Source organism: Porphyrobacter sp. MBR-155 (assembly GCF_040547625.1).
Taxonomy (GTDB): domain Bacteria; phylum Pseudomonadota; class Alphaproteobacteria; order Sphingomonadales; family Sphingomonadaceae; genus Erythrobacter.
The window spans coordinates 1-55,522 of record NZ_JBEPQB010000014.1 but is presented as its reverse complement, the minus strand read 5'-3'; the positions used below and the strand labels follow the sequence as shown (position 1 = coordinate 55,522).

The following is a 55,522-nucleotide window of genomic DNA, read 5'->3' as shown; positions in this document are numbered from 1 at the left end:
AAGGATGGCGTCCTGATTGCCGACTTCTTCGACATCGACGCCGGTGCCAGCTGTCTGTTCCTTCAGTTCCTTGATTTGATCATCAAACTGCTTGCCAATCACTGCGCCGGCCGAACCGCCAATCCCTGCGCCGATAATGCGCGCGGTATCGCCGCCAACCACGCCGCCAAGCAGATAACCGAGCGTGCCGCCCAGCCCAGCGCCGATGGCTGTGCGCGAAACCTTCTTTTCGCCGGTATTCGGGTCAGTAACGCAGGCGCTGGTGCCAATCAGCGCCAGAGCGGCGGTGCCTGATAGTAAAATACGTGAAAATGTCATGACTTGTCCTCCCAGTAACGAATGCCGACAATGCCACGCCGCCCGTGCGGCGGCAAGGCTGCGGCAAGCCGTGTCGTAGCCGCCATTGCGCGGGCCAGCCTTGACCTGAGTTGAACAATAATGGTGTCGGGCCAGCCTGGCTGTGGATCGCGCGCGCGATTGCCCTGCTGGCAACCGCGCCAGTTTGTGCTAGCGCATCAGGCGTGACACCCTTTCCCTTTGCCGACCTGTTGATCATTCTTGGGCTCGTCGTGCTCAACGGCGTGTTTGCGATGTCCGAACTTGCGATTGTATCGGCCAAGACCAGCGCGCTCGAAGCCCGTGCCGAGGCCGGATCAACCAGCGCGCGGACTGCGATCAATCTGGCTGCTGATCCCGGCAAGTTTCTTTCGACTGTCCAGATCGGCATCACTCTGATCGGTATCATCGCCGGGGCCTATTCGGGGGCAAGCCTGGGCGGACCAATGGGCGAACGGCTGGGTGCGCTGGGTGTGCCGCCGCAATTCACCGACGAAGCCGGGTTTGCGGTGGTGATCGCGCTGACCACCTATCTCAGCGTGGTGGTGGGCGAGCTGGTGCCCAAGCAGCTGGCGCTGCGCAATGCGGTGCCGTTGTCGCTGATCATGGCGCGGCCGATGGCGTTGCTTTCGCGCTTTGCCGCCCCGCTGGTGTGGTTGCTCGATTCAAGCTCGGCGGCGATTATCCGGCTGTTCGGCATTCGCGCCAAGGGCGAAGCGTCGGTTACGGCGGAAGAGTTGCAGATGATCTTTGCCGAGGCGACCCGGTCTGGTGTGATCGAGGATGAACAGCGCCAGATCCTGACCGGGGTGGTGCGGCTGGCCGAACGCCCGGTGCGCGAAATGATGACCCCGCGCACCGAAGTCGACTGGATTGAGGCCGACGCCGAGGCGGGGGAAATCCGTGAGACGATCGAGGAAAGCTCGCATTCGCTGCTGCTGGTGGCCGAAGGTTCGCCCGACACAATCCTCGGCGTGGTCAAGGTGCGCGAAGTGCTGGGCGCGCTGGTCGCGGGCAGCCCGGTGTCAATCCGGGCGATGATGCGCAAGATTGAAGTGGTGCCCGATCAGCTTGATGCGATGGATGCGCTGCGGGTGCTGCAATCAGCCGAAGTGGCGATGGCGGCAGTGACCGACGAATATGGCCATTTCGAAGGGATCGTGACCCCGGTTGACCTGCTGACCGCGATCGTCGGCAATTTCGCCAGCGACAGTGATGATGGCGACCTGCCTTCGGTGGTTGAGCGTGAGGATGGTTCGTTGCTGGTATCAGGCTCGCTGTCCGCTGACGCGATGGCTGACCGGTTGGGGCTGGATTACGCGGAGGACCGCGAATTTGGCACGGCGGCAGGCTATGCCTTGTCGGTGATGAAAAAACTCCCGGCTGAGGGCGAGTTTTTCACCGATCAGGGCTGGCGGTTTGAAGTGGTCGACATGGATGGCCGCCGGATCGACAAGTTGCTGGTGAGCCGCGAGAACAGCACTAACGAAGAATAGCCCCCAACGGCCGCACCGCGACCGCAAGCGCGACCGCGCGCCGCGGCTTATGCCGCGAAGCCAAGCGGGCCGGACGGCCCGCGCCCGGCGCCTGAGGGCCAAAACAAAAAACCGCGAGGATTTCGCACGCCGGACGGCGTGCGGAACAATCAAGAAGGTATAACCGTCCGCGCCGATGCGCCGTCGCCTTCGGGGGCGGCGATGATGTCGCGCGTCACGCGGCCCTTGGCGACGGTGTTGGTGGCGGTGTCGCCCACTTGGCTGCGGATGCTCGGCGCGGCGCTGCCGGCGCGGTCAAGCGCGGTGGTTTCGATCCCGCTGCGCGGCGCAGGGCCGCCGAACAGCGCTTCGAGCGCTTGCTCTGACGCCGCGCCTTCACTTGGGCGCGGGGCACCGGGAGTGGGCGGGGTGAGGGTGAAATCGGGCGGCACCACCAACGGGGCCTGCCGCTGCACAGCGAATTCATCGGGCCGTTCACGGTTGAACACCCCGTTACCACCGCCGCCGCCACAGGCAGCCAGCATGGCCGAAGCCCCGGCCAGCAGAATTAGGCAAGCATACTTACGCATCTTTGGGCTCTCCACGAGGCTCGTCACTTTGCGCGCCATCGGCATTCACCAATGGCGGCGCGCTTGGTTCGGTTTCGTCCTTGTCGCGCACCAGCAGGCTGCGGGCAAGGATAATGACAACGCCGATGGTGATTGCGGCGTCGGCGATGTTGAAGATCAGGAAGGGGCGGAAATCCCCGATGTGAAAATCGGCATAGTCGATGACATAGCCCAGATCATAGCGATCACGGATATTGCCCACCGCCCCGCCAAGGATCATGGCGAGCGCGGCAATATCGCCGAGCACCTTTTCGCGCATCATCCACACCAGCACCACCACCGCGATCACGCCGGTCAGCAGCACCAGCAGCCAGCGCATTTCCATGCTGGTCGCCTGCAGCAGCCCCAGCGAGATGCCGCGATTTTCGGTGTAGGTGAGATCGAAGAACGGCAGCAGATCAATATTGCCGACCTGCCGCAGCGCCAGCGGGCCGATCACATACCATTTCACCGCCTGATCGATTACCGCGATGAAGGCGGCCAGCGCCAGCCCGATCACACGGTTGCGGGTGAACAGCGCGCTCATGCGGCACCGTCCAATGTTGCGACCACGGCATCGCAGCGGCTGCATAGCGCGGCCTCTTCGGCAACGTCGGGAAGCAGCCGCCAGCAGCGGCCGCATTTGTGGTGGGTTGTCTTGGTCACGATCACGCCGTCCCCCTGCCAGCGTGAGACTGTCGCGGTGATGAACAATTCGGCGAGCTGTTCGTCAGACACGCCTTCGGGCACCGCGCCAGCAGGCACCACCACTTCGGCTTCGAGGCTGGAGCGGATGGTCTTGTCACGCCGCAGCGGCTCGATCGCTTCGTTGACCGCATCGCGCAGGGCTCGCAGCGCGTCCCACTTGGCGGTGTCGACCACCACGCCCGGAACACTCGGCCATTCGAGAAGGTGGACAGAACCGCGCTGGCCGTCCTCATCCGCCTCGCCGTCTTGCGGATAGCGCGTCATCCACACTTCTTCCGCGGTGAACACCAGCACCGGCGCGGCATAGCGGATCAGCGCGTGGAACAGCAGGTCGAGCACGGTGCGATAGGCGTTGCGCGTGGTGCTGTCAGGCCCGTCGCAATAGAGCGAATCCTTGCGGATATCGAAGTAGAACGCGCTCAAATCCTCGTTGCAGAAATCGACCAGCAACCGGGTGTAGAGGTTGAAGTCGTAATCTTCCGCCGCCGCTTTCAGCTTCGCGTCCAGCTCCGCCAGCAGCGCGAGGATATAGACTTCCAGTTCGGGCAATGCGCCCGCATCGCTCATGTCCCCCACAAACCCGTCCAGCGCGCCGAGCAGGTAGCGGAAGGTGTTGCGCAGCTTGCGGTACTGGTCGCCGACGCCTTTGAGGATTTCATCGCCGATGCGGTGATCCTCGGTGAAATCGACCGACAGCGCCCACAGGCGGATGATGTCCGCGCCGGTCTGTTCCATCACCGTCACCGGGCTGATGGTGTTGCCTTCGCTCTTGGACATTTTGCGGCCCTTGGCATCCATCGTGAAGCCGTGGGTCAGCACCTGATCGTAAGGCGCGCGGCCGCGCGTGGCGCAGGATTGCAGCAGCGAGGACTGGAACCAGCCGCGATGCTGGTCGCTGCCTTCAAGGTAGAGGTTGGCGGGCCATGTGAGATCGGGCCAGCGCCCGCTTTCCAGCACGAAGGCATGAGTGCAGCCGCTATCGAACCACACGTCGAGAATGTCTGTGACCATCTCGTAATCGTCGGGGTTGTGCGCGCTGCCGAGATACTCCGCCTTGCGTGCTTCCTCCCACGCATCGACACCTTCCTGCATGACGGCAGCAATGATGCGGTGATTTACCTCTGGGTCGGCCAAATAGGTGCCATCGGGCCGCACGAACAGCGTGATCGGCACGCCCCATGCGCGCTGGCGGGAAAGCACCCAGTCGGGCCGCCCTTCGACCATCGCGCCGATGCGGTTGCGGCCCTTTTCGGGGATGAAGGTGACGCGCGCGATTTCCTCCATCGCGCGTTCGCGCAGCGTTGGGGAGGCGCAGAGGGTTTCCTCGGAAGGGTCGATCGCGCCGCCTTCGTTCTCCCAGCCCTTTTCCGCGCGGGTCTTGGGCTCGATCCAGTCCATCGTGCGGTCCATCGGCACGAACCACTGGGGCGTGCAGCGGAAGATCACCTTGGCCTTGGAACGCCACGAATGCGGATAGGAATGCGCGTAGTCCGCGCTGGCCGCGAGCAGCGCGCCCGCTTCGCGCAGGTCGGTGCAAATCGGGCCTTCGGGCGCGTTGAACTTGGGGTTGATGACGCTCATGCGCCGCTCGTCTTCGCCGCCCAGCCATGGCCAGTCGTCGCGATAACGCCCGTCGTCCATCACCGCGAAGACGGGGTTGATGGGGTCTTTAAGTCCGAAGTCTTTGGCGCGTTTGCACAGATCGAAATCGTCCTCGCCATGATCGGGTGCCATGTGGACGAGGCCGGTGCCGCTATCGGTGGTGACGAAGTCGCCGGGCAGCAGCGGGCGCGGGGTGGCATAAAATGCGAGCGCCTTTTCCCACCCCCCAACATCTCCCTCGACGTCGCCCCGGACTTGATCCGGGGTCCCGCTTGTTTCGTCCGCGCCGCCAGAAGGCAGCGGGACCCCGGCTCGGGGGCCGGGGTGACGGGATTTGAGGAGATTGTAGATCGGGTGGCGGGCGAGGGTGCCGGCGAATTGAGTCCCACCTTTGAAGAAGGTATGAACGTAATCGCTATTGTCGAATGCGCAGCCGATGCGCTTGAGGAACGAAGGAACCAATGCAGTAGCGACCAGTAGGCGCTTGCCTCGCCATGCTTCCAGCGCAGGGTTGTCGTCGATTTCCCCGGTCTTGATCTCGAACAGCGAGTAATCAACCTCAGGCCCATAGGCCAAAGCCTGATTCACCGGGATCGTCCACGGCGTCGTCGTCCAGATCACCGCGTGCGCGCCGACCAGTTCGGGGGCGTTGGGGCACTCGATAATCTCGAACGCCACATCGATCTGGGTCGAGGTGATGTCCTCGTATTCGACCTCCGCCTCGGCCAAAGCGGTCTTTTCCACCGGCGACCACATCACCGGCTTGGACCCGCGATAGACATTGCCGGCCTCGGCAAACTTCAGCAGTTCGGCAACAATCGTGCCTTCGGCAGCTGCGTCCATGGTGAGATAGGGATTGTCCCAATCACCCATGACGCCGAGCCGTTTGAGCTGTTCGCGCTGCGTATCGACCCAGTGTTGCGCATAGGCGCGGCATTCGGCGCGGAATTCCTTTGCGGGGACTTCGTCCTTATTCAGCTTTTTCTTGCGGTATTGCTCCTCAACCTTCCACTCGATCGGCAACCCGTGGCAATCCCAGCCCGGCACGTAAGGCGCGTCCTTGCCCAGCAGGTTCTGGGTGCGGCAGACCATGTCTTTCAGGATATGGTTGAGCGCATGGCCGATATGCATATCGCCATTGGCATAGGGCGGGCCATCGTGGAGGATGAACTTCTCGCGCCCGCGCCTTGCGTCGCGCAGGGCGTTATACAGCCCGATCTGCTCCCAGCGCGCGGCAATGCCCGGCTCCTTCTGGGGGAGGCCGGCCTTCATCGGGAAATCGGTCTTCGGCAGGAAGACGGTATCCCGGTAGTCTTTCGCTTCTTTGGCGCGGTTTGCTGTGTCGTCGCTCATGGTGCGGCGGGCCTTAGCGGGCGCGTGGGCTTTGCGCAATTTGTCTTGGGAAAAGGTGTTTCGCGCAGAGACCGCAGAGGGGTTGCGCTGCGGTGCAGCCGCTTCGTCATTTCCGGAGCGGGGGCAAAGGGCCTGCGGCGCAAAACCATCTCTCCGCGTTCTCTGCTCCTCTGCGGTCTCTGCGAGAACCCGCTAACCAAGCAACCGCCGCGCCCGTTCGCAATCCTTGTCCATCTGCGCCATCAGCGCCTCAAGGCTGTCAAACTTCGCTTCGCCGCGCAGGAAGTGGTGGAAGGCGACCTCGATTTCCTGCCCATAGAGATCGCCGGAGAAATCGAAGAAATAGGGCTCCAACAGCTCCTTGGGCGGGGTGAATTGTGGGCGGATGCCGATATTAGCCGCGCCTTTCAGCACCTCGCCGGTTGCCAGAATCCGGCCTGTTACGGCGTAAATGCCGTATTTGGGTCGCAGATAGCTATCAATGGCGAGGTTGGCTGTGGGATAGCCGATGGTGCGCCCGCGCTTGTCGCCGTGTTCGACAATCCCGCGAATCGCGAACGGCCGGGTCAGCAGCGAAGCCGCCAATTGCGGATCACCATCGCGCAGCGCCGCGCGGATATTGCTGGAGGAAACCACCTCTCCGCCATCCTCCACCGGATCGACCACCCGCGACGTGAGGCCCAATTCGCCGCCAAGCCTGCGCAGCAGCGCGACATCGCCCTTCGCTTGCCTGCCAAAGGTGAAATCGCCCCCCGTCACCACGCCGTGTGCGCCGAAACGGTCGATCAGGATGCGGGTGATGAAATCCTCGGCGCTGGTTCCGGCCAATTCGGCATCGAAATGGAACACCAGCATCGCGGTCGCGCCCGCAGCCAGGTACAATTCCTGCCGCTGTTCCAAGGTGGTGAGGCGGAACGGCGGCACATCGGGGCGGAAAAACTCGACCGGGTGCGGATCGAAGGTGGCGATGATGCTGGGGCGGCCCTCTGCCTGCGCCCAACGGATCGCGGCGCCCGCCACTGCCTGATGGCCGCGATGGAACCCGTCAAAATTGCCGAGCGCAATCACAGCGCCGTGCAGGGCATCGGGGACAGGGTCACGGTGATCGAGCCAGCGCATCAGGCACGTCCTCTGCGCAAGGTCAGGAACGAGAACGCGGGCTGCGCGCCGTCCGCCGCATGATCCTCACGCGCGGTCAATACCCATCCGCGCCCCGGTTCGGCCATGAAGGTATCGCCGGGGTAACCCGCGTGAATTTGGGTGAGTTCGATCCGGTGGGCCATCGGCATGAACAGATCATAGATCGCCGCCCCGCCGATCACCGCGATTTCGCCGCTGTCATTGCCTTGGGCCGCCAGCACCAGCGCCTGTTCGACCGATCCGGCCAGCTCTGCGCCCTCAGCGGCAAAGCCATCGCGGCGCGACAGCACGATATGGCGGCGACCGGGCAGCAGGCCGGGCAGGCTTTCAAAGGTCTTGCGCCCCATCACCATCGGCTTGCCAGTGGTCAGCGCCTTGAACCGTTTCAGATCGGCGGGCAGCCGCCACGGCAGGGTGCCGTTATTGCCAATCGCGCCATTGGCGGCGCGGGCATAGATCAGGACGATTTCCGGTTTCATTTGCCCAGCGTCATTTCAGGGCGTGTCCGACGCGGGTGACATGGCCCATCTTGCGTCCATCGCGCGCTTCACGCTTGCCATAAAGGTGCAGGTGCGGTTCGCCCGGTTCGGCCAGAATCTGGTGGGCTGTCAGCGCCGCATCGCCGACAATATTGCGCAATTCGATCGCGGCAAAGCGGGTGACGGTGCCGCCCAGCGGCAGCCCGCAGATCGCGCGGATGTGGTTTTCAAACTGGCTGGTGGCCGCCCCTTCGATGGTCCAGTGGCCCGAATTATGCACCCTTGGGGCCATTTCGTTGAAGATCGGCCCGTCCCTTGTGGCGAAAAACTCCAGCGTCAGCACCCCGACATAACCCAAAGCATTGGCGGTCTTGGCGGCGAGTTCGCGCGCGGCGGGCACCTGCGCTTCGACCAGTGCGCCAGCGGGCAGGATCGCGCGGGTCAACATGCCGCCATCGTGCAGGTTCGCGGTCGAATCCCAAAACCGGATGGCGCCATCGCGCCCACGCACCAGAATCACCGAAAATTCGGTTTCGTAAGTGACGAAGCCTTCGTAGACGCAGGGGACTCCGGGGAACCTTACCCCGCTTGCTTCCAACGCTGATCGCACCCGCCATTGGCCCTTGCCGTCATAGCCATCGCGTGCGGTCTTGAGGATGCCGGGGGTGCCGACAGCGGTGATCGCGGCGGCGAAATCTTCCGCGCTTTCAACCCGTGCATAGGGGGCTGGTATAGCGCCAAGATCAGCGACGAAGCGTTTTTCAGCAAGCCGATCCTGCGCCACTTCCAGCGCGCGCGGCGGGCAGGCGAGCAATGGCTCGGGGATGGCAGCTACAGCGGCGAGTGGGACGTTTTCAAACTCCCACGTCACCACATCGCAGCGGTCGGCGAAATCGGCGAGCGCTGCGGCATCGTCCCAATCGGCGGTGATGAAGGCGCTGCAGGCATCGGCAGCGACATTATCGCCTTCGGGCGCGTAGCCGATTACCCGATACCCCAGCTGCAAGGCGGCCACAGCCAGCATCCGGCCCAATTGGCCGCCGCCGAGAATGCCGATGGTGGAGCCTGCTGCAAGCGCCAAACTGTTTACCCCGTTCGCCCAGAGCCTGTCGAAGGGCTGACCTTCTGCGACGCGGGGCATAAAGAAAAATGCCGGGCCTCGACAAGTTCAGCCCGGACGATTGCTGTCGTCAATCCACCGGCACCTCGGCCACGGCGGCGCTTTTGGCGGCGCGCCAATCCTGCAGGCGTTCGGACAGGCCCTCATCAGCCAGCGCGAGGATCGCGGCAGCCAGCAGCCCGGCGTTTTTCGCGCCCGCCTCACCAATCGCCAGCGTGCCGACGGGCACCCCGGCGGGCATCTGCACGATCGACAGCAGGCTATCCATGCCGCTCAAAGCCTTGGACTGCACCGGCACGCCCAGCACCGGCAGGTGCGTCATGCTGGCGATCATGCCGGGCAGATGCGCCGCGCCGCCCGCGCCCGCGATGATGACATCGAAGCCTTCGCCCTCGGCGCCTTTCGCAAAGGCGGCCATCCGGTCAGGCGTGCGGTGGGCTGAGGTGATCCGCGCCTCATAAGACACTTCAAGCTCGTCCAGCACTTCGGCGGCAGCCTTCATTGTTGGCCAGTCTGACTGGCTGCCCATCACGATGGCGACACGTCCCCCGGTCATTTCCATCACGCGTCCTTCAGATAGTAGCGCGTCCCCGGCACCATATCGGCATCAAAATCATAGATGATCGGCTGGCCGGTGGGAATTTCCAGCCCGGTGATATCGTCATCCGAAATGCCCGACAGATGCTTGACCAGCGCGCGCAGCGAATTGCCGTGGGCCGAGATAATCACCGTTTCGCCGCTGGCGAGCACGGGCAGGATCGCAGCCTCCCAATAGGGCAGCACGCGCTCAATCGTCAGCTTCAGGCTTTCGGTGTTGGGGATCGCGATCCCGGCATAGCGCGGGTCAGCCGCGAGATCATAGGCGCTGCCCGGTTCCAGCGGCGGCGGCGGCACATCGAAACTGCGGCGCCAGATATGCACCTGTTCGTCGCCGTGTTTCTCGCGCGTTTCCTGCTTGTCGAGCCCGGTCAGCCCGCCGTAGTGGCGTTCGTTCAGCCGCCAGTCTTTCACCTCGGGGATCCACAGCCGCCCGGCCTGTTCCAGCGCCAGATGCAAGGTGCGGATCGCGCGGGTCTGCACCGAGGTGAAGGCGCGGGTCGGCAGCACGCCCTTGGCTTTCAGCAGCACGCCTGCGGCTTTCGCCTCGGCCACGCCCTGATCGGTCAGGTCAACGTCCCACCAGCCGGTGAAGCGGTTTTCAAGGTTCCACTGGCTCTGGCCGTGGCGGACAAGGATGAGCTTGTGCATTTTTTCTCCGAGGGGTTCCGAGCCGCCCACTCCTTTAATCAGAATACAGCGCGGGGGTTAGCTTTCGTCAGCGCGATTGGGAAGGGTTTCTATCGGCGCAAAGTCCGAATCGTCCCCGGCACCTTCAACCGCGCGCGCTTGCGCCTTCCTGCGCCGCAGGTTTTCGCGCAGTTTGGCGGCGAGACGCGCCTCTCGGGACATATTCTTGCGAGGGTCTTCACTCATGCGCAACCCATTGCCGTTAGTTGGCCTCACCATCAACCCCCGCTTGACATTGCAGGGGAGCACGACAATAGCGCGCGCCTGATCCGGCGCTGCTGTAGCTCAGTGGTAGAGCGCACCCTTGGTAAGGGTGAGGTCGGGAGTTCAATCCTCCCCAGCAGCACCATGTATCCCTAGGAAATCCTAGGAAACATCTGGAAAACAATGGTTTTTGACAGTCGGCTGTTACATCTGTAACGGAGACCAACCCATGTGTTCCTACCTCGATCAAGTCGGTTCGACCTACTATTTCCGGCGCACGGTTCCCAAGGACCTTGTCGGAACCTTCCTCACAAACAGCAGACGGGCTCGTACTGAGTGGAAGCATATAGGTTGCAGCGGCGGGATGCGACAAGCTTATCTCAATTCAAAGCGATGCACTTCCGGTTCCGATTGATGTACTTGGCTCCAAGTCAGGCGATGCCCCCGACAAATCCGCTCGCTTCTCTCTTGCGGACCAATGCCATGCGCATGGGTCCGTTGCACCCGCGCTGCTTGCAACGCGCCCGCACTTCCACTTGATCGAGATAGAGGTGCCTACCACTGTGATGGGCAAGTATCACGTCGGGGGACAAGAACCGCACGGCTCCACATCGCTTGCATGTCAGTTCCAGCCGCACGTCATTCCCAAGATCGGCGGCGCGAAGATCGGTTTTCCAGTTCATCACCAGAAGTCCTCGGCAGACGGAATCCTGGTGAACGCGATCTTGCCGCCAACATTACCTCCCTTGGGCGGTTGCCATGGCCCGATGCTCACAACGGTTGAGGCAAAGCGGGTGTTGAGCGCGTCGATTGCCACTCCTACACGCTCCCACCGCTGCCGGTCGGCATCGTCGCTTTCCAGCCAATCCAACTGGCGCTGCGAAGCTGGCGACAAATCAAATAGAGTCACGCCAACGCGCATGATGCGCATTGATGCTGGCACCTTGGAGCGCAGGCAGCGCCACAAGTCGGATAAGCCCCGCAATAGCGCGCAATCATCGTTCACGATGGCAAGGCGGCGCTGTTCGCTCCAGCCGTGATCGTAAGAGCGGACCCAAAGCCAAATGCCTGCACAGTAGAAACCGGCCCGGCGCATCCGGCGCGCGGCCTTGGTCATAAGCAAGCGCGAGATTAGCTCGGCATCGTCGAGGCGGCGCTGGTCAGGGGGCAGCACGCGGGCATGCCCGAACATCCCCCTGCCCGTTCCCGGCGCAGTGATGCTGTAACCATGGAGGGCATACCAGAGCCGCTCTCCGGTAACGTTTCGCCAGAGCGCCCGCATTTGCTTGGGCTGGGTTTCGTAAAGATGGCGAGTGCTGCCTATTCTTGCCTGCGCCAGTCGCCGCACCATCCGCTTGCCGACGCCGGGAATGTCCTCCAGCGGCAATGCGAACAGCGGTTCGGGCATGGAATCGGGATGCCAGATTGTCAGTCCATCAGGCTTGTTCACTTTGCAGGCGATCTTGGCCAGGTGCCGATTGGCGGCAAAGCCTATCGAGCATGTGATGAAGGGGCCGATGTTGCTGGCGATACCGCGCTTGATCGCCGCTGCCGTCGCCTCGGGATCACGCCGTTGTGCGTCGTCCAACAGGCAAGCCAGTTCATCAATCGACTTCACCACGTCCACGGGGGCGATGCTGTCAATCTCGGCCACCAATGCGTTGTGGGCGCGCCGATACATTGCGGGTTGCTGGGGCACCAGAACAAGGTCCGGGCAGATTTGCCGCGCCTCATCTACCATCATTATATTCTTGACGCCCGCCGCCTTCGCTTCCCGCGACGCGGCGATGATGCAAGTCTTGCCGCCGCCCTCATAGGGAATGACGCCGACAGGACGGTTGCGCAAACGCGGGTTTAGCTGCTGCTCGACAGAGGCAAAGAAACCGTCGAAGTCGAGATACAGGTGCTCAATGGTTGTGGGTTTGCGCATGGTGTGTGCCGAATCAAGGGGAGGCGGACCAGAGAACATATAAGGAACAAATCTGCAAGCTGTTTGGCTGTCCGCCCTGTGTCAACCGCATCGATTGCTTGCGCAGCTGACGCAGTTTGGCGAGCGTCTCCAGCGTGGCGTGGCTTTGGGCCTGAGCCATCATGGCGATCTGGGTTCCGGGAGTTCAATCCTCCCCAGCAGCACCAGCAATCTCTTGGCACAGGCCCGTCCATGGGCGAGCGCCGATTGCTTTTGCAGGCGCGCGCCATTCGCGGCGCTTGGCTCTGTCAGAGTTTGACTAACGTCCCCACCCACTCCCGGCCGGTCATACGGCTGCGCGAGCACTCAGATCGATTGGCAGATGGTCCACCCTGCCATCCTTCGCGATCCGCACGGCCGTGTTCGGCGCAACGGCGCTCCATGCGTCGGCGTCTTCGTCAAAGGGTTCGGAGGCGAGGACTGTGCCTCTGTCGACTGCGCGGTAATAAAGCGTGGGCGGGTGATCATCGCTGGCCCAGCGGAAACCCCATAAAGCCTCACCGTCGCTCAGCGCGGCGGCGAACCTGACCCGTTCCGGCCGATCATAGGCCGATGTGATCGCCACCACTTCGGACAGGGAGCGAATGATCGCGGCGTGCGGGTCTGCTGGCAATCCGCGTGACAGGGCAATGTGAAACATCGCTTCGCTGTCGGTTGTGCCGTGGATGTTTTCATACAGGACTTCATCGATCAACGCTTCGACCCGCGCCCGCAGCTTGCGGTAATTGCTGATCATGCCGTTGTGCATGAACAGCAGGTTATCATGCGTGAACGGATGGCAGTTGGTATAGGACACGCCGCCCGACGTGGCTGATCGCACATGCGCCATGAACAATCGGGAACGGATCTGGCCGAGCAAACCCAGCAAGTTGGGATCGGACCAGGCCGGCAGAATGCTGCGATAAATGCCCGGGCTTGCGCGTTCGCCATACCAGCCGAGCCCGCATCCATCGGCATTCACATCGGTTTTTGCTTCACGCGCGGCCATCGATTGCGACACCAATGAGTGCGACTGATCAGTCATCACATCATCGAGCAGGATCGGTTCACCGATAAACGCAAGAAAGCGGCACAAACTGCAAATCCTCCATCAAGGCGGCCACAGGCCAAAACACGGCGCGCAAAAGAACCGAGAAAATCGATTTTGTGAACCGAAATTTCTAGACATTTGCTCTATTGCGCTTCAATCTTGCAAAATATACGCAATTATTGCAACATTTCAGCAAGAGAATATGGTGCTCGACGAACGCAATCTTGCCATTCTTGCCTTGCTGCAAGCCGATGCTGACACCCCGGTTGGCGAGGTTGCGGGCAAGGTGAACATGTCGATTTCGGCCTGTTCGCGGCGCATTGCGCAGTTGCGGGCGGATGGTTTTATCAAGGCCAATGTCGCCATTCTTGATCGCAAACTGCTGGGCGTTCCGATGACGGTGTTCGTGCTGGTCAAGGCTGGTCGCCACGCCGAAGAATGGATCGAGCGGTTCAAGAACCTGATCGCGACAATACCTGAAGTGCAGGAGGCCCATCGGCTGGCAGGCTCGTTCGATTACATCATGAAATTGGCATTGCCGGATATTGACGCATATGACTCGGTCTACAAGCGCCTCGTTCGCACGATTGAACCGCTCGAAATTTCCGGCCATGTCGCGATGGAAACGCTTAAAGAAGGAGCGTGCCTGCCGCTGGGCTACGCCCTTGGATCGACCGGAGGGCATTCATGTGGGGATTGAACCCCGGAGTAAAGCTGACCTATTAAGTAGAGTATGATTTTTTGATTGTTGCGCCACTGCTACGGCGATCATACGCAGTTCGGAAATGGGGACTGGCGTTGGGGCGGGTCAACAAATTTTGGTAGCGCCGTGATCGCTTAATGCGACGTCGGCTCAGGGTTATTTATCGGGGGTATAGAGATGAAAAAGTGGGTTGGAAGTTCGACAATTGCGCTGGCAGTAGCCTTCGCGGCGCAACCGGCAATGGCGCAAGACGCGGGCGAACAGGCCGCCGAGGAGTCCACCAATGTCATCATGGTGACAGGTTCACGCATCGGGCGTGAACGGCAATCGGCGTCGGTGCCGATTGTCAGCGTGCAGGCGCAAGACCTGCAATTGGCGGGCACAATCAATTCCGAAGACCTGCTCAATACCCTGCCGCAATTTGTGCCGGCCACCACGTCAGGTTCCAATTCGCTTGCCAGTGCCACCGGAACGGGCGCGGCCACGCTTGACCTGCGCGGGTTGGGTGCCAGCCGCAATCTGGTGCTGGTCAACGGGCGGCGCTATGTCTTTTTCGATGCCACCCAGGTCACCAACATCAATGCGATCCCGGCGGCACTGATCGAGCGGGTCGAAGTGGTCACCGGCGGGGCTTCGGCGGTGTATGGTTCGGATGCGATTGCCGGGGTGGTCAATTACATCCTGCGCGATGATTTCGAAGGGGTCGAAGCGCGCGGGCAATATAATCTCGACAGCCGGGGGGACGGCGGCATCGTTGACGTGACGCTGACCGCAGGCACCAATTTTGGCGGTGATCGCGGCAACATCACGGTTTCGGCCAATTACGCCGACCGCAAGGCGATCGGCACCGAAGACCGTGCGTTTTCGCGCCAGGTTCTGACCGATATTGCGGTGAACGGGGTCGATCAGCTTGGCCCGGGCGGTTCCAGCTTTGTGCCCAACGGGCGGTTTTCCGGTCTGCCTTCAACAACCGCGGCGATTGCTGCCATCCCCGGGCTGGCAGCGGCTTATGCTGCCGCCGGGCTCACCGGAATTGGTGCCAACGGGTTCATTCCTGACGACAGCGGATTGAATGTCCGCCCCTACATCGGGCCAAATGCTGCCGGTGCCAACGACGCTTTCAACTTCCTTGAAAACAATTTCCTGCGTTTCCCGCAAGAACGGTGGGGCGTTACCGCGCTTGCCCATTATGATCTGACCGATGGGGTAACCGCCTTCGTCGAGGGAGCCTTTACCAACAACAAGACGGTGCTGGGTTTCGCATCGAGCTTTATCAACGCATCCATGCCGATTGAGGTCAACAACCCCTTTATCGGTGCGCCGCTGGCCAATGTCTTGCAGGTGATTGACCAGAATCAGACGGGTGCGGCGGCGAATGACGGGCTGGTGAACCTGACGATTAATCGCCGCTTGCAGGAAGTCGGGCCACGCCGCAATTTCGATGACCGCGATGCCTGGCGTGTGCTGGGCGGATTGCGCGGCGAGATCGCTGGGGGGGAGAACGCCTTCAGCGATCTGCGCTGGGAAGCCTATTATTCCTATGCCCGGTCAAAGAACACGCAATTGCAGATGGGCAATGTCTCGCTGTCGAAATTCCGCGAAGGCATTCTTTCCGGCCCCGGCGGCGCTGCTCCGCTGGTCAATCCGTTCGGGCCGAATATCTCGCAGGCGGGGATTGATTTCATCAGCGTGGAATCGACCAATATCGACATCACCGATCTGCACGTCGTCGCAGGCAACCTGAGCGGTACGCTGTTCAGTCTGCCCGCTGGCCCGGTCGGCTTTTCGGTGGGCGGCGAATACCGTTCAAGCTCAGCCAATTTCCGGCCCGATGCCTTGCTGGCGGCAGGGGACATCGCCGGGTTCAACCCGATCACTGCCACCAAAGGCAGCATCGATGTGTGGGAATTGTTTGGCGAAGTTCGCGTGCCGTTGCTGACCGATGTCGCCTTCGCCCGCGAGTTGGCGGTCAATGCGGCCTTCCGTTATTCGGACTATGACCTTGAACAGGTCGGCGGGGTGTGGACCTATCAGGGCGGGCTTGATTGGCAGGTGTCTTCGGATCTTGCCTTTGGCGGGCAGTATCAGCGCGCCATTCGTGCGCCCAATGTCGGCGAAGCCTTCGGCGGCAATCGCACCTTCCCGGTTGCGGCGACCGATCCGTGCGCACGGGCGGCAGCGGCCACTGATACAATCTTGCGCGATCTGTGCATCGCCAATGGGGTTCCGGCCGCACTGGTGGGCAATGCGGCGGTGCAGCCGAATGACCAGATTCCCGGTGTGCTGGGCGGCAACGCCAACCTGCGCGAAGAAAAATCAGACACTTATACCTTTGGGGTGATCGTAACGCCGTCCTTCATTCCCCGGCTGCGGTTGTCGATTGATTATTATGATATTTCGCTCAAAGGCGCGATCAGCCCGCTGGCAGGCGGCGTCAACAGCATCCTTGATCTGTGTTTCAATCAGATCCGCAATCCCGATAGCGTGGCGTGTCAGGCGGTTTCCCGCAATCCGACCAGCGGTATCATCGACACCCAGTTTCCCGTCTTTGCGCTGAATGAAAATATCGGACGGCTGGAAACATCCGGCATTGACGTCCAGGTCAATTACCGCATCGAAACCGGTGGCGGTAGCCGTCTGGATCTGAATGTCGCCGGTGGCTGGGTGGACGAATTCACCATCACGCCGGTTCAGGATCTGGCAGACAACCAGAATTTCTGCATCGGTCTGTTCGGGCCGACCTGCGGCGAACCAAAATTCGAGTTCAAGACCACCAGCCGCGCGACATGGTCGACCGATCGTCTGTCGCTCAGCGTGCGTCACCGCTGGATCGATGCAGTCACGGTTGAAGACCTGCAGCTTGCCAATCGGCGGGGCGGGACGTCTCCTGCCCCTTCGACTGTGGCGGTGCAGCGGATCACGGCGCAGAATTATGTCGATCTGTCGTTCACCTACGACCTGAACGAGGCGATCAATCTGTGGGGCGGGGTCAACAACGTGTTGGACAATGGCCCGCCGCTGCTCGGCACCCGGCAGGAACGCAACAACACCTGGCCGGACACCTATGACGCCATCGGGACGGAGTTCTTCGTCGGCGTTTCGGCCAAGTTCTGATTGCATCGGCACATGAACCGGATCGATCGGCAGGACTGGCGGGAATGTTAAGCAGACGCCAGTTTGTCGGTCGATCCGCCAGCGCCGTGGCGCTGGCTGGATTGAGCGTTTCGTGCACCAGGGTCGATACGCGCAACACCTTGCGGATCGTGCCCTATGCCGATCTGCAGGCGCTCGATCCGATCGTCACCACCATCGGCATTGTCCAACGCCACGCGATGATGGTGTATGATTTCCTGTTTGCCCGCGATGCTGGCGGCATGGTTCAGCCGCAAATGGTCGAAAGCTGGGATCGCAGCGCCGATGGGCTGACGTGGACATTCCGCCTGCGCGAAGGGCTGTTCTTCCATGACGGCGCGCCGGTCACGGCGGATGATGTGATCGCATCGCTGCGGCGGTGGAGCGCGCGTGATGCCTATGGCCGGCAGATATTTGCTGTCACCTCGCGGATTGCCAGCGATGATGCCCGCACGGTGCGTTGGCAGCTTGACCGGCCTTACGGATTGATGTTGCAGGCCCTGTCCAAGACCGGCGGGCCGGTTCCGGCGATCATGCCGCGGCGGCTGGCTGAAACCAGCGTGACAGCGCCAATCCGCGACACCACCGGATCAGGCCCGTTCCGGTTTGTCGATGCCGAATGGATACCGGGCGGCGTGGCTGTCTATGCCCGCAACGACCAATATGTCCCGCGCGCTGAACCGGCCAGCGGAGCTGCGGGGGGCAAGCACGTGCTGGTTGACCGGGTCGAATGGCACAATATCCGCGACCCGCAGTCCGCCGTGCTGGCGTTGGCCGCGGGCGAGGTGGATTACGTCGAAAACCCGACCGCCGAATTCCTGCCGATGCTGCGCGGTGAGGATGTTACCATCGTGCGCAACGATCCGCTGGGCACGCAGGGAATGCTGCGGATGAACCACCTGCATCCACCGTTCGACAATCCGCTCGCGCGGCAGGCACTGCTCTATCTGATCGATCAGCGGCGCTATCTGCAGGCGATGTTCGGCAACCCCGACATGACGCAGGCCTGCAACGAATTCTTCGTGTGTGGCTCGCAACTCGGCAGCACGGCGGGCATCCCCGAAGGCTTCGCACCAGACCGGGAAAAGGCACGGCAATTGCTGGCCCAATCGGGCTATGATGGCCGTCCGCTGGTGATCCTGCACCCCACCGATATCCAGTTCATGAACCTTGCCACGCTGGTGCTGGCCGATGATTTGCGCTCGATCGGGGCGAAGGTAGATTTGCAGGCGATGGATTTTGGCGCGATGTCATCCCGCCGCGCCAATCGTGCTGCGCCGGAAGACGGAGGCTGGCATATCGGGCTGACCTATTGGCCCGGCGTCGATGTGTCAGACCCGGTCGCCAATTCGCCGATGCAGGCCAATTGCGATGCGGCGTGGCCGGGCTGGCCGTGCGATCCGGCGCATCAGGCCTTGATCGACCGCTATGCCTATGCCCAGTCCGATGCCGAACGTCAGGCGCTGGCCGACCAGATTCAGGCCAGTGCATATCGGCTGTTGCCCTATGTTCCGATTGGCCTGTGGTACAATCCGATCGCCTATCGCAACAACCTGCAAGGCGTGCTGAGCGTGCCGGGCAGCAGCGTGTTCTGGAATATCACCAAGGCGCCGGCCAACCGCGCCTGACTTACGCAGGCGATGACAGCGGGAAATGGCACGCAGCAATATGCCCCCCGCCCGCGTCGACTGGTGGCGGGGCGGTGGTGGAACACACGCCTTGCGCAAACGGACAGCGCGTGTGGAACCGGCAACCCGACGGCAGATTGCTGGGGCTGGGCAGATCGCCGGTCAGGATGATCCGTTCGGCCGCATCGCGCTTGGCCGGGTCAAGGATCGGCGCGGCTGACAGCAAGGCTGCGGTATAGGGATGGCGCGGGCGGGCGAACACCGCATCGCGCGGCCCCGTCTCGACGATCTCGCCCAGATACATCACCGCCACCCGCGTGCTGATATGGCGCACCACCGCCAGATCATGGGCGATGAACAGATAGGACAGGCGGAATTCGTCCTGCAGATCCATCAGCAGATTGACCACCTGTGCTTGAATCGACACGTCCAGCGCCGATACCGGCTCGTCCAGAATGATCAGATCGGGGCGCGGCCCGATGGCGCGGGCAATGCCGATGCGCTGGCGTTGTCCGCCCGAAAATTCGTGCGGAAAGCGGTCAATCTGATCGCGCCGCAGGCCCACCCGTTCGAACAGGCGTGCCACTTCTTCGCGCAGCGCCCCCCCGCGCAGATCGGTGAAATTGCGCAAGGGTTCGGCCACCGCCTCACCCACGCTGCGGCGCGGGTTGAGCGATGCGAAGGGATCCTGAAACACCACCTGCAGCCGCCGCCGCAGCGGCCTGAGGCGGGCTTCGGGCAATTGCGAAATGTCCTCGCCATCCAGCCGGATGGTGCCGCCATCGGGCTGTTCCAGCCGCAGGATGCAGCGCCCCACGGTCGATTTGCCGCAGCCGCTTTCACCCACCAGACCCAGCGTTTCGTTGGCGGCGATGGTCAGGCTGACCCCGCTCACCGCCTGCACCGCGCCTGCGGGTTTGCCGCGCAGCTGATCGATCAGGCTGCGCGGGTGCGCAAAGCGTTTGATCAGTCCGGTCACCTCTAGCAGCGCAGTCATGCCGCACCCCCGGCCAGTTGATCATGTTTCCAGCACGCGCTCAGCCGGTCAGCGCCAACCGCGGTCAGCGGCGGGCGGTTGGTGCGGCAATGGTCGTCTGCCAGCGGGCATCTTGCGGCGAACCCGCAGCCGGGCAGGCTGCCGGCATTGTGCGGCACCGCACCGGGTATTTCGACCAGCCGCGCGTGCGCATCATCGCTGATCGCGCTATCGAGATGCGGCATCGATCCCAGCAGGCCGCGCGTATAGGGATGGCGCGGATTGCGGATAAGCGCATCGACCGGGCCTTCTTCGACCTTGCGCCCGCCATACAGCACGATCACCCGGTCGGCATTTTCGGCAACCACGCCCAGATCATGCGTGATCAGCAGGATCGCCATGCCTAGCCGTTCGCGCAGATCGCGCAGCAGTGCGAGGATTTGCGCCTGTATCGTCACGTCGAGCGCGGTGGTCGGTTCATCCGCGATCAGCACGCGCGGCCCGCACGACAGCGCCATCGCGATCATCACCCGCTGCCGCATCCCGCCCGAAAGCTGGTGCGGATATTGATCGATCCGCATATCGGCCTGCGGAATCCTCACCAGTTCCAGCACTTCGATGATGCGGGCGCGCACGGCTTCGTCGCTACCGCCTTCATGCAGACGGATCGCCTCGCCAATTTGCTGGCCGATGGTCAGCACCGGGTTGAGCGAGCTCATCGGATCCTGAAAGATCATCGCCAGATCCTTGCCGCGCACCCGCCGCAAGGCACGATCATCGAGCGAGGCGAGGTCGATCCCGTCGAGCCGGATGGTGCCTGCAACAATCTTGCCCGGAGGATCGGGAATCAGCCGCAGCGCGGCGAGCGAGGTGACGCTTTTGCCCGAACCGGATTCGCCCACCAGCGCCAGAATCTCGCCAGCATGAAGGGTCAGGCTGACATCGTCCACCGCGCGCGTGGTGCCATCGCGCCCGCGAAATTCGACCGCCAGATGGTCAATCACCAACAGGGGTTGCCGCGCGCTCATGGCTGCCCCGTGAAACGCGGATCGAAGGCATCGCGGAGTCCGTCGCCCAGAATATTGACCGACAACACCATCACCGACAGCACCAGACTGGGAAACAGCACGATATGCGGCGCCAGCTGGAACACGGTGCGGCCTTCGGAAATGATGTTCCCCCAGCTTGGCGTTTCGGGCGGGACGCCTGCGCCGATGAAGCTCAGCACAGCCTCGGTCATCACGGCTGCGGCGAACACGTAACTGGCCTGCACCAGCAGCGGGGCGAGCAGGTTGGGTACGATATGCCGATAGAGGATCACCGGCACCGATGTGCCTGCGGTGGTGGCCGCTTCGATGAACAATTGCCCGCGCAGTGCGATCACCTGCCCGCGCACCAATCGCGTCACACGCGGCACTTCGGCGATAGTGATGGCGATCACGATGCTGCGGATGCTCGGCCCGGAAATCGCCACCAGCGCGATCGCCAGCAGGATCGACGGGATTGCCATCAGGCCATCCATCACCCGCATCAAAATGCCATCGACCCAGCGGATGAAGCCCGCCAGCAGTCCCAGCAGCAGGCCGGAAAAGATCGCTGTCAGCGCCACCACGCAGCCGACCATCATCGACACCCGCGCGCCGTAAACCGTGCGGCTGAAGACATCGCGGCCGATCTGATCGGTGCCGAACCAGTACCGCGCATCGGGGTCCTGCAACCGGTCAAACGGCGCGATCAACTGCGGATCGATCGGGGCGATCAACGGCGCGGCGATCGCTGCCAGCGCCATCGCCGCCAGCAACGCCGCTCCGACTGCGGCACCGCGATGCTGCCGCATGGCCTGCGCAACCCCCGCGGTCATAGCCTGATCCTCGGATCAAACAGACCGTAGCTGAGATCGATCAGCAGATTGAGCAGCACATAGGCGACCGAAAATAGCAGGATCACGCCCTGGATCACCGGATAATCGCGGCGCAGGATCGCATCGACTGTCAGCCGCCCCACGCCGGGGATGTTGAACACGGTTTCGGTCACCACCACCCCGCTGATCAGCATGGCGAAACTGATGCCGATAATCGTGACAATCGGGATCGCCGCGTTCTTCAGCGCATGGCCGATCAGCACCCGCATCACCGGCAATCCCTTGGCCTGCGCGGTGCGGATGTAATCCTGCCGCAGCACCTCCAGCATCGCGGCGCGGGTGGTGCGCGCAATCAGCGCAGCGTTCAGCACGCCCAGCGCAAAGGCGGGCAGGATCATGTGGCGGAGGAATGGGCCGATCCCGTCCATCAACGGCTTGTATCCCTGCACCGGCAACACCGGCAGCGCGACCGCCAGCAGCAGGATCAGGCAGTAGGACAGCACAAATACTGGCACTGAAAAGCCCAGCACCGCAAACCCCATCGCCCCGCGATCAAGCCAGCTTCCGGGCTTCCACGCCGCCAGCACGCCCAGCGGGATCGCGATCAGCAATGCCACCAGCAGCGATAATACGGTAAGCGCGATGGTCGGTTCGAGCCGCTGCGCGATCAGGCTGGTGACAGGGCGGCCGGAAAACACCGATTGCCCCAGATCGCCCCGCAAAACCCCGCCACCCCACTGCAAAAACCGTTGCAGGAACGACTGATCCAGCCCCAGCGACGAACGGATGCGGGCGATTTCCTCGGCGCTCGCCTGATCGCCTGCCAGCACCGCCGCCGGATCGCCGGGGGCAAGGTAAAGCAGCGAAAACACAATGATTGCCACCAGCAACAACACCGGGATGGTCGCCACGATCCGGCGCAGGACATATTCAAGCATGGCCAAAACCGGTCAGATGGCGCGCGGGGCACCCGGCGTTCCGGCGATCTTCGATCAGTATCAGAGCCAAAATCGCCATTGCCGCAGTCCTATCGGGTATTTTCGGACAACTCAATCGGCGTGCATTATAGGGCGTTGAAGATTGACAGAGGACGGCACCCGGTAATGCAGATCGAAACGCTTGAAGCTTATTTATGGGCCACGCCGAATTCGCGCCGGGTATCGATCCTGTTTGAAGAACTGGGGCTGGAATACCGGGTCCACCCGGTCAACATCCGCGCCCGCGAACAATTTGCGCCCGCGATCCTTGCGCTCAATCCCTATGGCAAACTGCCGATTGTCACCTGGCGCGAACAGGGAGATGCGCATGTGATGACCGAGTCCGGCGCGATCCTGTTCCATTTCGGCGCGCGCGATCCGGCGATCCTGCCCCCCGGCGGTGCGGCGCGCGAAGCGGTGCTGGTGTGGCTGATGATGGCGATGACATCGCTTGGCCCGATGACCGGCAATGCCCACCACTGGACCAGCCTTGCCCCCGAACCATCGGATATCGCGATGCAACACCACGTCGCGCTGGTGCGCCGGGCTTACGCGGTGCTGGAACAGCAGCTTGCCCGCCACGATTATCTGGCCGGGGATGCCTATTCACTGGCCGATATCGCCGCCTATCCCTGGGTTGCGGTGCACGATTGGGCGCGGGTTGATCTGGCCGACTTTCCTGCGATTGCCCGGTGGCTGGAGCAGGTGGGTGCGCGCCCCGCCGTGCAGCGCGGGATGCTGGTGCCGCACGGAGAAGTTCTGGCCTGACGTTGCGCGGAGGGCCGCCGCGTTTGGGGCGGCCCTTGCCCCCGTCAACCACTCACGCGATCCGATGCTCGCCTTTAATCCACCGCAAGTTTATGTGAGACGGTGCGGAGGACCGCCGCGTTTGGGGCGACCCTGCGCCTATCAACGACTCACGCGATCCGATGTTCGCCCCGTATCCACCGCACCGTGCCAGAACTAGCGCGCATCACCACGCTTTCGGTGGTCATATAGACCTCACCCGTCAGCCGGCGGCGGCGCTTTACCCCGTCGAGCAGCGAGCCTGAGGTCACGCCGGTCGCTGCGAAGATGCAGTCACCTTTCGCCAGATCTTCCAGCTTGTAGATGCGGTTGAGATCCGTGATCCCCCACTTCTTCGCGCGGGCTTTTTCATCATCGTTGCGGAACACCAGCCGCCCGTTGAACTGCCCGCCGACGCAGCGCAAAGCCGCCGCTGCCAGCACGCCCTCGGGCGCGCCGCCCTGGCCCATATACATATCGATCGTGGTTTCCTCGTCGGTCACCGCGATCACGCCCGCGACATCGCCATCGCCGATCAGCACCACCCCGCAGCCGATCCCGCGCAGTTCCGCGATCAGTTCGGAATGGCGCGGGCGATCAAGCACGCAGACATTGATGTCGGACGGCTTCACCCCCTTGGCCGCCGCCACCGCCATCACATTTTCGGTCGCGGATTTGGCGAGGTCGATAATGCCTTCGGGGTAGCCGGGGCCGACCGCCAGCTTGTCCATGTAAACGTCAGGCGCGTTGAGCAGACAGCCCTTTTCCGCCGCCGCCAGCACCGCCAGCGCATTCGGGCCGGCCTTGGCGGTGATGGTTGTGCCTTCGAGCGGGTCGAGCGCGATGTCGATCTCCGGCCCTTTGCCGATCCCGACCTTTTCGCCAATGAACAGCATCGGCGCTTCGTCACGCTCGCCTTCGCCGATCACCACGGTGCCATCCATATAAAGATTGTCGAACGCGCGGCGCATCGCTTCGACCGCGGCGGCGTCGGCAGCCTTTTCATCGCCGCGCCCGATCAATTGCGCCGCAGCAATCGCGGCTGCTTCGGTGACGCGCACCAGTTCAAGCACCAGCACGCGCTGGATGGCGTTGTCATCAGGGGCTTGCCCCACGCCTTGATTGGCGGCGTTGCGGTCGGTAGTGGTTGGCGAGTTCATGCGCAATTCAGCCTTTTATCGCTTTGGTTGCAAAAACCTTGGGAATGCCCCCGCGCATAGGCTGATGGAGACGGGTTTGTCGAGCAATGCCATTCCTGTTGCGCCGGGTTTCCGTAACGTCATGCTGTTTTTGGCCCTCTCAGCTGCGGCGCTGGTGATCAGCGATCCTGTGGCCGCACAGGATGACACCGCCGCGACAGCGCCCGCCGCTGAAACGCCGCCGCCACCGGCCCCTTCGCCACCAGCCCCGCCGCCGCGCCCGCGCATCAATGTGCTGGTCACCGTGCCGCGCGGTGAGGTTAATCAGGCGCAGGCAATCGAATGCGAAGACCGCGCCGATGCGGGTACGATCAGCGGCGAAATCGTGGTGTGCCGCCAGATCGCCGATGATGGCAGCAATTCCTTGAGCGGCAGCCGCAAGAATGCGCAGAAACGCTACGCCGAAGAAACCGCGTTTGCGGATGTGCCGCGTGCACCAGAGGCGTTCGGGATTCCCAACCACGGCAATTCCATCGGCTTTGGCTCTGTGCCGCCGCCCGCACTGATGATCGATGTCACCGCGCTGCCCAAAGCTCCCGCCGGTTCCGATGCAGACCGGATCGCGCGCGGATTGCCGCCGCTGGATCAGGATCGCGAATTGTCCGAGGAAGAGGAAAAGGCCCGGCGTGAGGCGGCAGGGATCAGGACGGTGATTCCCCCGCGCGGGAAGAAGAAGGGCGGTTAGGGCACCGCAATGTTCTGGCATGGCATAAGCGCCGCAATGCTGCTGGCGGCCAACGCACCGCCCCGGTTGCCGCCTCCATTTCAGCCGCCCGCATCGGCGTCGCGCCTTCCGCCCCGCTCGACTTCGCCGACGCCTGCGCCCGCGCCGGAACGCATTCCGATCGATCTGGGGCCGGAGGAACCGAGCGCCGCGCCGCCCGATCAGATCGACATTCTCGTACCGCCGCCCGCGCCCGAAGCGGCCAATGCGGCCTTGATCAAGGAATGCGCGGACCAGCAGGACGCGGGCGTGGTCGCGGGGGAAATCGTGGTGTGCCGCGCGCTGGAGGTGGACACCTCGCAGCTCTACAGCGGCAGCCGTGAGGCGTGGCTGAAAGACTATGCCGAACGCACACAAGGCGCGGGAACGATTGCCCCGCCTGACGTGGCTGGCCCCGGCATCTTTCGCGGGCCTGCCACGATCAGCGGGCTGTGCTTTTTCCCGCCCTGTCCCGATCCACCCGCGCTGATCGTAGATGTGGAGGCGATCCCGCCTCCGCCTGCCGGGTCTGACGCGGAACGGGTGGCGCAGGGGCTGGCTCCGCTGGAATCGGACGATGCCCCGCTATCGGACGAGGCGCGGCGGCGACTCGAAGCGGAGTTGGGGTTGCCGGAGGTGGGCGAGGCTCCACCACCAAAATAGCTGCGAGTCCCCGCGCAGGCGGGGGCCTCCATCGGTTTGGGGCTATATCGCCTGAGATCCCCGCCTGCGCGGGGATTCATAAATGCTACAACGGCAAAATCGGCAGCACCAGCGGATCGCCGGTCAGGCTGTCCGATCCTTCGAGCAGCGCGAGCGCAGCGGTGACGTTGGCTTCCTGCCCTTCATGCGTGACCATCGCCACCATCACCTCACCCGCATCATGGCCGCGGCCTTGCTGGATCAGGCTTTCGATCGAAACATTGCCATCGCGCATCGCGGCGGTGATTTCGGCCAGCACGCCGGGCCGGTCTTTGACCATGAAGCGCAGATAGGTGCGTTCGGTGCGGTGGCCGGGTTCGGCAGGCGGCATGGCGGCAAGCTGCGCGACGGGGATCGAGAACGGCGCGCCCACTTCGTCGCGGGCGATGTCGATCAGGTCAGCCGCCACCGCGCTTGCGGTCGGGCCGTCGCCCGCGCCTGCGCCCTGAAACAGCAGGCGCCCGGAAAAATTGCCCTCAGCCACCACCGCGTTGGTCGCGCCGTCGACCGCACTTAAGGGGTGGCCCTTGGCGACGAGGCACGGGCGCACGCGCTGCAGCAGGCGCGGGCCTGCGGGGGTTTCTTCGACATCGGCCTCACCGATCAACCGGATGACGAAACCGAGCGCATCGGCCTGAGCAATATCAGCGGCGCGCACCTGCGTGATGCCATTGACCCGCACCCCGGCAAAATCGATCCGCGTGCCGAACCCGATCGCCGCGAGAATCGCCAGCTTGTGCGCCGCGTCCACGCCCTCGATATCGAAGGCCGGATCAGCCTCGGCAAAGCCCAGCCGCTGCGCCTCGGCCAGCACGTCAGCGAAATCCGCGCCGGTGCGCTCCATCGTCGACAGGATATAATTGCAGGTGCCATTGAGGATGCCGTAAACCTTGGTCAGCGCATTGGCCGATGTGCCTTCGCGCAGGCCTTTGATCACGGGAATGCCGCCGCCCACTGCGGCTTCGAATTTCAGCGGAACGCCCGCCGCCTCGGCAAGCTGTGCCAATTCCAGCCCGTGATGCGCCACCATCGCCTTGTTGGCGGTGACGAGGCCTTTGCCCGCCGTCAGCGCCGCGCGCGAGAGGGCGAGCGCCGGGCCATCCGACCCGCCGACCAGTTCCACCACCACATCCACATCACCGCGTCGCGCCAGCGCGGTCATGTCGTCTTCCCACGCAAAGCGGCCGATATCGACGCCGCGATCCTTGCTCCGGTCACGCGCGCTGACGGATACCACTTCGATCGCCCGCCCCGCGCGCGCCGCGATCAGCGTGGCGTTGGTATCGAGCAGCCGGATAACGCCCGCGCCCACTGTGCCGAGCCCGGCGATGGCAATGCGCAAAGGCTTGGGTTGCGGGGCAGCGGTATCGGGCAAGCGGTCCTCCATGATTAACCGGAAACGCCGCTTAACCTGCGTCCGCGCGCGGTCAAGCCGCGAGGTGACTAGGGCAGCTCAGGTAATCCGCCGCTCGCAGGCTCCAAGCTGGCTGATGACAAAGGCATAATCCGCCGCCGCAAGCCGTCGTTCGGACGGATCCCGCGCGAGGTTGGTGCTGCTCGGCAGTTGCGCGGGCAGGGCGCAGGCGAGGCGATACCAGCGCAGCGTTTCAGGCGCGGGCGGGCGCGCCGCCGCATCGATGATTTCGCCCCAAGACACGCCCCACTGCACCTGCTGGCCCGGACGGCGCAGGATGGTGAGCGACACCGGCGCGCGGCTTTCGGTGGCGAGGAAGATCTGCGTCTCCGATTCGCCGGTCAGGGTGCCTGCCACCGCCAGCGCATCGCTGATCCCGGTGATTCGCGGGACTGGATCGGCGGCGTAAAGCTCGGTCAGGATCGGGCGCAGCCGGGCCTCCAGTTCGGGCGTGTAGTCCAATTGCGCCTTGGGCGCGATCAGCCGCACTTCGCCTGGCCGACCCGGCACCGGGTCGGCAAACAGCACCATTTCGCGGTTCTTGAGCTTGGGCACCTTGCCCTTCGCGTCCAGCGGCACGTCAACCAGATAGGCCAGCGCCGACCCGGCACCGCTGCGTCCGGCGATCACCGCCAGCGTGTTTGCTTCTATAAAAAGCCGGGCGAATCCCGGTGCCAGACCGGGTGCACGTTCGGGCTTGAGCGTGGTCTGGCGGCGAATCTGGACGCGAATAACCAGGTCAGCCGCGTCCGAAAGTGTCGCCAAATCGGCATAAGTCGGACTATTTATTGCCGTTGGCGCAACCGCGCTTGCACCCTGTGCATGGGCCGCGCCGGGCACCATTACAAGGCTGGCTGCGACCCAAGTAAGTGCCCTTAGAGGTCTGAAAAATTGTGTTAAATTACCGTTAACATAGTGGTTCATGGTGGCATCCATTGATCGGCTTTGAACCTGCATTCTAGCAGCCCCGGTTGGACATTGCTTGCAGTGAATTGGCGCTGAACCGCAAAAGCGTTTGATCGACTGGGGGATGCTCGTTAAAGCCCTGAGTGCTGACCATGTGGGACTGGGGACATTGCCACACGGACAGCTCAGGTTGCGCTTTGGGCGATTGCGTTCAGGGCGTGCCAGTCGGGAGAGGTTTGGGCGATGCGCGATATTGGCGATTGCTCTTTCTGTTACTTCCGGCATGGGAGGACCAAAATAATCGGGATCTGCTCACTGGCCTGATTGGCCGGAGAGTGGGGAGTGTGCCGATCGCATGATCGGCGAGTAATTGGAGAGAAAGCGCTGGATGTCCTACGCTGACCAACAACAAGGATTGACCGGCCCCAAGCTCGTCGCAATGATTATCGCGCTCGCGATAGTCGGTGGCGTCGGGGCAGGTATGGTGATCTTTCTTGCCGTCGACGCGGTCAAAGAGATAGTCGAACGCGTCACCACCGTGAACGTTGAGGAAGAGCCGCCGCCACCGGACGAGCCACCGCCACCACCAGAAAACATTCCGGAACCGACGTCGCCGCCGCCGCCTGTGGCGCCGCCGCCGATGATCAATATTGCGCCGAATCCGCCGCAGATTGAAACGATACCGATTCCGCCACCGCCGCAGCCGACAAACGTCCGCCCAAGCGTGGTAGAGGCGCCTCCGGGGCCGCCGGCCCCGCCGTCGAAAGCGCGCGGTGCCCGCACCAAGAACGAACGTAGCTGGGCTGCCCGCATTCAGGAAAACTACCCGCCCCGCGCCTTGCGGGAAGAGGTTGAAGGCACTGTGGGCGTGCGTGTGACTGTCACCGTTGACGGTCGCGCGACAGGCTGTTCGGTAACTGCGTCAAGCGGGTCGAGCATTCTGGATCAGGCCGCCTGCACCGGGATGGAGCGTTACGCACGCTTCGAGCCTGCGCTGAATGATGCCGGCGACCCGACCACGGGCAGCTATTCGACTCGCATTACCTATCGTTTGAACTGACGGACAATCCGGCTGGCGGCACCACCGCTTGCCACTGGAACAATTCTTTCAAGAGGACTTTTCGCAATGAACCTTACCCTTCTCGCCGCGGCCGCCGCGGAAGCAGCGCCTGAAAACAAGTTCGGCTTCGTCGAAGCCATGGAGCAGGGCGGCCCGGTCGCCTGGTCGATCCTTGCCGTGCTGGTGATCATGAGCATCGGCTCGTTCTACATTCTGTTCACCAAGCTGTTCGAGCAGAGCAAGATCATGCGTCAGTACAAGACCGTGCAGTCGAGCTTCTGGCGTGCTGGCACCCTCAAGGAAGGCGCGGCCAAGCTGGAAAAGAACAGCGCGTGGCGCCAGCTCGCAGACGATGCGGTCAAGGCTCAGGAAGAGCATGGCAAGATGACCGACAGCCTCGAATCGCATGATTACATGCACGGTTCGCTGCAGCGTTCGGAAGATTCGATCAACGCTGTGCTCGCGGGCGGCCTGCCGTTCCTTGCATCGGTTGGTGCGACCGCGCCGTTCGTTGGTCTGCTCGGCACGGTGATCGGGATTTACCGCGCGCTCATCAACATCGGGATCGCAGGGTCGGCCTCGATCGACAAGGTCGCTGGCCCGGTCGGTGAAGCGCTGATCATGACTGCCATCGGTCTGCTGGTCGCTGTGCCTGCGGTGCTTGCGTTCAACTGGCTGCAGTCGCGCAACCGTCGTATCGGCGAGCTGCTGAGCAGCTTCTCGACCGACATTCTGGCCTTCATCAACTCGAACGGCGCGGTGAAGCCGGCGGTAACCGCCGCTCCGGCGGCCAAGCCTGTTGCCAAGCCTGTCGCGTCGGGCACCAAGGCCTGATTGCCATTGTCGCAAACCGGCGGGGGTGCCTTTCCGGGTGCTCCCGTCGCTTTACCGGGCGGGGATTCTGATAAGAACCGCCGCCAGTTCGTAATCTTCAAGTCAATATTTTGACAGGCTAGGAATTCACAATGGCGATTTCGACGGGAGGCGGGGGCGATACCCCAATGTCCGACATCAACACCACGCCGCTGGTGGACGTGATGCTGGTGCTCCTGATCATCTTCCTCATCGCGGTTCCGGTGGCGATCCAGACGATCGAAAAGCTGGAAATCCCGGTGTTCGAATCGATCGAATCGAAGGACAAGGTTGAAAACCTGCTCCTCACCGTCAGCACCACCGACGGGGGCGGCCGCAGTGCCGGGGAACCGGGCTTTAACGGTGCCTCGCGTGAGGGTGACTGCCGGGTCTATTTCAACAACATCACCCCGGTTTCGTCCGAGGAATTGCAGAAGATGGCGTTCGACCGCCTCGATGCAATCGTCAAGCGGGCGGGTGGGCCTGAAGCCCTGATGGAAAACCCCGATCAGATCCCGCAGGTGCATATCCGCGGCGACGTAAACGCACCGTGGAAATGCGTGGCGGGCGCGATCTACAATGTTCAAATGGCTGGCTATCCGATCGTCGGGTTCATCTCGAACCCGGTCGAACCGGGTATCTGATCCGTCAAGCAATCTAAGGAGTAACTGCCATGGGGATGTCCGGAGGTAAGCTCGACGGCCAACCAATGCTCGACATGAACATGACGCCGCTGATCGACGTTCTGCTCGTTCTGCTGATCATGTTCATCATTACAATTCCGGTGGCGACCCACTCGGTCGACATCGATCTGCCGCAGCCGGATCCCAATCCGCCGCCGGTGATAATCGAACCGGTCAAGAACAAGCTGGTGCTGACACCCCAGGATCAGATCCTGTGGAACGGCACGGCGATCACCGAAGGCCAGCTGCGCACCATCCTCGCTGAATCGACCAAGATGACGCCTGAGCCCGAACTGCAGTTCGAGCCTGAGGCGCTGGCCAGCTACAGCCTGTCGGCGCGTGTGCTGCAAGACATCAAGGTGTCGGGCGTGACCAAATTCGGGTTTGTCGGCAACGACAAGTATCGCGAATTCGGCAAGTAAGTTTGCCGGGTCTAGGGGTGCCTTAGGGTGCCCTTAGGGGTGGCTTAGAGGGGCGCTGCGAGGGATCGCGGCGCCCTTTTTGCGTCGCGCAGGCCAATGTTTCACGTGAAACATTTGTGGGGTAATGCCGCCAATCAATCCCCCTCGCGCTGCAAGTCAGGGCGCATCGCCGCCGCAATCAACCCCTCGGCCTCAAGCAGCAATTCATCATCCACCGCGCCTTGCGGCACCGCCTCGCGCCCGATCATGGTCATCACCGGCACCGCCAGCGGGGACACCCGGTCAAGCGTCACATGAACCAGTTCACGCGCAGACCGCTCAAGCAAATCCGCGAGCCGCCCCACGTCGGTCATCCGCGCTCGCGCATCGGCCCAGGCCGCTTCGATCAGAACGTGATCGGGCTCATATTTTCGCAGCACGTCGTAGATCAGATCGGTCGAGAAGGTCACTTGCTTGCCCGTCTTCCGCGTGCCCGGATGCTGGCGTTCGATCAGCCCGCTGATCACCGCCACCTCGCGGAAAGCGCGGCGCAACAGGTGGCTTTCTGTCACCCATGCGGTGAATTCATCGGTCAGAATATCGGACGATAACAGCGGCACAGGGTCGGTGATCGGCCTCAGCCCCCACACCGCCAGACAGTAATCATTGGCGACAAACCCGCCCGGCAACAGCCCGCGATCTTCCATCCGCCGGGTGATCAGCATCCCCAGTGACTGGTTCGCGTTCCAGCCCGCAAAAGTATAATAGGCGGCGTAATGCTTGCCCGCGTGGGGGAAGCTTTCGACCAGCAATTCGCCCGGTGCGGGCAGGCGGCTGCGGTAATCCTGCATCTCCAGCCATTCGCGCACATCATCGGGAAACCGCCCCCAGCCCGCGCGGTCAGCCAGCATCGCCTGCACCCGCGTTGCCAGATGCGTGGTGAGCGGCAGACGCAGCCCGCCATAGGATGGAATAGTCGCGCTTTTCTTGGCCGCGCGCACCACCACGTCCATGTCCTTGAGGCTCTCCACTTCAAGGCTCACGCCTGCAAAGAAGAAGGTATCGCCGGGGGAAAGCTGCGCGGCAAAGCGCTCCTCGACCTTGCCCAGGCTGCGCCCGTTCTTGAAGCGCACGGTCAACATTTCGGAATCGACGATGATCCCGGCATTCATCCGGTGGCGCTGCGCCTGATTGGGGTGGGCGAGCCGCCACACACCTGATTTGTCGCGCACAATCCGCTGGAACCGGTCATAGGCCTTGAGCGCATAGCCGCCGTTCGAAACAAACTGCAGCACACGTCGAAACGTCGCGTCATCCAGCCCGCTATAGGCGAGGGCAGAGCGAACCTCCGCCAGCAACGCGACCTCATCGAACGGCCCCGCGCAGGCGCAAGCCATGATGTGCTGGGCGAGTACGTCGAGCCCGCCGGGGCGAAACGTCGCGCCATCGCGCTGCCCCTGATCGACCGCGTCCTTGGCCGCCATCGCTTCGAGAAACTCAAACCGATTGCCCGGCACCAGCACCGCGCGGCTCGGCGTATCGAGCCGGTGGCCCGCGCGTCCGATCCGCTGGAGCAGGCGTGATGAACCCTTGGGCGCGCCCATCTGAACCACCAAATCAATATCGCCCCAGTCGACCCCCAGATCGAGGCTGGCGGTGCACACCAGCGCGCGCAATTCACCGCGCGCCATCGCCTCTTCAACCTTCCGGCGCGCCTCGGTGGAGAGGCTGCCGTGGTGGATGCCGATGGGCAGGTGATCGGCGTTCTCCTCCCACAGGCACTGGAAGATGAACTCGGCCAGAAACCGCGTATTGGTGAACACCAGCGTCGTGCGATTGGCCTTTATGGCTTCGTAAAGCTGCGGCACCGCCCAGCGTCCGGCATGCCCGCCCCACGGCACGCGTTCTTCGACGGGGAGCAGGATTTCCACCTCTGGCGCAGCGCCAGCCTCGCCCAGCACCAGATCAGCCGCTGCGATTTCGCCCTCTGCGCTAGCCGATTGGGGCGCGAGCCATTCCTGAAAGGCGCGCGGGTTGGCCAGCGTCGCTGACAGCGCGGCGCGCTGCGCTTGCGGGGCGAGCGCGTGCAATCGTGCAAGGCTGAGCGCCAGCAGATCGCCGCGCTTGTCGGTGGCAAAGGCGTGGACTTCGTCGATCACGATCCGCCGCAGCCCGGCGAACAGATCAGCGCTTTCGGGATAGGACAGCAGCAGCGACAGGCTTTCGGGCGTGGTCAACAGCACATGCGGCGGGCGTTCCCGCTGGCGCTTCTTGCGGTTCGATGGGGTATCGCCGCTGCGGGTTTCAACCCGGATGGGCAGGCCGATGTCCTCGATCGGGGTGAGCAGATTGCGCTTCACATCCTGCGCCAACGCCTTCAGCGGTGAGACGTAGAGCGTGTGGAGGCCATCGCCTGGCACCGCGCCTGCAGAGGGGGCAAAGTCGCACAAAGTCGGCAGAAACCCGGCAAGCGTCTTGCCCGCGCCCGTATCGGCGACGAGCAGCGCGTCGCGACCCGCGCGGGCCTTTGCCAGCATCTCCACCTGATGCCGCCGCACCCGCCACCCGGCCTTCGCAAACCACGCGGCGATTTCTGGCGGGATGGGCGCGGCAGGATCGGGCGGGGTCACGTCATTCGAAGTCGGAATCGCCTTCATCGCGGTTCAGATTGGCCTCGATTTCCTCGACGCTGTAGCCGGTCATTTCCGCCACCCGCGCGCGCTCTTCCGGCGAAAGATCGGCAAAGCTGCGCACCGCCGGAAGATCGGCCACGCTTTCGGCTATGCGTGCTTCCATATCGCCCATCATCCCCATCAGCGCGGGCATGGCGTCCATGCTGGCAGCCATGATGCGCGGATCGCTCGCCATCAGGAAGCTTTCGCGCGCATATTTCGCGCCGGCCGGGGTGGAAAAGAATGCGTCAATCTCCGCAAGGTCGCTGTCGGAAAAGCGGATCGCATAAAGCTCGGCCATCGCCTTGCGCATCCCCGGCTCCATCAGGGTCATCACATCCTTCATCATCGCCGGGATTATCGCCATTTCGCGTTGTTGGCGTTCGGCCCATGCCGGGTCAAACAGGCTGGCGAGTTCAGCCGCCTGATCCTCGCCAAGATCGAGTGCGTAGGGCGGAAGCCCGATCTGCCTTGCCAGCGTAGTGGTCGCGCCATCGGGCGCTGCCGCCATCATCGGGCCCATCACGCCATTGTACACCTTGTCCATCATCTCGGCCATGGTGCCTTCGGGGATGACCTTGGCGATCAACTGCTCGGCTGCGGGAAGCCGCGCTTGCTGTTCGGCGGTCAGCGGTTCGGCGGTGAACATCCCGCTGAACATATCGGTCATCGCGGCCAGTTGATCCGCTTCGCTTGGTGCGCTTGGCGCGGCATCCTGCGCAGCGAGCGCGGGTGTTGCGACAAGCAGGGCCAAGCCTGCGGCGGCGGCGGTCAGCGAACGCATGATCATTCAATCTCCCGTGTTGCGAGCGCTTTATACCAAAGCTCGATGCGTATCATTCATCGAATTTTGGTTAAGCCCGTGCGGTGCCCCGCGCATTCCCAGCGCGTGATGCGTCAGCATCTCAGCGCGCTGGAACTAATGCCCGACACTGTCCCCGCGTTCCAGCCCCGACAGCGCCAGTTGTTCGTCAATCTGCGCCAGCAGCCGATCGAGCCCCTCTGCGCTCTCGCTCTCCGCGCGGGCGACCAGCACGTCCTGCGTGTTCGATGCCCGCAGCAGCCACCACCCGTCAGCGGTGTTGACCCGCACGCCGTCGGTCGCGTTGACACTTTCAACAGCCGGGCCGGGGTTGGTGGTGAGGCGCGCGGTAATTTCCGCCATCGCGGCGAATTTGCGCGTCTCGTCTACCTGAAACCGCAGTTCGGGGGTGTTGAGCATTACCGGGATCGCCCCGCGCAATTCGGTCACCGATTTGCCCAGCCGCGCTGATGCCGCCAGCAGCCGCACCCCTGCGTAAAGCGCATCGTCAAAGCCGTAATAGGTATCGGCAAAGAACACATGCCCGCTCATCTCGCCAGCCAGCGGCGCGCCAGTTTCCTTCATTTTGGACTTAATCAGCGAATGGCCGGTCTTCCACATCAGCGGCTCTCCGCCAAGCTCAGCCACCCGGTCAAACAGCGCGCGGCTGGCCTTCACATCGGCGATAATGGTCGCATTCGGACGGGTTTTGAGCAGGTCTTCGGCATAGATCATCAACAGCTGATCGCCCCAGATCACCCGGCCTGTGCCGTCGATCGCGCCAATCCGGTCGCCATCGCCGTCAAAAGCTACTCCGAAATCGAGGTTCTTGTCCGCGACGAGCGCGCGCAAATCGGCAAGGTTCGCCTCCACAGTCGGATCAGGATGGTGATTGGGAAAATGTCCGTCAACTTCGGTAAACAACAGGTGGTGTTCCCCCGGCAGCCGGGCCGCCAGCGCTTCGAGCGCGGGGCCGGCCGAGCCGTTCCCCGCATCCCAGCCGACGCGCAGCCCGGCGAGCGCAGCGGGATCGATTCCGGCCAATCCTTCGAGCAGGCGCTCGATATACTCGCCCATGACGTCGCGCGTGATGATGTTGCCCGCGCCACTGGCGAACGCCCCGCTTGCGGCCAGTTGCCCAAGCTTCTGGATATCGGCGCCGAAGAACGGCCGGCCAAGAAATACCATCTTGAAGCCATTATAATTGGGGGGATTGTGGCTGCCAGTTATCTGAATGCCGCCATCCACTTCTTCGGCTGAGGCTTCGGCATAATACAGCATCGGGGTGGCGCTCAGGCCGATCCGCACCACGTCACATCCGCTCGCGGTCAAGCCTTCGACCAGCGCGTGTTCGAGCATTGGTGAGCTTACCCGCCCGTCATACCCCACCGCGACAGTATTGCCGCCTTCTGCGCGCAGCATGGTGCCAAATGCCCGCCCAATCGCGCGCGCATCATCCGCGCCCAGCGTTTCACCGATGATCCCGCGAATGTCGTATTCGCGCAGCATGGTGGGGTGAAAATGGTGCTGCATGAGAAGATTGCCCCTTGATTGCTCCGTCAGTCTGGCCTGCGACTGGACGGCAAATGTGTCAATCCTGCGATCGTCCGCGCGAGCGGATCAGCCGCCTTCGTCACGGCCCGGAAGGGGCAGTTCGGCCAGCAGCAGATCGCGCGCGGCGTTGGCTTCCTGCATCGCGGCATTGGTGCCGCCCCGGTCGGGATGCACCAGCGCGGTCAAGCGGCGGTGCGCGGCGATCACCTCTTCGCGGCTCGCCCCGGCCTCCACTCCCAGCAGGCTGCGGGCGCGCCGCAGCGCTGCCCTGCGGGCGGTTTCCCCACGCAGATAGTCCCACGGCCAGCGCCCCAGCGCCCAGCGGCAAACGACGCTGAGCGCGATAGCGACAATGAACGCCTTCAGCAGCATCAGGCCAACTCCAGCTCGCTCTGCGCGCGCGCGAAATCGGGCAGGTTCAGCGCCTTGACCAGCGAACGCAATTCCTGCCGGGCGACCAGATGGCTGGTGCCCAGCTCGCCCAGATGGCCCTTGTCGAGCAAGGTCAGGCCAGATGGGAACAGCTCGCGATAGATCACGCGTTCGGAAAGCCCCTGCGTCACCCGGAAGCCCACCCGCTTGGCCATTTCGGTCAGCGCCTTGTGCAGACGCGCCTGGTTGCGCGCCTCGACATGTCCGGTGCGGTTGCGCACCACGATCCAGTCCATTTCCGGGCGCTGCTGTTCAATCGTCATGCGGCTGCGCTTCATCCGCGCTTCCCAGATCAGTTCGGCAAAGAACGACAGCTTTTTCACCTTGAACGTCTCGGCATCGACTTGCCCGATCAGATCGAAATCGACGAAGCTGTCATTCATCGGTGTTACCAGCGTGTCGGCGTTTTCCACCGCGATCCGGGCATAGGCATCATCGCGGCCCGGATTGTCGATGACGAGAAAGTCGCAGCTCGCCTCCAACCGCCGGATCATGGCGAGCAGATCGCCGGTATGTTGACCACGAAACACGTCGCATGCGGGGGTTGGCAGCGTCAATCCGCGTTTTTCCAGCGTGGCCAGCCGGTTTTCGATATAGCGGTGCATCGTGCGCTGGCGCGGATCGAGATCAATCGCGGCCACCCGCGCGCCCAGATAGGACAGCGCCACCGCGACGTGCACCGCCGTGGTTGATTTGCCCGTGCCGCCCTTTTCATTGGCAAACACAATGCGGTGCGCCTGTCCGGGCCGCAACTTGCGCGGTGCCAGCGGTTGATCAGGAGCGGCGGGTGTCATGGCGGGTTACTTTCAATCGCAGGGCACATTTCAGGTCACAGGGTCAGCCGCTTGATATAGGGCGGCCAGCACCGCTAGGGCGCTCTGGTAGGGGTCTATCCTTGGAGGCGAAGCGGTGCAAACGGTCAAGACGCTCGAAATGTTGAGAACTGCCCTGGGCCAGTTGCGAGCAGGTGGGGCACGTATCGCATTGGTGCCGACCATGGGCGCGCTGCACGAAGGCCACCTGACGCTGGTGCGCCGCGCGCGCGCGGTTGCCGATCACGTCGTCGCCTCGATCTTCGTGAACCCCAGACAATTCGGCGCGAACGAGGATCTGGACGCCTACCCGCGCCAACTGGCTGCCGATGCCGCGATGCTGGCGGGCGAAGGCTGCGCACTGTTGTGGGCACCCACGGTGGAGGTGATGTATCCCACAGGGTTCGTCACCAATATCAGCGTTTCCGGTGTCAGCGAAGGGCTGTGCGGCGCCGCCCGGCCCGGCCATTTTGACGGGGTGGCAACCGTGGTGTGCAAGCTGTTCAACCAGGTGCAACCCGATGCCGCGCTGTTCGGGGAGAAGGATTTTCAACAGCTTGCGGTGATCCGGGCGATGGCGCGCGATCTTGATCTGACCCACCCGCACGCAGACGCGATCATCGGCGTGCCGACCGTGCGTGAGGCAGATGGTTTGGCGATGAGCAGCCGCAACCGCTATCTTGCGCCAAACAGCCGCGCGGCGGCGGCGGCGCTTCCGCGCGTGATGCAGGCGGCGATTGCGGCGATCGAAGGCGGAGCGAATATCGCCGCGACACTGGCAGAGATGGAGGCCGCGATCATCGCCGCAGGGTTTGCCAGCGTTGATTATGCGGTGCTGGCCGATGCCGCCACGCTCGCGCCGCTGACCGCCTTGGGCCACACCCCCGCCCGCCTGTTGGTGGCGGCGCGGATTGGCGGAACGCGGCTGATCGACAATATGGGTGTTTCGCCCGCGCTCAAGTAGCGAAGCGGTAGCGCGACAAGCACGCCACTAAATCCTAACATCCCAAAACAGCGTTGACGCGCGCCCCTGCCTGATGGCATTGGCGCAGCCGAGCGGGCGGGTATAGCTTAGTGGTAAAGCACCAGCCTTCCAAGCTGGCTATGCGGGTTCGATTCCCGCTACCCGCTCCACAATTCCCGAAAAGCCGCAGAAAACCGCCAATCCGGAGGCGGCATGCGCACCTATTCCCCCATAGCTTCTCACACAGCATCTCACACGGCTGAGCGTCTTGATCTTGGCTGGCAGCGGCCGGCCGGGATCCTGCAGGCCATAGATTTTTTCTATGATGCCGGTGATCCGCCCTTCGCTATCGGTCTGCACCAGCGCTGCCGCGATCTCGATCACCTGATCCGTTTCCGGATCAAGTCCGTCAGTCTCGGTATCGACTACTGCGATGGTCGGCCCCGGATTTTCAGGGTTCCCCATTTTCGGCCAGTCATCCAGCCGAGCGATGGGACGAAGAATGCGCACCGCCGCGTCGGAGGTCCCATTGGCGCTTTCGCCTGCGGTATTCGTTATTCCGTTCATGCTTTACCTCGTCATAGCGAGGCGGCCGAAGGGCCTTTTCCCTTCTCCTACCGACCTCGCGCGGCGAGGCCCCCGACAGAGGTTTTCCTAATGAAACGGCATGGGTGGGCGAATTTGGGTGGAGATTTGGTAAAAATGGGGGCTAAGGGCAATCTAAGCGGCAGCTTGGTTGTCGATGATGGCAATACACCTAATCATCTCCACGAAGTTTAACACCTGTCACTGCTGCAGTGTATTCAGGATTAGATAAATTATAAGGAACGCCATCAATTGCTGTGGTGTAATCGCTTTCGAGGTAGAACTCCGGAATGGCGTAACAATCTCGATAGCTTTGACCAGGTGGAATTATACGGTCCGAGCCGATGATCTGGGAATTGTATTCAGTCGAATAACCAGAGTCTATCACGATTAATTCAAATCCAACGTTGAGTGCTGCTTTATCCGATACATTGGTGAGGCTTACACTAAGAGGGAAATTAGTAGGACAATCGTTCTGTATGGCGTTAATTTCAGCCAAGATAGCATCTTCATTGAACTTCGGTTGGCCCTTCGTCACGAGCTCGGCAATTACAAAAATTCCGAGCGATGCGATTGCTATAATGCTAAGAATTCCCACAAAGCGACCGACCTCACTCCATCCGCTCTCATGATGAACGCCTCCAACCATCTTGCTTCCCTTATCTTGGTGTTTGCCCATAAGTAACATCTGGAAGTCGAGTAGCTAAATTTTCAACGTATTACAGAATTTTTTCGTCTCGTTGACCGACGAAATCAACCGGCCTCACTTTGGAGCGCGGGCCCATCTTGAGCTAAAGGCTCAATACCAGAACACCAAACGCTACTGGCTTCCACCCTTTCGGCTTTCCAACTCGAGCTTTACGACCGCTGACTCCCGGGCGCTACAGACTTGAATCGGCGACTCATCGCTCTGCCACGTCATCCCTTTCATGACCGTGCAGAAGCACCGCCAGTAGTCCTGATGAAACCACACTGATGCGGGGCAGGACGCGCAGGCAGTCTGTGGGGGTGCATCGGCACCGTGGTCTTGCATGAGCCGGAACGCCTCCGGCTGAAAGGTCGTGTATCGCCCTACAATTTTGGCGGGCTGGGCGGGCGTTGTTGCACTCATCACATTCTCCTTATGGTTGGGGCGTTCATGGCGCAATGGTGGAGCGACCACCTTGACGGGCTGCGGAAGGGGGCAGAAGTCGTGCCGATCAAGGCGGGGAAGCGGTGATCGGCGAAAAAAACTGCAACTCGCCGACGATACGTAAGCGATCAAAGAATTTCTACGTCGTTTCAGCCTTTTATACCTAAGAGAGTTGCCCACCGCTCGCCGCAAACCCGCATAACTCGCTGGCGGATCATTTGTGCACAAACCGCATTTTCTTCGATATATCAGTTGAATGTAACCCGAATTCGCGGGGTAGGGTGTGCTCGCTGTCCCTCAATTGCGCAGTTCGGATTCAATGCCTCGGACGCTTTCAGCTTGGCGCCTTTAGACGTTTGCCCAGAACGGAGCTTCCGGCAGGCTGGACTGTAAAGCCTGGATCGGGTTCTGGCGGTTCAACGGCACACAATATGTCAGCCATTGGCAGTTTGCCGAAAGGAATGATTGTGCGGGGCGGAAGACAGCAGCCCGACCATCCAATCGAAGACGGCAGTTCTCGACCCAGAGCACGAACCCGCTTCGCGGGAGGGTCGCTTGGTGTGAGGTCGTCTGGTATTGTCGAGGCTTTGAGAGCGGCGACGTCGCTTGTGAGGGTGGAGTTCCTTCAATGGAGAGGAACTCATCATGGATACCATCACTACCGCTGTCCCGAGCAATTCCCTGCGCGAGCGTATGTTGCAAGACATGACGATGCGTGGCTTTGGCGATCACACGCAGAAGGACTACATCCGGCACGTTCGATCATTTGCCGCGTTTCTCGGCCGGCCTCCCGATACGGCGACGATTGAAGATCTCCGGCGTTTTCAGATCGATCAGCATGAGCGCGCAATCAGCCCTGCAACGATCAACGGGGCCGTATCGGCACTGCGGTTCCTATTCAGTATTACCCTCAAGCGACCGGAGATGGCACTGGGGCTGGTCGTCGTTCGCTGCACCCCCAAGCTCCGAGAGGTCTTGAGCGTCGAGGAGGCCGCACGGTTGATCGAGGCGGCGCCCGGCATCAAGTACAAGGCCGCATTCAGCGTCGCCTACGGCGCGGGCCTGCGCGTGTCCGAGGTGACCCACCTCAAGATCGGAGACATCGACAGCGAGCGTATGATCATCCGTGTCGAGCAGGGCAAGGGACGCAAGGACCGTAACGCCATGCTTTCCCCGCACCTGCTGGATTTGCTTCGTCAGTGGTGGCGCGAAGGCAAGCGCCGCGGGGTGATGCTCCCCAATGGCTGGCTGTTCCCAGGCCGCAGCTGCACCGATCCGATCTCGGCGCGACAGTTGAACCGCGCCGTGCATGAGGCGGCCGAGTTCGCCGGGATCCATAAGCGCGTGAGTCCACACACATTGCGCCATTCGTTTGCCACTCACCTGCTCGAGCAGGGTGTCGATATCCGCGTGATCCAGGTGCTGCTGGGCCATACCAAGATCGACACCACCGCCATTTACACCAAGGTATCATCCAGAACGATGCAGGCGGTGGCGAGCCCGCTCGATCATATCTTCAGCTTGATGGAAGGTCGGAAGCGAACGGTATCGCCGCCCGGTTGAACCGGTGCGCACCTCGATCGAGGTCGCCGACATCTTCCGGAGTGCCGGGCTTGCGTATCGCGCAGCCCATGCCGGGCATCTCAGCCTCGGCCAGCTCAAGGTCATGGCGGCCATCGAGAACTGCCGCACCGCCGCGCTGGGCGGCCACGTCGAGGCCTGCGATGACTGCGGGCACTGGCGGATCGCCTACAACTCCTGCCGTAACCGGCATTGCCCTAAATGCCAGGGTGCAGCGGCGCGCACCTGGCTGGCCGCGCGCGAAGCCGATCTGTTGCCAGTGGGATACTTCCACGTCGTGTTCACGCTGCCGGCCGAGATCGCGGATATCGCGTGGCAGAACAAGGCGGTGGTCTATGATCTGCTGTTCCGCGCGGCTGCGGACACGATGCTGACCATCGCCGCCGATCCCAAGCACCTCGGCGCGCGGGTCGGCATCACCGCCGTATTGCACACCTGGGGATCGGCACTGACCCACCACCCGCATGTGCACATGATCGTGCCAGGGGGCGGCATCGCGCTCGATGGCACGCGCTGGATCTCGTCACGCCCGGCATTCCTGCTACCGGTGCGGGTGTTGGGCGCATTGTTCCGCCGGCTGTTCCTCACTCGCCTGCTGGCATTGTTCGATGCCGGCAAGCTGGCCTTCTTCGGTCAGCTCGCTGAGCTCGCCGATCGGCGCGCATTATTGCGTCATCTCTCACCTGTCCGCAAAAAACGCTGGGTGGTCTACGCCAAAGCGCCCTTTGCAGGACCGCAGGCGGTGCTGGCCTATCTCTCGCGCTACACCCACCGCGTCGCCATATCGAACCAGCGGCTCCTTGCCTTCGACGAGCGCGGTGTGACGTTCCGTTACAAGGATTACCGCCGTGACGGGGCCGAACGCCAGCAGGTCATGTCGCTGGCGACCGACGAGTTCATCCGCCGCTTTCTGATCCATGTCCTGCCGCGGGGCTTCCACCGCATTCGTCATTACGGCCTGCTGGCCAGTTCGACGCACAAGGTCGCCATGGCGCTCGCCCGCAAGCTGCTGGGCATTGCTGCACCAATCGAGGAGCCCGAACCGGATGAACCGCCCGACCACCGCCCGCCATGCCCATGCTGCGGTGGGCACATGACCATCATCGAGGCCTTTGCCCGTTCGTACCAACCGCGTGCACCGCCTACGCCAGCACTCCCCGCCCGGAGACACACGCCATGATCCGGCATGGCTCGCCCTGCAAGACGGTCAGATCCATGGGGACCCGGTCGATGCCCCCGCGCATGCCCGGCCCAGAATTAGCCCGGGCGCAGGGCGTGGTCGCCAGCAAATCCAATGCCGTTTGCAACCCGATACCCTACGAAACCACTCCGATCCGACCATTGGCTACACTGCCGCATCACGAGCGCCCGCCGCCCCAGACAATCCCAAAGCCGCTTTACCCATAGACCAGCGCGTGCGGACCGCGGGTTCCTGCACTGGAGGCTTTCGTACGCAAGCGGCCGAAACCCTTCACAGATCCGGTCGTTCACGATCGCCTGATTGAACGTCTGGCCCTGCCACAAACTGCCGCTAAGGCAGTCCGGGGCTTACGGTCGCAAATGCGCCTTCACTCCTGTCACTTGCGGTTGCGACTAATGTCTCCAGAAGCCGACATTCACTGCGCATCCAGCCTGAAGGTTGGGCGGCGGGACGCAATGCTTCGTGCACGGCGGTGGGATTGCTGCTAAGCCTGCGACCTGATGCCGCAAAGAAGCCCTCCCCAAGCAGGTGGCGACAGGCTCGTCGGGAAGGTCTTGCACACCGGGAAGGCGGAACAACGTATCGCTTGGGCACCCACCAAATCGGGCGGCACGGCGATATCGCCGGTTCCGATTGTAGGCATCGGCGCATCGGCCGGAGGGCTGGATGCCATGGCCCGGCTGCTCGATGCGATGCCGTCCGATACGGGTATGGCTTTCTTGCTTGTGCAGCATCTTGATCCCCACCACCCCAGCCAGCTAGCGGAGCTGCTCGCCACCCATACGGCTATGTCGATCTGCGAGGCGGCGGAAGGCATGGCGGTCCTCGCCGATGCGATCTATGTCTGCCCGCCGGGCCAGTTCATGGCGATCCGGTTCGGTGTGCTGCATCTGTCGCGCCCTCTGGCAGGCGATCATACCCGCCTTCCCATCGATTTCCTTGTGCGTTCGATGGGAGAGGAATGCGGTCCGCGTTCTGTCTGCATTATCCTGTCGGGCACCGGCAATGATGGCAGCGGCGCGCTGCCGACCCTGCACGACAGCGGCGGATATATCATCGTACAAGACCCGGATGAGGCCGAGCACGACGGGATGCCGCGCAGCGCGGTGCTGACCGGGCTGGCTGATGCGGTAGAGCCGCTTATCCGGATACCGCAGGCTCTGGCAAAAATCGGACAGCAGATCATCCACGCGGCCGCTCGCAGGATGCAGCCCGCAGGCTATGAGGCCGGCGATATCCAGACCATTATCGCGCTGCTGCAAGGCAAGGTCGGGCAGGATTTCAGCGCCTACAAGCGCGGCACGCTTGAGCGGCGGATCCATCGACGCATGGGCCTCAGCGGCCTGCCGGCAGGGGCGATTGCGCGGTATCGTGACGAACTGGCCCGCAACCACGAAGAATGCCTTGCGCTGGCCGAGGACCTGCTGATCAACGTCACCAGCTTTTTCCGCGATCCATCAGTTTTCGATGTGCTCGAGGGCAGTGTCATCCCCGATTTGCTCGCCAACCTCGCCCCCGATCAGGCGCTGCGTGTCTGGGTAGCGGGGTGCAGCACGGGAGAAGAAGCCTATTCGCTGGCGATGATTATGCGCGATGCGATCGTGGCGGGGCGGCGCGATATCAAGCTGCAGGTCTTCGCTTCCGACATTGATGCACAGGCCATCGCCGTGGCGCGTGAGGGTCTGTACGCGCACGCGATCAAGGATGAAATTTCGGCCGACCGGCTGGCGCGCTACTTTGTTGAGGAAGAAGGCGGCTACCGCGTGACCCCGGCCTTGCGCGGATCGGTAGTGTTCACCGTGCAGGACGTGCTGACCGACCCGCCCTTTTCGCGGATGGATCTGGTATCCTGTCGCAATCTGCTGATTTACCTGAAGCCCGAGGCGCAGGCCAAGGTCATCGGCCTATTCCACTTCGCCTTGCGCGAAAACGGCGTGCTGCTGCTCGGCATGGCAGAAACCCCCGGCAATGTGGCTGACCGGTTTGCCGTGCTGCACAAGCCCGAGCGCATCTACCGTCACATTACCAAAAGCAAGCCGGGCGAGCCGGGCTTTCCGCTCAGCTTTGTCGAAAGCATCCCCAGGCTGACCGCCTTTGAAAGCAAGCAGCAACTGACCCGGCAGGCGATGCTCGCCAATCTGTGCCGCGATGCGGTGCTCGAAGGCTTTGCGCCTGCCAGCCTGCTGATCAACGCGCAGCGCCAGTGCATCTATTCGATCGGCCCGGTCAGCCGCTATCTGCGCTTTGCCAGCGGCCCGCCGACGCTGGATCTCTTGGCGCTGGCACCGGATGAACTGCGCGGCACCTTGCGGCATGCCCTTTCGCGCGCAAACCCATCACAGCCCCTGATCGAGACTGGCCCGTGCCAGACCAGCGTGGACGGAGCGCCGGTGTCCTTCACGATCCAGGTTCGCTTCATCGCAAATGATGGCGAAGACCTGCAATTGGTCAGCTTCATCGAGCAACCAGCCCTGCCGGCCGTTAACGCAGCCTTCGCCGGCGAAGACAGCACAGCGCAGGTGCGCGAGCTGGAACGAGCGCTGGAGGCTGCCCATGCCGATCTCCTCAGCGCGGTCCAGAGCCGCGATGCGCTGGTGCTGGAACAGCGGGCGATCAATGACGAGGCGCTGTCGGTCAACGAGGAGTTCCAGTCCACCAATGAAGAACTGCTGACTTCAAAGGAAGAACTGCAATCGCTCAATGAAGAACTGATCGCGCTCAACAGCCAGCTTCAGGAGACTTTGGATCGCCAGCGGATCGCATCGGACGATTTGCAGAACATTCTCTACAGCACCAATGTGGCGACCTTGTTTCTTGATCAGAAACTGCGAATTCGCTTTTTCACGCCTGCCACCAAGACCTTTTTCAGCGTCATTCCCGGCGATATCGGCCGTCCTCTCGCTGATCTGCAATCGCTGGCTGATGACGATGACCTGCTGACGGATGCCGCAGTGGTGCTGCACGACAGCACAACGATCGAGCGCGAGATCAGCGGACCTGCGCAATCGTGGTTCCAGCGCCGCATCTTTCCTTACCGCACCCATGATGACGGGGTGGGGGGCGTGGTCATCACCTTCAGCGACATCACCGAACGCCGCCGGACGGCGGCCGCGCTCGACGAAGCCCGGAAAGCGGCGGAACAGTCAAATCGCGGCAAGTCCCGGTTTCTGGCCGTTGCGAGCCATGACCTGCGCCAGCCCTTGCAATCGCTCGGGCTGATCCAGACCATGCTGCAGGAAAGTGTCGATGATCCTCGGGCACAGGAACTCGTCGAGCGGTCTGGCGTCTTGCTGGACGCCATGTCGGGGATGCTCAATTCACTGCTCGACATCAACCAGATCGAGTCTGGCGTGCTGCAAGTCAGCAACGCCGCGTTCTCGGTCGCTGAACTGTTCGAGCGGCTGCGGGCCGAGGTCCAGCCGCTGGCCGAGGCGCAATCGCTGGAACTGCGGGTGATGCCCAGCACCGCCATTCTCCTGACCGATCCGCGCCTGCTGGAAGTGATGCTCCGCAATCTGCTTGCCAATGCGGTCAAATACACGGCGCCGGGCGGGCGCATTCTGCTGGGTTGCCGCCTGCATGGCGAACAGCTGCGCATTGAAGTGTGGGACACCGGGATCGGCATCGCGGCCGATCAGTTGCACCCGATCTTCGATGAATTCCATCAGGTCGATAACCCCGTCCACGAGCGCGAGCGCGGGTTTGGCCTCGGGCTGACGATTGTTCGCGAATTGGGGCAATTGCTGGGCTTGGAGGTCGCGGTGCACTCGCACCTGGGCAAGGGTTCAAAGTTTGCGGTGGTGGTCGCGCGCGGGTTGCCGAGTGACCCGCCAAACAGGCTGTCTGCCTTGCCGGCGCCGGAACTCTCAACCGGGTGCACCATTGCGTTGGTCGAGGATGATCCGGATGTCCGCGATGCTCTCCAAGATCTGCTCACGCGGGCAGGGCACACCGTCATTTCGGCGCGGGATGGCAATGCTGCGCTTGCGCTGGTCGGGCAAGGAGCGATCGTGCCCGATCTTGTGCTGACCGATTACAACCTCCCCGGCGGCATGAATGGCCTGGAAGTGCTGGCGGGCCTGCGCAACGTGCTCAAGCAGGATGTGCCTGGCATCGTGCTGACGGGCGATATCGCTCAGGATACGCTGGCCGAGATCGAATTGGCCGATTGCATGCTGCTCAGCAAACCCGTGGCCGCCGATGACCTGCACGCCGCGATCCGCGCCTTATCCCCACCTGACCGCGCGCCGCGCCAGCCGGAGAGGCAGGGCCCGGTGCACCTCATCTGCATTGTCGAGGACAGCCCCGACATCAGCAACGCCATGCGCAGCGTGCTTGAGCATGAAGACTGGCCGGTCATCACCTATCCGAGTGCGGAGACATTTCTAGCCGCCGAGCAGGCCGACCGCGATCAGTGCCTGATCATCGACACCAATCTTCCTGCCATGAGCGGGATAGCGTTGATTGAGCAGTTGCGGGCCGAGGGAAACCCTGTTCCGGCAATCCTCATCACCGGCACCGGGGACATTGCCATGGCCGTGCAGGCCATGCGGTCTGGCGCGAGCGACTTTATTGAGCGTCCGGTCAGCCGCAGGGATTTGCTCGACAGCATAGAACGCGCGCTCTCGCAAAGGTCTTCCGGTCTTGGGCGCGGTGCTGCCACAGATGCGTTTCAAAGCCGGATGGCGGCTTTGACCCCGCGCCAGAAATCCGTGCTCGATCTGGTGATCGCAGGCCAGCCGAGCAAGAATATCGCGGCCGATCTCGGGATATCGCAGCGCACCGTCGAAAGCCACCGCGCCCACATCATGCGGCGCATGGGCGTGCGCACCATCCCAGATTTGGTCCGTGCGGTCGTTTCAGCACGCCCTGCCTGAACTTGCGGCTGCATTTACAACCTGTGTTTGCGTAGATTCCGAGTCTGCCGAAAGGCCCTTTATGGGCCCACACCAATCTCGCGACCCCGACTAGGGCGTCCGGGAAAAACGTCAGTCCCTGTTGTTCCTCCCGGACGCCCGCTTTTTTTCAGGAAAGGTGGGCCATGTTGAAACCTGCATTCGGACTTGTGTCGGCAGCATTGCTGGCGGGCTGCGTCAGCGACATGCCATATGGTAAGGATCGCAATGACTGGTCACGTTACGATTATGACCGGCCCGATCCGACCTATGGCAATTACTATGCCGACCGATATCACCGCGATGATCCGCGCCGCTATCGGGAACGCCAGCTCAAGCGCGACGAGCGGATCTATCGTGGTCAGGATGGACGATATTACTGCCGTCGATCGGATGGGACGACCGGGCTGATTGTCGGCGCGGTCGCTGGCGGCGCTTTGGGCAATGTCATCGCGCCCGGCGGTTCGGAACTTGTCGGCACGATTCTTGGAGCCATCGGCGGCGGCGTAGCGGGCCGCGCCATTGATCGCAGCCGTGAGGTCCGGTGCCGCTGAGGCAGAGCAGAGCCACAGGGGGGAGAGAAGCAATGCTGTATGCCATCATCGCAATTCTGGTGCTGCTGTGGCTGGTGGGATTGGCCACATCAACCACCATGGGTGGCTTGGTTCACCTGTTACTCATCATCGCGCTTTTCGGCTTCGTCGTGAATGTGATGAGCCCGAAAGCCAACTAATACTGGCCGATGATCCCTAAATTCAACTCCAATCGGGAGCATACCAAATGCCGTTAATCAATCTTATCGTCGTTTTGATCGTGGTCGGGGTCATCCTGTTCCTGATCAACAACTATTTGCCGATGGACGGGAAGATCAAGACCATCCTCAATGTGGTGGTCGTGATCGCGGTCATCCTGTGGCTTTTGCAGGCCTTCGGCATTCTCGGTTCGCTTAGCGGGATCAACGTCTGACGCTGACCGCATTACCGCGCTGTCACACGAAGTGCGCACGATACCAAGGCAGAGCTGTTCTGCAAGCATCAAAGGAGACTTCCCATGGGTGAATTCACCGACAAGGCCAAGGGTGCCGCCAACGAAGCGATCGGCAAGACCAAGTCTGCCGCCGGACGCGCGACCGACAACCCCGAACTGGTCGCCAAGGGCCTGGCCCAGCAGGGCAAGGGCAAGGCCCAGCGCTTCACCGGTGCAGTCAAGGGCGCGCTCGGCGACAAGATCTAGTCCGCCCCGGCACGTCCCCGCGCCAAACACCCTGATCTCCCGTGATTTGACGGGCACCACAAGGATCTCACCATGCTCAACTCCCCCGCAGAAGGCTTGTCCGGTCAATTCAAAGACAGCGTCGATACCGCCGCCGAAGCGCTGAAGACCGCAGCATCCAGCACGCACGAATTCACCGAGGAAGCCGGAGAGGTGCTCGCCACCGCGACGACCGAGATCACCAAGCTGGCCGAAAGCCTGCGCACCCATGCGGTCAATGCCGCTAAGGATGCGGCAAGCTTTGCCAAGCATGAAGTCGAGGCCCACCCGCTGGCGTCGCTGGCGGCTGCGCTCACAGCGGTTGTCGCGATCATGGGCCTGATGGCGGTTACCCGGCGGAGCAAGCTTCCGGCGCAATGACCGTCTTGAGGCCGAAAGGCTGCCTGCCTACACCTTCAACGGGAGAACTTTATGTCTCAGACATCGCACGACACATCAACGCTGAACAACCTGATCGCGACCACCTTCGACAGCGTCGAGGGCTATAGGGAGGCAGGGAAGAATTCGCAGGGTGATCGCTTTGCTGCCATGTTTAATGCACGCGCGGTCGAACGCGAGTCCATCATTGCGACGCTACGCGGCGAAGTCACTCGTCTGGGCGGCAAACCAGAAGATGATGGCACTGTGCTTGGCGGTGCCCACCGCATGTTCCTCAACCTCAAATCGGTGGTCACTGGCCGGGACGAAAAAGCCATCATCAGCGAGGTCGAGCAGGGCGAAGATCACATCAAGGACAGGTTCGAAGATGCGATTGCCGACACCGAACTGTCACCCGGAGTCTTGCACACGATCCGCGAATGCTATGCCTCGATCAAGCAGGGCCATGACCAGATGCGCGATCTGAAGCAGTCGATGGCGTGAAGTTCCTGCCCTGCGCATGGTGACGGCTGAGGCCATCGCCGAGCGCAGGGCACCAATGGCTTATTGCTGCGCTCGTGAAACTGGCACTAGCGGGCGCAGCAGTAAGTTTTTTCGTCAAGGTCACAGCGATAGAGGCTGGCTAGCTTGGGTGCGGCTCGGCACTGTATTGCATTTTCATCAGCGCCGAATTTTGTCTGTAAAAAAAATTCAAAGTCTATTTTTAGCTCATAATATATGCTGTTTTTTTCATGAATACTGATCTAAATCATCAATATAATTTGAATTACATTTTATATAATAGGCATCAATAAATTCCCAAATTAGACAAGGAAGCATTATGTCTATCAAAAACAATTCAATCTATATGAGTTTTTGTTGTAAGAGGCTGTCGACATTGCGATCGAATGCTTCTGTAGGAACGATAGCTCTGGCTGCACTGGCCATGCCTTCGATGGCTGCAGCGCAAAACGAATGCGGGGTCGCGACGCTCGGCGGGGGCACTGTGGTGTGCACCGCAGCTGGCAATTCCTATCCCGGCGGCATCACCTATGTTTCGCCGACCGACGACTTGACGGTCGTGCTGAACAACGGCGTGATCGTCGACACGGCCACGCCTGCTGTTTCGGCCGTGTAGGTGACCGGCGGCGCTGACGCTGGCGTCACGATGGCGGGAGGATCAGCCTCCTCGATCACCGCCAGCGGTGCCGGGGCCAACGCGGTCAGCGTGATTGCGGGTGACAATGCCCAGGCGACGTTGACCGGCCAGATCCAGGCAACCGGTGCGGGTGCGGATGCCGTGGTGGTGACAGGCGGGAATCTAGCCACGGTTACTGTCGGCGCCAACACGATTATCTCTGCAGCCGATGGCAATGGCATAACGATAACCTCAGCCAATGGCAGCACTCTTAACAATGACGGTGTGATCGGGATCAACAATTCCGGCTTTGCCGTGGCAGCCTTTGGCGGCCCGCTGCGGATCAACAACACCGGAACCCTCACCAGTGACATCCGCTTCACCAGCGGGGCTGATGTGGTGAACAATACCGGCACCTTCGTGGTCGGCCTCAACCCCGATTTCGGCGCGGGCGCGGATGTGTTTGGCAACAGCGGCACGGTGCGCTTCCTCGGCGGAGCGACGACCCCTGTCTCCCGCATCTTCACCGGGCTGGAAACCTTCAACAACACCGGCGGACTGATTGATCTGCGCAACGGGATTGCTGGCGATGTGCTGACCTTGCCGGGAATATTCTCCGGCACAGGCGACAGCACGGTGGGCCTTGATGCCAATCTCTCGGGCGCTGGCCTTGCCGATCGCCTCGTGATCGGCGGCGCAGCGACAGGTTCGACCGCGCTGGTGGTCGACGTTAGCGGCCCTGCTACACTCAATCCGGGAGTGGTGCTGGTCGAGGCCGGTGCCGGAACGCAGGCTGGCGCCTTCGCGCTGGACGGCGGATCGCGCAATTTCGGCTTGATCGAGGCGGATCTGGTGTTTGATCCTGCATCAAACACCTTCGCGCTGGTGGGTGCGCCAAGCATCGCTGTTTACCGCGCGGCGGGATTTGGCGATGCGGCGCGCAATCTCTGGTACAAGTCCGCCGATACCTGGTCGGCTCATATGCGCTCCCTGCGTGACGGGGCCTGGGGCAGCGGTGCCGGTTCGCCCGGCGGCGGGCTGTGGGTGCAGATGCACGCTTCGCGCGACAATCGCGACAGCGTGGTCGCGGTCAACAACTTCGGCCTCGCGCGCAGTTTCGATCTCGGGTTTCAGCAGGATTACTTTGGCGGCCAGGCCGGCTTTGATTTCGGTGGGCGCGCGGGGGATGATGGCAATTTCGCTTTCGGGGTGACCGGCGGCTACATCAATTCCCGCGTGAATTTCGCCGATGTGACGGATCGACTGTCGTTCGATGCCTTCAACGGCGGCGCCTATGCTACGGTCAATTCGGGCAGCCTCTTTGTCAGCGTGCTGGGCAAGTATGATTACTACAAGGCCAACTCCACCAGCCAGTCGGGCCAATATGCCGCCAAGCTGAAAGGCGATGCCTATGGCGCGCAGGCCGAAGTCGGTTTCCGGCTGGGATCTGACAAGTTCTTTGTCGAACCCATCGCAACGATTGCCTATGTCCGCACCAATCTGAATGATCTCGACGTCCAGAATGCCGTCATCGATTTCCGCAATGCCGATGGGTTTCGCGGCAAGCTCGGCGCAAGGCTGGGGGCGAGCATTGCCGGTTCGGGCGCGAATGCGGTCGTGCTTTATGCAGGCGGCAATTACGTCCACGAATTCAGGGATGATGACAATATCGACTTCATCAGCGGCGGTCAGACGATCCGCATCGCCAATCCTGCGCGCGGCGATTACGGCGAAGGCGTGATCGGCGTGAACATCAGCGCGACCAACATGGTCAGCGGGTTCATCGAGGCCAATGGTGCCAAGGGCAGTGAATTTGATGCCTTTGGCGGACGGGCTGGATTGCGCATCCGGTTCTGAGGTCTCAAGCCTGACCCTTGCCTATGCCGATGCTGCCCCGACAGGGCGGCATCGGCATATCGCATATTCGGGAGAGGAGCCCGGCATCGCCCGGTCAATCCTGCGGCAATCAGGCGTATTTTCTGATCCGCTCGTGCAGGTAGTTGCCATCAAATCCGGCGATCTCGGCGAGCTTGCCCGAATCGATGATCTTCAGCGATCCGCGGCTCAGTTCCATGACGCGGGCTGTCTTCAGAACCTTCAGCACCCTGTTCACGTGCACCGGGGTCAAGCCCAGCGCATCGGTCAGCACCAGCTGGGTCAGCGGCATGAGGCATTCGTCATCGGTGGCAAGGCCGATATTGCGCATCCGGATATACAATTCGCACATTAGATGCGCCACGCGCTCAACGCTCTTGCGCCGTCCCATGCTGACGATCCAGGCCCGCAGGATGCTTTGATCCACCAGCTGCGACCACACCAGAACGCCTGCGTCAGCGCCGGGCGCGCCTGCACCAGCGCCTCCATCTGCACGCGCGGCAGCGAAGCCACCTTGGCCTTGGTCAGCGTCATGATGTTGTGATCAATCGCTTCAAGCACGGCGATATGAATGTCGCAGAAATCGCCCGGAAGCATGAAGGACATGATCTGCCGTCCGCCATCGGGCAGAATCTTGTAACCGCAGGCCCAGCCTTCGAGGATGACGAACACCGGATCGGGTTCATCGCCTTCGCGGATCAGGTGAAAATTGGCGGGCAACTCGCGGATATTGGTGCATGCTTCTGCCAACAGGATGATCTCCTCGCTGCCGAGAAGACCATATCCGCTGAGGTGTTTGATAAAGGCGTTGGACATGTTTACTCCGTCTGCAGCTTTATCGGATTGGCGGCCGTCCAGATTAACTTAGGTTGTGCCTGACATTGTTGGCGGGGCCATAACGGCCGCTCTGGCGGAGCTCATATTCAGGCGCGCGGCGCCAGATTGCGACATCGCATGCAAGCCTGATTTTTCGATCGGCCTCATTCTATGAACCATTACCCACCCAAAAGCGAGAACGCTGCCCAGCGGCAGGAACCCGATGCTCATGGGCAGGCCGCGCTGCTGCTCGCCGAGAGCATTCTGCATGCGCTGGTGGAGACCAAAACGCTGTCACTTGCAGCGGCGCTCTCGGTGATCCAGACCACTTGCGAAGTGAAGATCGAAGTGGCCGAGCGCGCAGGCGAATCCAGCACGCGGATGCATGAATCGCTGGGGCTGCTGATGGCCATGTCCAAAAGCTTTGCCGCCGATGCGCCATAACTCAGCGAGACGATGCGGCGTTTGGCAATCCTGGCCTTGCGGTGTGGGAATTCAGGCGTGGGCTTTCGCTCCGGCGAGCGCGGCAAAAGAACGCGCTACCCCGCTGGCAAGGTCGCCATGGATCTGCCCCAGATGAACCATGAGGCGCAAACGCGATGGGCCGGGCTCAATATGTTCGAGCTTGGTCGCAAAGGCATTGGCAAGCCTGTGGCGCTCTCCTTCGCTTAAGCTCAGGAAAACGCACCGGGCTTTCGTGTAATGTTCTGTGAGGATAGTGTGCAAGCGGCCTGCAGCCAAGGCCCGAACCTGTATCGCTACGTCACCTGCCAGTCTTGCCTCTTGGCTCATGGGGCGCTTCATTGGGGGTTCCTTCTGAGAGGAGACAAGCGAGGCCTTGCGCCGCCAAACGGCCACGCTTTGAGCCTGCCCCGTCCCGCTTTTCTTTGCGCAAAGATCAGCGGCCGCCCTCCATCGCCTGCTTGATGCCGCGTATCCGATCATGACCCTGCCTGATGGTGACAAAGCAATCACGAATGACCCGGGCGGCTTGCGAGGAAAGATCGGGGTTGTTCATCGCTGTTTCGAACTTCGCCTTCAGATGATCTTCGCCGCGCGCGATCGCATCGATGACGGCTCTGTCATCTCTGCTGCCAAAAGCCGATTTCAGATGGGCGACTATGCGATGTGCGCCTGCAAACAAGGTCCCGCCTTGTTCCGGCTTGCCGCCGAGCCTGCGAACCTCGCTTTGCAGCGCGGTGCGGATCGATTGGCGCTCAAGAATGCGCTCACTGAACGCAGACATGAAGCGGGCCGTGTTTGGTTTGGCCTTCGCCTCGGTATATCCATCGATGTTATCGGCTGTTGCCGCCAACAGGTCATTGATTTCCGTGATATCTATGTTGGCAAAGGGCAAAAGATGATCCTTATTGAGAGGGGGGGCCTGCGCAGTCTTTGGCCTTCAACGCACAAACTTCGCGCATGGCAGCGGCGCTTTGTGGCGCGGTCACTTTGATGGCGGCCATTTGATGGGCGCAAGGCAACTCATCAAGATCCAAGGCCCTTCCTGCCTTTTAGCTTGGCGGCTTGTGAAGGTCGGGGAGCCAGCCGGGGACGCCTGATTTCAGCACCCCCGGCCAGATTTCCGGATCAGCCCTGCTGCTGATCGGTCTGCTCGGCCTGACCCTGCTCCATCTGGAGATTGATGGCCTTCATCTTGCCGCCATCGCCCTTGGAGGTTTCGTAGCCGTAGCGCTCGTCGACCTTGGGTTCCTGGCCCTGCTGCTGCAGATCGGCCTTGGCGAAGGCCATGGGCTCACCACCCTTTTCGGGCGCAATCATTCCGGCACCCTTGCTGCTGTCATAGCTCTTAATCTTGCCGTAATTCGTCATCGACATATTCCTTTTATATTTCACATCAATCTATCATAGATTGCATGCAGCCAACATCAGAGGAAAGTATTTCGTTAAAGAAATAATAAAACCCTATTTGGCACTCTCAAAATAATGAATTTTGTGATTTTTTCAAAGAGTATATTTATTTATTTCATGATTTAGATTAAATGTACGGGATTTTGCTCCTGAATTTTACGATTTCACCCAAGCTAGTGGATTGACCGGAACGAAAGAGTCCATTTAGGGATTCCCAGAGGCTTGCCGACGTGCGATTCAGGGAGGATGCGCGATGGTATCACTTTCT

Annotated in this window: 56 protein-coding genes and 2 tRNA genes (1 of these 58 cut by a window edge); 26 read left to right on the top strand and 32 right to left on the bottom strand. The window is 62.0% G+C overall.

Translation table 11 applies throughout. The features are described from left to right. On the bottom strand, positions 1–318 hold the 5' end (the start) of the coding sequence (locus tag ABIE62_RS13885; RefSeq protein WP_354326886.1) for a YiaD family glycine zipper/OmpA-like lipoprotein. Its footprint begins 378 nt before the window's first position; 318 of the gene's 696 nt are visible here — the first part of the coding sequence; its start codon is at positions 316–318; the stop codon falls past the left edge of the window. Positions 319–521: 203 nt separating this feature from the next. Between ABIE62_RS13885 and ABIE62_RS13880 the strand changes: the two genes are divergently transcribed. Then, positions 522–1,832 carry a hemolysin family protein gene (locus tag ABIE62_RS13880; RefSeq protein ID WP_354326943.1) on the top strand — a complete coding sequence of 437 codons (1,311 nt, stop codon included), beginning with the start codon at positions 522–524 and terminating at the stop codon, positions 1,830–1,832. A 149-nt stretch (positions 1,833–1,981) separates the two neighbouring features. Here the strand turns inward: ABIE62_RS13880 and ABIE62_RS13875 are convergent, their stop codons facing one another. The 9 genes from ABIE62_RS13875 to ABIE62_RS13835 all read right to left on the bottom strand — a co-directional run bounded on the left by ABIE62_RS13875 (position 1,982) and on the right by ABIE62_RS13835 (position 10,294). Next, positions 1,982–2,401, bottom strand: coding sequence for a DUF3035 domain-containing protein (locus ABIE62_RS13875; RefSeq protein WP_354326883.1), 420 nt, complete (start codon positions 2,399–2,401; stop codon positions 1,982–1,984). Then, a complete protein-coding gene (gene lspA / locus ABIE62_RS13870; protein WP_354326881.1) occupies positions 2,394–2,966 on the bottom strand; it encodes a signal peptidase II in 573 nt (190 codons plus the stop codon). The genes ABIE62_RS13875 and lspA overlap by 8 nt, the downstream gene beginning before the upstream one ends. After that, entirely contained in the window at positions 2,963–6,082 is a 3,120-nt protein-coding gene (ileS, locus tag ABIE62_RS13865) for an isoleucine--tRNA ligase (protein ID WP_354326879.1), read from the bottom strand. The genes lspA and ileS overlap by 4 nt, the downstream gene beginning before the upstream one ends. A gap of 192 nt (positions 6,083–6,274) precedes the next feature. Then, entirely contained in the window at positions 6,275–7,201 is a 927-nt protein-coding gene (locus ABIE62_RS13860; RefSeq protein ID WP_354326877.1) for a bifunctional riboflavin kinase/FAD synthetase, read from the bottom strand. After that, on the bottom strand, positions 7,201–7,701 hold the full coding sequence (locus tag ABIE62_RS13855) for a dihydrofolate reductase (RefSeq protein WP_354326875.1): 501 nt from the start codon (positions 7,699–7,701) through the stop codon (positions 7,201–7,203). Before ABIE62_RS13855 ends, ABIE62_RS13860 begins: the two co-directional genes overlap by 1 nt. Positions 7,702–7,711: 10 nt before the next feature. Next, a complete protein-coding gene (locus tag ABIE62_RS13850; protein ID WP_354326874.1) occupies positions 7,712–8,842 on the bottom strand; it encodes a 5-(carboxyamino)imidazole ribonucleotide synthase in 1,131 nt (376 codons plus the stop codon). 49 nt (positions 8,843–8,891) lie between these two features. Then, positions 8,892–9,383, bottom strand: coding sequence for a 5-(carboxyamino)imidazole ribonucleotide mutase (gene purE / locus ABIE62_RS13845; RefSeq protein WP_354326873.1), 492 nt, complete (start codon positions 9,381–9,383; stop codon positions 8,892–8,894). Next, positions 9,383–10,069 (bottom strand): 2,3-diphosphoglycerate-dependent phosphoglycerate mutase, encoded by a 687-nt coding sequence (gene gpmA / locus ABIE62_RS13840; protein ID WP_354326871.1) that lies wholly within the window; start codon positions 10,067–10,069, stop codon positions 9,383–9,385. The genes purE and gpmA overlap by 1 nt, the downstream gene beginning before the upstream one ends. A gap of 57 nt (positions 10,070–10,126) precedes the next feature. Continuing rightward, positions 10,127–10,294 (bottom strand): hypothetical protein, encoded by a 168-nt coding sequence (locus ABIE62_RS13835; protein WP_354326869.1) that lies wholly within the window; start codon positions 10,292–10,294, stop codon positions 10,127–10,129. Between the two features lie 88 nt (positions 10,295–10,382). On the opposite strand from ABIE62_RS13835, the gene ABIE62_RS13830 reads away from it, so the two are divergent. Then, a tRNA-Thr gene (locus tag ABIE62_RS13830) sits at positions 10,383–10,457 on the top strand. 286 nt (positions 10,458–10,743) lie between these two features. Here ABIE62_RS13830 and ABIE62_RS13825 read toward each other — a convergent pair. The 3 genes from ABIE62_RS13825 to ABIE62_RS13815 all read right to left on the bottom strand — a co-directional run bounded on the left by ABIE62_RS13825 (position 10,744) and on the right by ABIE62_RS13815 (position 13,356). Next, positions 10,744–10,995, bottom strand: a complete 252-nt coding sequence (locus ABIE62_RS13825; RefSeq protein WP_354326867.1) for a hypothetical protein — start codon at positions 10,993–10,995, stop codon at positions 10,744–10,746. Further along, entirely contained in the window at positions 10,995–12,242 is a 1,248-nt protein-coding gene (locus ABIE62_RS13820; RefSeq protein ID WP_354326866.1) for a Y-family DNA polymerase, read from the bottom strand. The genes ABIE62_RS13825 and ABIE62_RS13820 overlap by 1 nt, the downstream gene beginning before the upstream one ends. A 325-nt stretch (positions 12,243–12,567) precedes the next feature. Beyond that, positions 12,568–13,356: a class II glutamine amidotransferase gene (locus tag ABIE62_RS13815; RefSeq protein WP_354326864.1), complete on the bottom strand. Its 789-nt coding sequence runs from the start codon at positions 13,354–13,356 to the stop codon at positions 12,568–12,570. A 157-nt stretch (positions 13,357–13,513) separates the two neighbouring features. Here ABIE62_RS13815 and ABIE62_RS13810 point away from each other — a divergent pair, with 157 nt between their 5' ends. The 3 genes from ABIE62_RS13810 to ABIE62_RS13800 all read left to right on the top strand — a co-directional run bounded on the left by ABIE62_RS13810 (position 13,514) and on the right by ABIE62_RS13800 (position 18,774). Beyond that, positions 13,514–14,011, top strand: a complete 498-nt coding sequence (locus ABIE62_RS13810; protein WP_354326863.1) for an Lrp/AsnC family transcriptional regulator — start codon at positions 13,514–13,516, stop codon at positions 14,009–14,011. A gap of 243 nt (positions 14,012–14,254) precedes the next feature. After that, positions 14,255–17,128, top strand: a complete 2,874-nt coding sequence (locus ABIE62_RS13805; RefSeq protein ID WP_354326861.1) for a TonB-dependent receptor domain-containing protein — start codon at positions 14,255–14,257, stop codon at positions 17,126–17,128. A gap of 44 nt (positions 17,129–17,172) precedes the next feature. After that, positions 17,173–18,774 carry an ABC transporter substrate-binding protein gene (locus ABIE62_RS13800; RefSeq protein ID WP_354326859.1) on the top strand — a complete coding sequence of 534 codons (1,602 nt, stop codon included), beginning with the start codon at positions 17,173–17,175 and terminating at the stop codon, positions 18,772–18,774. Between the two features lies 1 nt (position 18,775). Here ABIE62_RS13800 and ABIE62_RS13795 read toward each other — a convergent pair whose 3' ends face one another. From ABIE62_RS13795 to ABIE62_RS13780, 4 genes are read right to left on the bottom strand one after another with little or no spacing between them, the layout of a single operon-like run. Next, positions 18,776–19,771 (bottom strand): ABC transporter ATP-binding protein, encoded by a 996-nt coding sequence (locus tag ABIE62_RS13795; protein WP_354326857.1) that lies wholly within the window; start codon positions 19,769–19,771, stop codon positions 18,776–18,778. Continuing rightward, positions 19,768–20,778: an ABC transporter ATP-binding protein gene (locus tag ABIE62_RS13790; protein ID WP_354326855.1), complete on the bottom strand. Its 1,011-nt coding sequence runs from the start codon at positions 20,776–20,778 to the stop codon at positions 19,768–19,770. The genes ABIE62_RS13795 and ABIE62_RS13790 overlap by 4 nt, the downstream gene beginning before the upstream one ends. Continuing rightward, entirely contained in the window at positions 20,775–21,611 is an 837-nt protein-coding gene (locus ABIE62_RS13785) for an ABC transporter permease (protein ID WP_354326853.1), read from the bottom strand. The genes ABIE62_RS13790 and ABIE62_RS13785 overlap by 4 nt, the downstream gene beginning before the upstream one ends. Next, positions 21,608–22,549 carry an ABC transporter permease gene (locus ABIE62_RS13780; protein ID WP_354326851.1) on the bottom strand — a complete coding sequence of 314 codons (942 nt, stop codon included), beginning with the start codon at positions 22,547–22,549 and terminating at the stop codon, positions 21,608–21,610. The genes ABIE62_RS13785 and ABIE62_RS13780 overlap by 4 nt, the downstream gene beginning before the upstream one ends. Positions 22,550–22,684: 135 nt before the next feature. Here ABIE62_RS13780 and ABIE62_RS13775 point away from each other — a divergent pair, with 135 nt between their 5' ends. After that, a complete protein-coding gene (locus ABIE62_RS13775; protein WP_354326849.1) occupies positions 22,685–23,356 on the top strand; it encodes a glutathione S-transferase family protein in 672 nt (223 codons plus the stop codon). Positions 23,357–23,505: 149 nt separating this feature from the next. On the opposite strand, the gene glpX is transcribed toward ABIE62_RS13775, so the two are convergent. Next, the gene (glpX, locus tag ABIE62_RS13770; RefSeq protein WP_354326848.1) at positions 23,506–24,534 is read right to left on the bottom strand and encodes a class II fructose-bisphosphatase; all 1,029 of its coding nucleotides are present in this window, start codon (positions 24,532–24,534) and stop codon (positions 23,506–23,508) included. Positions 24,535–24,598: 64 nt separating this feature from the next. On the opposite strand from glpX, the gene ABIE62_RS13765 reads away from it, so the two are divergent. Next, positions 24,599–25,258, top strand: a complete 660-nt coding sequence (locus ABIE62_RS13765; protein ID WP_354326846.1) for a hypothetical protein — start codon at positions 24,599–24,601, stop codon at positions 25,256–25,258. A gap of 9 nt (positions 25,259–25,267) precedes the next feature. Next, positions 25,268–25,939 carry a hypothetical protein gene (locus tag ABIE62_RS13760; RefSeq protein WP_354326844.1) on the top strand — a complete coding sequence of 224 codons (672 nt, stop codon included), beginning with the start codon at positions 25,268–25,270 and terminating at the stop codon, positions 25,937–25,939. A gap of 85 nt (positions 25,940–26,024) precedes the next feature. Here ABIE62_RS13760 and ABIE62_RS13755 read toward each other — a convergent pair whose 3' ends face one another. Further along, complete coding sequence (locus ABIE62_RS13755; RefSeq protein ID WP_354326842.1) at positions 26,025–27,365, bottom strand: homoserine dehydrogenase; 1,341 nt, start codon at positions 27,363–27,365, stop codon at positions 26,025–26,027. 66 nt (positions 27,366–27,431) lie between these two features. After that, a complete protein-coding gene (locus ABIE62_RS13750) occupies positions 27,432–28,157 on the bottom strand; it encodes a hypothetical protein (RefSeq protein ID WP_354326841.1) in 726 nt (241 codons plus the stop codon). A gap of 529 nt (positions 28,158–28,686) precedes the next feature. Between ABIE62_RS13750 and ABIE62_RS13745 the strand changes: the two genes are divergently transcribed. The 4 genes from ABIE62_RS13745 to ABIE62_RS13730 all read left to right on the top strand — a co-directional run bounded on the left by ABIE62_RS13745 (position 28,687) and on the right by ABIE62_RS13730 (position 31,315). After that, complete coding sequence (locus ABIE62_RS13745; RefSeq protein WP_354326839.1) at positions 28,687–29,358, top strand: TonB family protein; 672 nt, start codon at positions 28,687–28,689, stop codon at positions 29,356–29,358. 66 nt (positions 29,359–29,424) lie between these two features. Beyond that, positions 29,425–30,192: a MotA/TolQ/ExbB proton channel family protein gene (locus ABIE62_RS13740; protein ID WP_354326837.1), complete on the top strand. Its 768-nt coding sequence runs from the start codon at positions 29,425–29,427 to the stop codon at positions 30,190–30,192. Between the two features lie 131 nt (positions 30,193–30,323). Then, positions 30,324–30,854, top strand: coding sequence for an ExbD/TolR family protein (locus tag ABIE62_RS13735; RefSeq protein ID WP_354326835.1), 531 nt, complete (start codon positions 30,324–30,326; stop codon positions 30,852–30,854). Between the two features lie 29 nt (positions 30,855–30,883). Then, the gene (locus ABIE62_RS13730; RefSeq protein ID WP_354326833.1) at positions 30,884–31,315 is read left to right on the top strand and encodes an ExbD/TolR family protein; all 432 of its coding nucleotides are present in this window, start codon (positions 30,884–30,886) and stop codon (positions 31,313–31,315) included. A 134-nt stretch (positions 31,316–31,449) separates the two neighbouring features. Here ABIE62_RS13730 and ABIE62_RS13725 read toward each other — a convergent pair whose 3' ends face one another. The 5 genes from ABIE62_RS13725 to ABIE62_RS13705 all read right to left on the bottom strand — a co-directional run bounded on the left by ABIE62_RS13725 (position 31,450) and on the right by ABIE62_RS13705 (position 37,548). Continuing rightward, positions 31,450–33,951, bottom strand: a complete 2,502-nt coding sequence (locus ABIE62_RS13725; RefSeq protein WP_354326831.1) for a ligase-associated DNA damage response DEXH box helicase — start codon at positions 33,949–33,951, stop codon at positions 31,450–31,452. Next, complete coding sequence (locus ABIE62_RS13720) at positions 33,926–34,756, bottom strand: DUF2059 domain-containing protein (RefSeq protein WP_354326829.1); 831 nt, start codon at positions 34,754–34,756, stop codon at positions 33,926–33,928. The genes ABIE62_RS13725 and ABIE62_RS13720 overlap by 26 nt, the downstream gene beginning before the upstream one ends. 129 nt (positions 34,757–34,885) lie before the next feature. After that, positions 34,886–36,301 (bottom strand): phosphoglucomutase/phosphomannomutase PgmG, encoded by a 1,416-nt coding sequence (gene pgmG, locus ABIE62_RS13715; RefSeq protein ID WP_354326827.1) that lies wholly within the window; start codon positions 36,299–36,301, stop codon positions 34,886–34,888. An 87-nt stretch (positions 36,302–36,388) separates the two neighbouring features. Next, entirely contained in the window at positions 36,389–36,694 is a 306-nt protein-coding gene (locus tag ABIE62_RS13710) for a J domain-containing protein (RefSeq protein WP_354326825.1), read from the bottom strand. Further along, the gene (locus ABIE62_RS13705; protein WP_354326823.1) at positions 36,694–37,548 is read right to left on the bottom strand and encodes a division plane positioning ATPase MipZ; all 855 of its coding nucleotides are present in this window, start codon (positions 37,546–37,548) and stop codon (positions 36,694–36,696) included. Before ABIE62_RS13705 ends, ABIE62_RS13710 begins: the two co-directional genes overlap by 1 nt. 115 nt (positions 37,549–37,663) lie before the next feature. Here ABIE62_RS13705 and panC point away from each other — a divergent pair, with 115 nt between their 5' ends. Both panC and ABIE62_RS13695 read left to right on the top strand, forming a co-directional pair. Continuing rightward, positions 37,664–38,530 carry a pantoate--beta-alanine ligase gene (panC, locus tag ABIE62_RS13700; RefSeq protein WP_354326822.1) on the top strand — a complete coding sequence of 289 codons (867 nt, stop codon included), beginning with the start codon at positions 37,664–37,666 and terminating at the stop codon, positions 38,528–38,530. A 96-nt stretch (positions 38,531–38,626) separates the two neighbouring features. After that, positions 38,627–38,700, top strand: a tRNA-Gly gene (locus ABIE62_RS13695). On the opposite strand, the gene ABIE62_RS13690 is transcribed toward ABIE62_RS13695, so the two are convergent. Together ABIE62_RS13690 and ABIE62_RS13685 are read right to left on the bottom strand one after the other, a co-directional pair. Then, a complete protein-coding gene (locus ABIE62_RS13690) occupies positions 38,669–39,097 on the bottom strand; it encodes an exonuclease domain-containing protein (RefSeq protein ID WP_354326820.1) in 429 nt (142 codons plus the stop codon). The two genes, ABIE62_RS13695 and ABIE62_RS13690, sit on opposite strands and share 32 nt — an antisense overlap. A gap of 190 nt (positions 39,098–39,287) precedes the next feature. Continuing rightward, a complete protein-coding gene (locus ABIE62_RS13685) occupies positions 39,288–39,794 on the bottom strand; it encodes a hypothetical protein (RefSeq protein ID WP_354326818.1) in 507 nt (168 codons plus the stop codon). A 1,098-nt stretch (positions 39,795–40,892) separates the two neighbouring features. On the opposite strand from ABIE62_RS13685, the gene ABIE62_RS13680 reads away from it, so the two are divergent. The 11 genes from ABIE62_RS13680 to ABIE62_RS13630 all read left to right on the top strand — a co-directional run bounded on the left by ABIE62_RS13680 (position 40,893) and on the right by ABIE62_RS13630 (position 52,548). Then, positions 40,893–41,810 (top strand): tyrosine-type recombinase/integrase, encoded by a 918-nt coding sequence (locus ABIE62_RS13680; RefSeq protein ID WP_354326817.1) that lies wholly within the window; start codon positions 40,893–40,895, stop codon positions 41,808–41,810. Positions 41,811–41,814: 4 nt separating this feature from the next. Continuing rightward, positions 41,815–43,008 (top strand): IS91 family transposase, encoded by a 1,194-nt coding sequence (locus ABIE62_RS13675; RefSeq protein WP_354326815.1) that lies wholly within the window; start codon positions 41,815–41,817, stop codon positions 43,006–43,008. Positions 43,009–43,583: 575 nt separating this feature from the next. Beyond that, positions 43,584–47,906: a chemotaxis protein CheB gene (locus ABIE62_RS13670; RefSeq protein ID WP_354326813.1), complete on the top strand. Its 4,323-nt coding sequence runs from the start codon at positions 43,584–43,586 to the stop codon at positions 47,904–47,906. 164 nt (positions 47,907–48,070) lie between these two features. Then, positions 48,071–48,478 carry a glycine zipper 2TM domain-containing protein gene (locus tag ABIE62_RS13665; RefSeq protein ID WP_354326811.1) on the top strand — a complete coding sequence of 136 codons (408 nt, stop codon included), beginning with the start codon at positions 48,071–48,073 and terminating at the stop codon, positions 48,476–48,478. A gap of 32 nt (positions 48,479–48,510) precedes the next feature. Continuing rightward, positions 48,511–48,657: a lmo0937 family membrane protein gene (locus ABIE62_RS13660; protein WP_354326809.1), complete on the top strand. Its 147-nt coding sequence runs from the start codon at positions 48,511–48,513 to the stop codon at positions 48,655–48,657. Positions 48,658–48,704: 47 nt separating this feature from the next. Next, positions 48,705–48,890 carry a Thivi_2564 family membrane protein gene (locus tag ABIE62_RS13655; protein ID WP_354326808.1) on the top strand — a complete coding sequence of 62 codons (186 nt, stop codon included), beginning with the start codon at positions 48,705–48,707 and terminating at the stop codon, positions 48,888–48,890. A gap of 84 nt (positions 48,891–48,974) precedes the next feature. Then, positions 48,975–49,157, top strand: coding sequence for a CsbD family protein (locus ABIE62_RS13650; RefSeq protein ID WP_354326806.1), 183 nt, complete (start codon positions 48,975–48,977; stop codon positions 49,155–49,157). A gap of 72 nt (positions 49,158–49,229) precedes the next feature. Further along, a complete protein-coding gene (locus ABIE62_RS13645) occupies positions 49,230–49,556 on the top strand; it encodes a hypothetical protein (RefSeq protein WP_354326803.1) in 327 nt (108 codons plus the stop codon). Positions 49,557–49,607: 51 nt separating this feature from the next. Beyond that, complete coding sequence (locus tag ABIE62_RS13640) at positions 49,608–50,057, top strand: ferritin-like domain-containing protein (RefSeq protein ID WP_354326800.1); 450 nt, start codon at positions 49,608–49,610, stop codon at positions 50,055–50,057. A 451-nt stretch (positions 50,058–50,508) separates the two neighbouring features. Beyond that, positions 50,509–50,691, top strand: a complete 183-nt coding sequence (locus tag ABIE62_RS13635) for a hypothetical protein (protein ID WP_354326798.1) — start codon at positions 50,509–50,511, stop codon at positions 50,689–50,691. Then, positions 50,692–52,548 (top strand): autotransporter domain-containing protein, encoded by a 1,857-nt coding sequence (locus ABIE62_RS13630; RefSeq protein ID WP_354326797.1) that lies wholly within the window; start codon positions 50,692–50,694, stop codon positions 52,546–52,548. It abuts the gene before it with no gap. Between the two features lie 109 nt (positions 52,549–52,657). Here the strand turns inward: ABIE62_RS13630 and ABIE62_RS13625 are convergent, their stop codons facing one another. Both ABIE62_RS13625 and ABIE62_RS13620 read right to left on the bottom strand, forming a co-directional pair. Continuing rightward, positions 52,658–52,897 (bottom strand): helix-turn-helix domain-containing protein, encoded by a 240-nt coding sequence (locus tag ABIE62_RS13625; protein WP_354326795.1) that lies wholly within the window; start codon positions 52,895–52,897, stop codon positions 52,658–52,660. A 20-nt stretch (positions 52,898–52,917) separates the two neighbouring features. Next, entirely contained in the window at positions 52,918–53,382 is a 465-nt protein-coding gene (locus ABIE62_RS13620) for a Crp/Fnr family transcriptional regulator (RefSeq protein WP_354326793.1), read from the bottom strand. Between the two features lie 171 nt (positions 53,383–53,553). Here ABIE62_RS13620 and ABIE62_RS13615 point away from each other — a divergent pair, with 171 nt between their 5' ends. Further along, complete coding sequence (locus ABIE62_RS13615; RefSeq protein WP_354326791.1) at positions 53,554–53,826, top strand: hypothetical protein; 273 nt, start codon at positions 53,554–53,556, stop codon at positions 53,824–53,826. Between the two features lie 51 nt (positions 53,827–53,877). Here the strand turns inward: ABIE62_RS13615 and ABIE62_RS13610 are convergent, their stop codons facing one another. From ABIE62_RS13610 to ABIE62_RS13600, 3 genes are all read right to left on the bottom strand, one after another. Beyond that, complete coding sequence (locus ABIE62_RS13610) at positions 53,878–54,186, bottom strand: catalase-related domain-containing protein (RefSeq protein WP_354326790.1); 309 nt, start codon at positions 54,184–54,186, stop codon at positions 53,878–53,880. A 94-nt stretch (positions 54,187–54,280) separates the two neighbouring features. After that, positions 54,281–54,739: a ferritin-like domain-containing protein gene (locus ABIE62_RS13605; RefSeq protein ID WP_354326789.1), complete on the bottom strand. Its 459-nt coding sequence runs from the start codon at positions 54,737–54,739 to the stop codon at positions 54,281–54,283. A 233-nt stretch (positions 54,740–54,972) separates the two neighbouring features. Next, positions 54,973–55,215: a cold-shock protein gene (locus tag ABIE62_RS13600; RefSeq protein ID WP_354326788.1), complete on the bottom strand. Its 243-nt coding sequence runs from the start codon at positions 55,213–55,215 to the stop codon at positions 54,973–54,975. Between the last annotated feature and the right edge of the window lie 307 nt (positions 55,216–55,522).

Excerpts from the sequence above, each read along its gene's own strand:
- ABIE62_RS13875 (WP_354326883.1), bottom strand. The coding sequence starts at position 2,401 with ATGCGTAAGTATGCTTGCCTAATTCTGCTGGCCGGGGCTTCGGCCATG.
- lspA (WP_354326881.1), bottom strand. The coding sequence starts at position 2,966 with ATGAGCGCGCTGTTCACCCGCAACCGTGTGATCGGGCTGGCGCTGGCC.
- ileS (WP_354326879.1), bottom strand. The coding sequence starts at position 6,082 with ATGAGCGACGACACAGCAAACCGCGCCAAAGAAGCGAAAGACTACCGG.
- ABIE62_RS13860 (WP_354326877.1), bottom strand. The coding sequence starts at position 7,201 with ATGCGCTGGCTCGATCACCGTGACCCTGTCCCCGATGCCCTGCACGGC.
- ABIE62_RS13855 (WP_354326875.1), bottom strand. The coding sequence starts at position 7,701 with ATGAAACCGGAAATCGTCCTGATCTATGCCCGCGCCGCCAATGGCGCG.
- ABIE62_RS13850 (WP_354326874.1), bottom strand. The coding sequence starts at position 8,842 with ATGCCCCGCGTCGCAGAAGGTCAGCCCTTCGACAGGCTCTGGGCGAAC.
- purE (WP_354326873.1), bottom strand. The coding sequence starts at position 9,383 with ATGGAAATGACCGGGGGACGTGTCGCCATCGTGATGGGCAGCCAGTCA.
- gpmA (WP_354326871.1), bottom strand. The coding sequence starts at position 10,069 with ATGCACAAGCTCATCCTTGTCCGCCACGGCCAGAGCCAGTGGAACCTT.
- ABIE62_RS13835 (WP_354326869.1), bottom strand. The coding sequence starts at position 10,294 with ATGAGTGAAGACCCTCGCAAGAATATGTCCCGAGAGGCGCGTCTCGCC.
- ABIE62_RS13825 (WP_354326867.1), bottom strand. The coding sequence starts at position 10,995 with ATGAACTGGAAAACCGATCTTCGCGCCGCCGATCTTGGGAATGACGTG.
- ABIE62_RS13820 (WP_354326866.1), bottom strand. The coding sequence starts at position 12,242 with ATGCGCAAACCCACAACCATTGAGCACCTGTATCTCGACTTCGACGGT.
- ABIE62_RS13810 (WP_354326863.1), top strand. The coding sequence starts at position 13,514 with ATGGTGCTCGACGAACGCAATCTTGCCATTCTTGCCTTGCTGCAAGCC.
- ABIE62_RS13805 (WP_354326861.1), top strand. The coding sequence starts at position 14,255 with ATGGCGCAAGACGCGGGCGAACAGGCCGCCGAGGAGTCCACCAATGTC.
- ABIE62_RS13800 (WP_354326859.1), top strand. The coding sequence starts at position 17,173 with ATGTTAAGCAGACGCCAGTTTGTCGGTCGATCCGCCAGCGCCGTGGCG.
- ABIE62_RS13795 (WP_354326857.1), bottom strand. The coding sequence starts at position 19,771 with ATGACTGCGCTGCTAGAGGTGACCGGACTGATCAAACGCTTTGCGCAC.
- ABIE62_RS13790 (WP_354326855.1), bottom strand. The coding sequence starts at position 20,778 with ATGAGCGCGCGGCAACCCCTGTTGGTGATTGACCATCTGGCGGTCGAA.
- ABIE62_RS13785 (WP_354326853.1), bottom strand. The coding sequence starts at position 21,611 with ATGACCGCGGGGGTTGCGCAGGCCATGCGGCAGCATCGCGGTGCCGCA.
- ABIE62_RS13780 (WP_354326851.1), bottom strand. The coding sequence starts at position 22,549 with ATGCTTGAATATGTCCTGCGCCGGATCGTGGCGACCATCCCGGTGTTG.
- glpX (WP_354326848.1), bottom strand. The coding sequence starts at position 24,534 with ATGAACTCGCCAACCACTACCGACCGCAACGCCGCCAATCAAGGCGTG.
- ABIE62_RS13765 (WP_354326846.1), top strand. The coding sequence starts at position 24,599 with ATGGAGACGGGTTTGTCGAGCAATGCCATTCCTGTTGCGCCGGGTTTC.
- ABIE62_RS13760 (WP_354326844.1), top strand. The coding sequence starts at position 25,268 with ATGTTCTGGCATGGCATAAGCGCCGCAATGCTGCTGGCGGCCAACGCA.
- ABIE62_RS13755 (WP_354326842.1), bottom strand. The coding sequence starts at position 27,365 with ATGGAGGACCGCTTGCCCGATACCGCTGCCCCGCAACCCAAGCCTTTG.
- ABIE62_RS13745 (WP_354326839.1), top strand. The coding sequence starts at position 28,687 with ATGTCCTACGCTGACCAACAACAAGGATTGACCGGCCCCAAGCTCGTC.
- ABIE62_RS13740 (WP_354326837.1), top strand. The coding sequence starts at position 29,425 with ATGAACCTTACCCTTCTCGCCGCGGCCGCCGCGGAAGCAGCGCCTGAA.
- ABIE62_RS13735 (WP_354326835.1), top strand. The coding sequence starts at position 30,324 with ATGGCGATTTCGACGGGAGGCGGGGGCGATACCCCAATGTCCGACATC.
- ABIE62_RS13730 (WP_354326833.1), top strand. The coding sequence starts at position 30,884 with ATGGGGATGTCCGGAGGTAAGCTCGACGGCCAACCAATGCTCGACATG.
- ABIE62_RS13725 (WP_354326831.1), bottom strand. The coding sequence starts at position 33,951 with ATGAAGGCGATTCCGACTTCGAATGACGTGACCCCGCCCGATCCTGCC.
- ABIE62_RS13720 (WP_354326829.1), bottom strand. The coding sequence starts at position 34,756 with ATGATCATGCGTTCGCTGACCGCCGCCGCCGCAGGCTTGGCCCTGCTT.
- pgmG (WP_354326827.1), bottom strand. The coding sequence starts at position 36,301 with ATGCAGCACCATTTTCACCCCACCATGCTGCGCGAATACGACATTCGC.
- ABIE62_RS13710 (WP_354326825.1), bottom strand. The coding sequence starts at position 36,694 with ATGCTGCTGAAGGCGTTCATTGTCGCTATCGCGCTCAGCGTCGTTTGC.
- ABIE62_RS13705 (WP_354326823.1), bottom strand. The coding sequence starts at position 37,548 with ATGACACCCGCCGCTCCTGATCAACCGCTGGCACCGCGCAAGTTGCGG.
- ABIE62_RS13690 (WP_354326820.1), bottom strand. The coding sequence starts at position 39,097 with ATGAACGGAATAACGAATACCGCAGGCGAAAGCGCCAATGGGACCTCC.
- ABIE62_RS13685 (WP_354326818.1), bottom strand. The coding sequence starts at position 39,794 with ATGGGCAAACACCAAGATAAGGGAAGCAAGATGGTTGGAGGCGTTCAT.
- ABIE62_RS13680 (WP_354326817.1), top strand. The coding sequence starts at position 40,893 with ATGGATACCATCACTACCGCTGTCCCGAGCAATTCCCTGCGCGAGCGT.
- ABIE62_RS13665 (WP_354326811.1), top strand. The coding sequence starts at position 48,071 with ATGTTGAAACCTGCATTCGGACTTGTGTCGGCAGCATTGCTGGCGGGC.
- ABIE62_RS13660 (WP_354326809.1), top strand. The coding sequence starts at position 48,511 with ATGCTGTATGCCATCATCGCAATTCTGGTGCTGCTGTGGCTGGTGGGA.
- ABIE62_RS13655 (WP_354326808.1), top strand. The coding sequence starts at position 48,705 with ATGCCGTTAATCAATCTTATCGTCGTTTTGATCGTGGTCGGGGTCATC.
- ABIE62_RS13650 (WP_354326806.1), top strand. The coding sequence starts at position 48,975 with ATGGGTGAATTCACCGACAAGGCCAAGGGTGCCGCCAACGAAGCGATC.
- ABIE62_RS13645 (WP_354326803.1), top strand. The coding sequence starts at position 49,230 with ATGCTCAACTCCCCCGCAGAAGGCTTGTCCGGTCAATTCAAAGACAGC.
- ABIE62_RS13640 (WP_354326800.1), top strand. The coding sequence starts at position 49,608 with ATGTCTCAGACATCGCACGACACATCAACGCTGAACAACCTGATCGCG.
- ABIE62_RS13635 (WP_354326798.1), top strand. The coding sequence starts at position 50,509 with ATGGCTGCAGCGCAAAACGAATGCGGGGTCGCGACGCTCGGCGGGGGC.
- ABIE62_RS13625 (WP_354326795.1), bottom strand. The coding sequence starts at position 52,897 with ATGCGCAATATCGGCCTTGCCACCGATGACGAATGCCTCATGCCGCTG.
- ABIE62_RS13620 (WP_354326793.1), bottom strand. The coding sequence starts at position 53,382 with ATGTCCAACGCCTTTATCAAACACCTCAGCGGATATGGTCTTCTCGGC.
- ABIE62_RS13615 (WP_354326791.1), top strand. The coding sequence starts at position 53,554 with ATGAACCATTACCCACCCAAAAGCGAGAACGCTGCCCAGCGGCAGGAA.
- ABIE62_RS13610 (WP_354326790.1), bottom strand. The coding sequence starts at position 54,186 with ATGAAGCGCCCCATGAGCCAAGAGGCAAGACTGGCAGGTGACGTAGCG.
- ABIE62_RS13600 (WP_354326788.1), bottom strand. The coding sequence starts at position 55,215 with ATGACGAATTACGGCAAGATTAAGAGCTATGACAGCAGCAAGGGTGCC.